Genomic DNA, 55,494 nt, shown 5'->3' with positions numbered 1-55,494 from the left:
AACACTTGCGGCGCATGAGCCTGGAGGCGCCGGATGGGGTGCGTGAAGCCCTCTACCAGCGCTTGCTGCTGGCGGGCTTGCAGGCAACCAGCAGGTCTTAGTCGAGGAAGCGCACCTGGCCGTTTTCCAGCGCGGCAACACGGGCCAGGGACTCGACGCGGTAGCCTTCGCTCTGCAGCAGGTTGCGGCCGTCCTGGAAGGACTTCTCGATGACGATGCCGATACCGGCAATCTGCGCACCGGCTTGCTGGATCAGGTCGATCAGCGCCTTGGCGGCATGGCCGTTGGCGAGGAAGTCGTCGATTACCAGCACCTTGTCGGCAGCCGTCAGGTGGCGCGCGGAAATGGCGATGGTGCTTTCGGTCTGCTTGGTGAAGGAGAACACCTTGGAGATCAGCAGGTCGTCCTTGAGCGTCAGCGACTGAAACTTGCGCGCGAAGATCACCGGAATGCCCAGCTCCAGGCCAGCCATCACCGCCGGGGCGATACCGGAGGCCTCGATGGTGACGATCTTGGTGATGCCCTGGCCGGCGAAACGCTGGGCGAACTCGTGGCCGATCTCCTGCATCAGGCGCGGATCGATCTGGTGGTTGAGAAAGGCGTCCACCTTGAGTACATGCTCGGACAACACGATGCCTTCGCTGCGAATCTTCTGTTTCAACGACTCCACGGTCGATCCTCTGGTTGAGCAGAAAAGCTGCGGATTTTCGCTCAAAATGCCCTGCAATGTGTAGTGAAACCGCAGCCTGCCCGACAGTCGTGGTCAATTGACCGGTTAGACAGGTTGTTAGCCAGTGTCTGGAGCCCGGGTGCAATCCGCGGGCTGCTCCGCTCAAGCGCTCTTGGTCAGGCGGCGCAGGATGTCCTTGGGAATGCCGCGCGTGTCCAGCGGCAGCTTGTCCGGCGCAGGCTCCAGGCCCAGTTCGTAGAGCCAGTTGAGCGTGTACTCGCGCAGTTGCTTGAGTTCGTACGCCTGCCATTGCTGACGAATCGCCGGAAAGGATTCGATCTCGTAGTCGAATGCGCGCAGTGGTTTGCGGCCGGTCAACGCGGCGCTGAGCAGTGGGTGGGCGTGCAGATCGTCGAGGGTGAACAGGAAAGACTCGCGCATGGCCACGCGCTGGGGAATGTCGAGGTTGGGTATCTGGGTGTAGCGATCCGGATTCAGTTCTACGTGCTGACGCTGCTCGCTGTGCTGATCTTCCGGCGACAGGCTCAGGACGCTACCGCTTTCCAGGTCCAGCCAGTTCTCCTGCTGTTCGCGGCCGTTGATCAACTGAGTCAGCGTGTCGAGGTCGAGAGTGAATGTGCGCATGGTGCCAACCCCCTGTGTCTGAACGGTATCTTCTTTCTGACTGGCAAAAATGACGAGGGTGCCAGCCCACCGAATAAACCGACCATACACCCGTCAGCCATGGCCTCAGCGCTTGAGCATCGCCCGCATATTGGCCAGGGCGTCGTTGCCGCGTGCGGCCTTGACCTCCACGGGCGCCTCCTCCAGCCCTTCCCACACCAGGTCTTCCGGCGGTAGCTCGTCGAGGAAGCGGCTCGGCGAGCAGTCGATCACCTCGCCGTACTGCTTGCGCTTGGCGGCGAAGGTCAGCGCCAGGTTGCGCTTGGCGCGGGTGATGCCGACGTAGGCCAGGCGCCGCTCTTCCTCGATGGTGTCGGCCTCGATGCTGGAGCGGTGCGGGAGAATCTCTTCCTCGAAGCCGATGATGTACACCGAAGGGAATTCCAGACCCTTGGAGGCGTGCATGGTCATCATCTGCACGCCCTCGGCGCCTTCTTCCTCTTCCTGCTGGCGCTCGAGCATGTCGCGTAGCACCAGCTTGCCGATGGCGTCTTCGATGGACATGTCGCCATCTTCGTCGCGCTCCAGGGTGCTCTTCAGTGCGTCGACGAGGAACCAGACGTTGCCCATGCGCGCGTCGGCCACCTTGTCGCTTGAGGCGTTCTGGCGTAGCCAGTTCTCGTAGTCGATGTCCATGACCATGCTGCGGATGGCGGCGATCGGGTCGTTCTGCGCGCACTCCTGGCGCACCCGATCCATCCATTTGGTGAAGCGCTGCAGACGCTCGGTGAAGCGCGCATCGAGATGCTCGCCGAGGCCCATCTCACCGGCTGCGGCGTACATGCTGATCTTGCGCTCGTTGGCGTAGTTGCCGAGCTTTTCCAGGGTGGCGGAGCCGATCTCGCGGCGCGGTACGTTGATCACGCGCAGGAAGGCGTTGTCGTCGTCCGGGTTGACCAGTAGACGGAAGTAACTCATCAGGTCCTTCACCTCCTGACGGGCGAAGAAGCTGGTGCCGCCGGACAGGCGATAGGGAATCTGATGGTGCTGCAGTTTCAGCTCCATCAGTTTGGCCTGGTAGTTGCCGCGGTAGAGGATGGCGAAATCGCTGTAAGGGCGTTGGGTGCGCAGGTGCTCGGTGAGAATTTCCAGCGCCACCCGCTCGCACTCGGCGTCTTCGTTGCGAGTGCGGATCACGCGAATCTCGTCGCCCATGCCCATCTCCGACCACAGCTGCTTCTCGAACGCGTGGGGGTTGTTGGCGATCAGGGTGTTGGCGCATTTGAGGATGCGGCTGGTAGAGCGGTAGTTCTGCTCCAGCATCACCACTTTCAGCGAGGGATAGTCCTCTTTGAGCAGCATCAGGTTTTCCGGGCGTGCGCCGCGCCAGGCGTAGATCGACTGGTCGTCGTCGCCAACCACGGTGATCTGGTTGCGCATGCCCACCAGCAGTTTTACCAGCAGGTACTGGCTGGAGTTGGTGTCCTGGTATTCGTCGACCAGCAGGTAGCGGATGCGGTTCTGCCACTTTTCCAGGATGTCGGCGTGCTCCTGAAAGAGTTTGACCGGCAGCAGGATCAGATCGTTGAAATCCACCGCGTTGTACGCCTTGAGCGTGCGCTGGTAGTGCAGGTAGACGATGGCGGCGGTCTGTTCCTTGGGATTGCGCGCCTTGGCCAGGGCTTCATCGGGCAGGATCAGGTCGTTCTTCCAGCTGTCGATGAGGTTTTTCACCTCGTCGGCACCGTCGTCGCCGGAATACTCCTTCTGCATGATGTCGCTGAGCAGCGCCTTGATGTCGCCGTCGTCGAAAATCGAGAAGCCGGGCTTGTAGCCCAGGCGCGCGTATTCCTTGCGGATGATGTTCATGCCCAGGTTGTGGAAGGTGGACACGGTCAGGCCGCGCGCCTCGCTGCCCTTGAGCAGGGTGCCGACGCGCTCCTTCATCTCGCGCGCAGCCTTGTTGGTGAAGGTCATGGCGACAATGTGCTGGGCCCGGATGCCGCAGTTCTGCACCAGGTGGGCAATCTTGCGCGTGATCACGCTGGTCTTGCCGGAACCGGCACCGGCGAGCACCAGAAGTGGGCCGCCGACGTAGTTCACGGCCTCTTGTTGCCGGGGGTTCAGTCGGGACATGAGATCGTTCGCAGAAAAATGGCCGCGCATTTTAACAGGCCTGATGACTTCTGCCGCGACCGTCCGGAACTGTGGCCTAGCGCACGGAATTGCATAGCCATGCACTTGGTTAATCACTTTATTCCAGTACTCTGGTTCCACTTGTAGGTTTACTGGCTATACCTCAGGATCTGCACTACCTTTCGCACGGATGTGATTGATTAGACGCCGATTACGGCGCGTTCAGGCGACGCGATTCGCCATCATTCTTGTGGTCATTGGGGAGGTTGCTTGTCCACGCTCGTCGAACCCTTGCGGTTGGTCCTGCTGGCGGAAACGCCGGACTGGGCCGAATTGTTGCGCGAGCAGTTGAGCGCCCTGGGCAGCCCATCCCCGCTGATTACCGCGCCGTCATGGGAGGCGGCCAGCAACCTGTTCGATGATCACGCCAGCGGTCTGCTGTTGAGTACACCGGATCGCCTTCCCGAGCCGCATCAGTGCCCCTTGCCCATCGTCTTGCTACTCGACGAAGAGCCAGTCGAAGAGCCGACCGGTGTCAGCGATTGGTTGGTGCGCGGCAGCCTCAGTCTCGATGTGTTGCGTCGCTGCCTGCGCTACGCGCGTGAGCAGGGCAATCTCAAGCACACCCTGCAACGCCTGGCCGAACAGGACCCCTTGACCGGTATCGCCAATCGCCAGGGTTTCCAGACCCTGCTCGCCGCGCGCCTGGCCGAGTGTGGTGGCCGTGGTCTTGTACTCGGTCATCTCGATCTGGATAACTTCCGCCACGCCAACGATGCCCTCGGCTACCAGGCTGGGGATCGCCTGATCCTGCAGGTGGTGGCGCGGCTCAAGAGTCTGCTGCAGCCTTGCGATCAGATTGCGCGTCTGGGTAGCGACGAATTCGCTCTGTTGCTCGATGCGCGCCGCGATCCGCAGCGCGTGGAGCGCCTTGCCGAGCGTGTCACCGAGGTATTGGGTGAGCCTTACTGGGTAGACGGCGAGAGTCTGTTGATCGGCTGTAGTCTGGGGCTCGCTCACGCCCAGCCTGGAGATGGCGCCGACCCGCTGCTGTGGCATGCGCATATCGCCATGCAGCAGGCCAAGAATCAGCAAGGCTGCGTGTTTCATGTCTATGACGAACGCCGCAACCGCAGCGCACGCAGTCAGGCCGATCTGGAAGCTGAGCTGCGCCGCGCGCTGCGCCGTGACGAACTGGAGCTGCACTACCAGCCGCGCCTGTGCCTGAAGAGCGGGCGCATCGTCGGCTTGGAGGCGCTAGTGCGCTGGCAGCACAGCGAGCGTGGGCTGCTCTCGCCCAACGAATTCGTGCCGCTGGCCGAAGAAACCGGTCTGATCGTACCGCTCGGTTACTGGGTCATCTCCCGTGCCCTGCGCGACATGCAGTGGCTACGTGGGCGCGGCCTGCCGGCATTGCATATGGCGGTCAACCTGTCATTCCGCCAGTTTCAGGACAGCCAGTTGCTGCCGACCCTCAGCCGTTTGATCGAAGAACGTGGGGTCGATGCGCAGTGGCTGGAGTTCGAGCTGACCGAAACCGCAGTGATGCGCCGTAGCGATCAGGTGCAGCAGACCATGCTGGCGCTGGGACGGCTCGGCGTGCGTTTTTCGCTGGACGACTTCGGCACCGGGTTTTCCTCCTTCGTCCACCTCAACAGCCTGCCGATCACCCTGCTGAAGATCGACAGGAGCTTCGTCGGCGGCATGGGCGAGCGTGCCGAGAACCGCCAACTGGTGCGGGCGATGATCAACCTGGCGCACAACCTCAATCTCGAGGTGGTGGCCGAAGGGGTGGAAAACACCGAGCAGCTCGACATGCTGCGCCAGTTTGGCTGCGATCAGGTGCAGGGTTACCTGATCAGCAAGGCGATACCTTTGGCGGAGCTGGCACGCTTTCTGGTGTTTGGCTTGCGCCAGCCGCTGCTGAGCGGTACTCCGCCTTCGGCGTGAGGCGCCGCAGTTCCGTAGCCCGGATGCAATCCGAGGCGCGCGCGTGTAGCCGGATTACGGCAGGCAGGCCTCGCTCGCCAGTGCACTCGGCCGCTGCAGGCGCGCCGTCTTCCATTGGAAACCCAGCACCAGCCCGCTCGCCGTGACTGCCAGGCCGGCAGCCAGGCCCCACCAGACGCCTTGGGCACCCCAGCCGAGGGCGAAGGCGAACAGCCAGACCAGCGGTGCGCCCACGCACCAGTAACCCGTCAGACCGATCAGTAGAGTGGTACGGCCGTCGTTCAACCCGCGGATCGCGCCCATGGCGATGCTCTGCAAACCATCGAACAACTCGAACCAGGCGGCAATCGCCAACAGGCCGACCGCGAGGGTGACGATATCGGCGAAAGCCGGGTCGTGACGGTCGAGAAACAGACCGATGATCCACTCTGGCAGCAGCCAGAACAGTAGGGCGAACAGCAGCATCAGCGCGGCGCCCACGGCCATGCCCAGGTGCCCCGCCAGCCGCGACAGGTGCAGGCGGTCGGCGCCGTAGTGCAGGCCGACGCGGAAGGTCACGGCATAGGACAACCCTTGCGGCACGATGAACGCCAGCGCCACCGTTTGCATGGCGATCTGATGCGCCGCCAGCTGCACGCTGCCCAGCGCGCCCATGCACAGCGTGGCAAAGGTGAACAGCCCCTGTTCGGCGGCGTAGGTGCCGCCGATAGGCAGGCCTAGGCGCAGCAAGGCGCGCATTTCCGCTCGCTGTGGGCGACCCATGCCGCGCCGCAGCTGGTAGCGCTGATAGGTTGGCGAGAGCAGGATGTACAGCGCCAATGCCAGCGCCATGGCGCTGCTGACCAGCGCTGTGGTCATGCCGATGCCGCTCAGGCCCAGGCTGGGCAGGCCGAACCAACCCTTGATCAGCGCGTAGTTGATGACGAAATTGGCGGCGGTACCGACGATGCTGATGGCCATGACTGGGCCGGGATGGCCAATGGCACTGGTGAAGCCGCGCAGCGCCATGAAGCACAGGTAGCCGGGCAGTGCCAGCGACAGCGGGCGCAGGAATGCCATGGCCTGGCTGGCTGCGTCAGGGTCCTGGCCCAGATGCGGCAGCAGCGGGCCCAGGCCATTGAGGCACAGCGCACTGACGGCGCCCAGCAGAATGGCCAGCCACAGACCGTTGCGGATCAGGCGCGTGATGCCTGACGGGTCGCTCGCGCCGTGGCGAATGGCAATCAGGCTGCCCACCGCGGCGATCACCCCGGTGCAGAAGATCGAGAAAATGAAATAGCAGGTGGCGCCCAGCGCGCCACCGGCCAGTTGCTGCGGGCCGAGCATGGCCATCATCAGCGTGTCGGTGAAAATCATCAGCGCATGGGCCAGTTGTGCGGAGATCAGCGGACCGGCCAGGCGCAGCAGCGCAGCCAACTCGTGGCCAAGGGAATTCTTCATGATGAGTAAAACTTCGGCAGGGTAAGCATCCCCAGACTGTCGGGGGATGAGCAATGACAGCTATTCTCTGGTTTGTAGCGAATGCCCACAAAAGGAAAATAGCCATGCCAGGCATGATCAAAACTCATGGATTGATGCAGTGACGCGTCGTCTTCCACCGCTTTACGCCCTGCGCGCCTTCGAGGCCGCCGCACGCCATGCCTCCTTTACCCGTGCCGCTGAAGAACTGGCCATCACCCAGAGCGCGGTAAGCCGGCACATCCGCACGCTGGAGGAGTACTTCGCTTGTCGTCTGTTCGAGCGTCGTGGCCGCAGCTTGCACCTGACCGATCCCGCCCGTGCTCTGTTGCCGGGGCTGAGCGACGGCTTCGATGCACTGGAGCGCGCCAGCGCTGCGCTGCGTGCCGATGATGAGGTGCTGCGCCTGAAGGCGCCGTCGACCCTGACCATGCGCTGGCTATTGGCGCGCCTGTCGCACTTTCGCCTGGCCAACCCTGACAGCGAGGTGCAGCTCACCAGCGCCTGGATGGATGTGGACAAGGTCGACTTCCGCCACGAGCCATTCGACTGTGCGGTGCTGTTATCCGATGGCCAGTTCCCGGATGAGTGGGAAAGCGTGTTGCTGTTCGAGGAGTGGCTGATTCCGGTGTGCGCTGCCGGTGATTCTGACGCAGGCCCCTGGTCGCTGGCGCGGCTGCAGGCGGCGGAGCAGTTGCACCCGACGCCGGATCGCCGCGACTGGCGGCGCTGGTTGCAGGCCACGGGTCTGGATGAGCAGGTGCCGCTGAAGACCGGTCAGCTGTTCGACATGCTCGAACTGGGCATCGTCGCCGCCGCACGCGGCTATGGCGTGTCCATCGGTGATCTGCTGATGGTGGCCGAGGACGTGGGCGCAGGTCGCCTCGGGCTACCCTGGCCAACCGCAGTGTTCAGTGGCGACAGCTACTATCTGGTGTGGCCACGCGGGCACCGTGCACAGGCCCGTTTGCAGCGGCTGCGCGACTACCTGTTGGCCGAAGTGGCGGCCATGCAACTTCCCGCAGTGGAGAGAGTGCTTTAGCTGTCGATACAGTTTTTTCGAGAGCAAATGATTGCCATTCGGCAGAACGCCGATTGACCAACCATACTGCTCAGGTATCCTGCCGCGCCCTGGCTCGAGGTTGTATGACCACTCGGGCCAGTCAACCCCTGTTCCGTTCGGCCTGCCACTATTTGAGTCAGGCCTTGAGAGGCCTGAATGACCCCTCCTCGTTCCCGTATCGCTCTACAACTGGCCGCCATCCTGGCACTGGTGCTGGTGCTGCTGATCAGCTTCAGCACCCTGTTCGCCTTGCGCTCGCTCAACGAAGCCAACCTGGCTACCCGCGAGAAGCATCTGGGTAGCGAAGCTGGCCTGCTGGCCGACCAGCTCGAGACCTTCCATGGCAGTCTGCGCGACAGCACGCAGCGCCTGGCCGGCCTCTTCGAGCAGCGCTTCAGCAGTGGTTTGCAGGTGCGCAGCGACGAGCGTGTCGGGGTTGGTAGCCTGCAGACCCCGGCCCTCTATCTGGGTGCGACCCGGCTGAACAACGACTTCAGTGAGGTCGACGACTTTACCCGCATGACCGCTGGCGTTGCCACGGTGTTCGTGCGCGACGGTGAAGAGTTCGTACGCATCACTACCTCGCTGACCAAACAGGACGGTACTCGTGCGCTGGGTACCGTGCTGGACCACCAGCATCCGGCTTATCAGAAACTCCTGGCAGGCCAGGGTTATGTTGGCCGCGCGCTGCTGTTCGACCGCTTCTACATGACCCAGTACACCCCGGTGCGCGATACCGGTGGGCGGGTGATCGCGGTGCTGTTCGTTGGCTTCGACTACACCGACGCGCAGAACCTGCAAATGCGTAACCTCTCCGATTTCCGCATCGGCAGCACTGGTTCGCTGGCGCTGCTCGACGAGCAGGGCAAGTGGCTGGTGGCTCCGGCCGGTGCCGCCGCTATGAGTAGCCTGCCTGCGGCGCTTACCGAGTTGATCGCCAGCCCCGGCAAGGGCGGTTTCTGGAGTGATGGTCGCGACGAGTTCTACAGTGTCGCCATGCCCTTCACCGGCGGCCCCTGGACGGTGCTGGCGAGCATGCCACGCGAGGAAATCCAGGCGGTCACCTGGCGCGTCGGCACCCAGCTGGCCATCGGCAGTGCTCTGACCCTGTTGCTGGCGGTGATCGCCGTGGTCTGGTTGCTGCGACGCAAGCTGCGGCCGCTGGGCGATCTGGTGCAACAGGCGCAGGCGCTCGGTGCTGGTGATCTCGGCGCGCGCATGGCGCAGTCCAGTGATGATGAGATTGGTGAGCTGGCGCGCAGCTTCAACCGCATGGGCGAGGCGCTGGCGAACATGGTCGCGGGCATTCGCAGTGCGGCTCAGGATGTCAGTGCGCGCTCGCAGTCGATGTCGACGCTGTCGCGCGACGCCTACCAGGGGATCGATCAGCAGTCGGGCGAGATCAGCAGCATGGCCGGCGCGGTGGAGGAGTTCAGCGCCACTTCGCAGAACATCGCCGACAATATGCGCAGTACCGAGCGTATGGCCAGTGCCAACGCCCAACAGACCCGTATCGGTCGTACCTCGATGGATCAGGCCTCCGAGGCACTGGTGCAGATTGCCGAGGCGCTGGAGCAGACCTCCACAGTGATCAATGGTCTTGGCCAGCGCTCGCAGGAAATTGGCGGCATCGTCAGCGTGATCACGGCAATTGCCGACCAGACCAACCTGCTGGCGCTCAACGCCGCCATCGAGGCTGCACGTGCCGGCGAGCAGGGTCGTGGTTTTGCCGTGGTCGCCGACGAGGTGCGCAACCTGGCCGGGCGTACCCGCGAGGCGACCAACGAGATTTCCACCATGATTGGCAGCATCCAGAGCGAGACCAGCAGCGCCATCGCCACCATGGAGCAGGGCCGGCAACTGATGCAGGACGGTCTTGAGCGCAACGCCAAGGTGGCTTCAGCGCTGGCACAGATCAGCGAGCAGAGCGAGGCGGCGGGCGAGCAGTTCGCCGCCATCACCACCGCCACCAGCGAACAGAGCAGCACCGCGACCGTGCTTAGCTCCAACCTGCAGAGCATCGCCCAGGCCAACGGCGAGCAGCGTGAAGTGGTAGCCAACCTGGCCGATACCGCGCGCGAGCTGGATCGACTGGCCGCTCAGCTGCGTCAGGAGGTCGAGCGCTTTCGCTGAGTCATCCCGCTGCCGGGCGGTACTGCAGCGCTTCCGCCAGGTGGGCGCGGCTGATCTGCTGCTCGCTCGCCAGGTCGGCCAGAGTGCGCGCGACCTTGAGTACGCGATGGGCCGCGCGCAGGGACAGCCCGAGACGTTCGCAGGCGCTTTCCAGCCACTGGCGATCCGCGTCGCTCAATGCGCAGTGTTGGCGCAGACCGGGTAGGTCGAGGAAAGCGTTGGCCACGCCCTGGCGTTGCAATTGTCGTTCGCGTGCCTGCGCCACCTTGGCTGCTGCCTGCGCAGTGCTTTCGCCATCCTGCGGCGGGGCATTCAGGGCTGTGGTTTCGCGGGCGACCGTCAGGTGCAGGTCGATGCGATCAAGGAGCGGGCCCGACAACTTGGCGCGGTAGCGCTGGATCTGCTCCGGGGTACAGCGACAGCGGTTGCTGGGGTCGCCGAGGTAGCCGCAAGGGCAGGGGTTCATGGCGGCAACGAGCTGAAAACGAGCGGGAAAGCGCACCTTGTCGCGGGCTCGGGCAATGACGATGTGGCCGCTTTCCAGCGGCTCGCGCAGCACTTCCAGCACTTTCCTGTCGAACTCCGGCAGCTCATCGAGGAACAGGACTCCCATATGGGCCAAGGTTATTTCGCCGGGCTGCGGGCGACTGCCGCCACCCACCAATGCCGGGCCGGAGGCGCTGTGGTGCGGTGTGCGAAAGGGTCGCTGCGGCCAGTGCTGTAGCGGCGTATGGCTGGCCACCGAATGGATCGCGGCGACCTGCAGCGCTTCGTTTTCGTCCAGCGCAGGTAGCAGGCCTGGCAGGCGGCTGGCCAGCAGGGTTTTGCCAGTGCCGGGTGGGCCGCTGAGCAGCAGATTGTGCGAGCCGGCGGCCGCCACCAGCAATGCCCGTTTGGCGGCCAACTGGCCCTGCACTTCGGCCAGATCCGGATAGGGCAGGCTCTGCCTGAGCAGGCCCTGGGCTGCGTAAGGTTCGAGAGGGGCGCTGCCGTTCAGGTGTGCGGCGATCTGCAGCAAGTGCTCGACGGCGATTACCTTCAGCCCCGAGGCCAGGCTGGCCTCTTCGGCATTGGCCTGTGGCACCAAGAGGGTGCGTCCGGCTGCGCGTGCGGCCAGGGCGGCCGGCAATACGCCTTGTACAGGACGCACTGCGCCGGACAGCGCCAGCTCGCCCAGACATTCGTATTCATCCAGCGATTGAGCCGGTACCTGACCGCTGGCCGCGAGAATCCCCAAGGCGATGGCGAGGTCGAAGCGACCACCGTCTTTTGGCAAATCTGCAGGCGCAAGATTCAAGGTGATGCGTTTGCTGGGAAACTCGAAGGCAGCATTGAGGATGGCGCTGCGTACGCGATCCTTGCTCTCCTTGACTGCGGTTTCCGGCAGACCCACCAGGGTCAGAGAGGGCAGGCCGTTGGCCAGGTGCGCCTCGACGGTGACGGCCGGTGCTTCTACACCGACCTGGGCGCGGCTGTGAACGATGGCCAGGGACATGATCGCTCCTTGATCAAGTGGGTGCAGTGCCTGTAGGAGCGGCTTCAGCCGCGAGGTCTGTCGCGGCTGAAGCCGCTCCTACAACATAACCTCAGTCTACGGCGGTGAGCTTGGCTTCCAGTTCCGCGACCTTGGCTTCCAACGCTTCAAGGCGAGCGCGGGTGCGGGCGAGAACCACCATCTGGCTGTCGAACTCTTCCCGACTGACCAGATCGAGCTTGCTGAAGCCGCTCTGCAGCAGGGCCTTGAACTGCGCTTCCAGTTCGGCGCGCGGCAGTGGGCTGTCACCACTGAACAAGCGCGAAGCGTGGCTACTGAGGGTGTCGAGCAAAGCTTTGGGCGGGAGCATGGGCAGGTTCCAGATACAGACGGCGGCAGTGTAGCACGCAGCCGCAGGCGCGGCGGTCGAGCGCGAGTTGCACGATTTTTGAGCATTGCGGAATGTGTCGATGCACTGGATTGGTGCGATGCATTCGGTGCGAATGACCGGTCATCCCTGCTCGAAGCAGGTAAAGGCCTGAAAGATGGCGCTTTTACGTGAGCTGGCAAGCTTTCTGCTTAGACCCCATCGACGCATGCACCGATGCAGTTCCGGTGCGGCAGGCGAAGCGGGGGAGTGTTTCGTCGGGAGCGGTTGGTGGGTATCGGCCACGCCAGGCTGGAGCGGTCGGTGCATTACAAAAGCCAGACACTGCGCTTAGACTTGAGCCGGGTTCGCAATTCCTGGGGCAAGTCCACCTTAAACGGGAGAAAGTTTCATGAAGCTAGTCACTGCCATCATCAAGCCGTTCAAGCTCGACGACGTGCGCGAGTCGCTGTCTGAGATCGGCGTGCAGGGCATTACCGTCACCGAGGTCAAGGGCTTCGGCCGTCAGAAAGGCCATACCGAGTTGTATCGCGGTGCCGAGTACGTGGTCGACTTCCTGCCCAAGGTGAAGATTGACGTGGCCATCGCTGACGATCAGCTGGATCGCGTGATCGAGGCCATCACCAAGGCTGCCAACACCGGCAAGATCGGCGACGGCAAAATTTTCGTAGTCAACCTGGAACAGGCGATTCGCATCCGTACCGGCGAAACCGATACCGACGCGATTTAACAAGCCTCCGAACCCCACGCCCCAGGAGTAAACCCATGACTCTGCGAACTTTCGCAGGGCTAGGAGCCCTTTTGTCCTCGAATTCTGGCCTTGCGCTGTTTTCGAGGGCGAATGCCGGAGCTGGCGATACCCTCGCCGCTCTGCTGTGCCAGACCCTCTTCAGGTCTCGCGCTTGGCCTAGTGATGGGAATGCCTGGTCGCCTCACGGCGCAGGGGTTCCGGTGATCCAGAACGAGCGTGGCAACGACCTGTAAAGCATGCGGAACGCGTCCGGCGCCAACCTGGACGTTTCTACCGAACAGCGCACAACAAAAGCGCCGGCAAGAGGTGAAAAATGGATAACACAGCATTGACTGCATTGCAGTACGGCTTCGATACCTTCTACTTTCTGATCTGTGGTGCCCTGGTAATGTGGATGGCAGCTGGCTTTGCCATGCTCGAATCCGGCCTGGTGCGTGCCAAGAACACCACCGAGATCCTGACCAAGAACGTGGCGCTGTATGCCGTGGCCAGCGTCATGTACCTGGTGATCGGCTACCACATCATGTACTCCAGCCCGGAAGGCGGCATCCTGCCGAGCCTGGGCTTCCTGATTGGTGACGAAAACAGCGTCGACTCGGTACTTGCCGGTGGCGACGATGCGCCTTACTACTCGGCCCGTTCGGACTTCTTCTTCCAGGTGGTGTTCGCCGCGACCTGTATGTCGATCGTGTCCGGTGCTGTCGCTGAGCGTATGAAGCTGTGGGCCTTCCTGGCTTTCGCCGTGGTCATGACCGGCTTCATCTACCCGGTTCAGGGTTTCTGGAAATGGGGCTCGGGCTTCCTCAACGAAGCTGGCTTCCTCGACTTCGCAGGTTCCGGCGTAGTTCACATGGCCGGTGCTTCCGCTGCTCTGGCTGGTGTCCTGCTGCTCGGTGCACGTAAAGGCAAATACGGCGCCAATGGTCAGGTCAACGCCATTCCGGGTGCCAACCTGCCGCTGGCTACCCTCGGTACTTTCATCCTGTGGATGGGCTGGTTCGGCTTCAACGGCGGCTCGCAGCTGAAGATGAGCACCATCGAAGATGCCAACGCCGTTGCCCAGGTGTTCGTCAACACCAACATGGCAGCAGCCGGCGGTCTGATTGCCGCGCTGATCGTTGCCCGCATCCTGTTCGGCAAGGCTGACCTGACCATGGCCCTGAACGGTGCCCTGGCTGGTCTGGTGGCCATCACCGCCGAGCCACTGACCCCGAGCGGCCTGCAGGCCACTCTGATTGGCGGCGTGGGTGGTGTGCTGGTGGTGTTCGCCATCCTCGGTCTGGACAAGGTCAAGATCGACGATCCGGTTGGTGCCATCTCCGTACACGGTGTGGTCGGCATCTGGGGTCTGCTGGCTGTCTGCCTGACCAACAGCGACGCTTCGCTGGGTGCTCAGTTGCTGGGTATCGGTAGCATCTTCGCCTGGGTATTCATCGCCAGCCTGATCGTGTGGAGCATCATCAAGGCGGTGATCGGTCTGCGCGTCAGCGAAGAAGAGGAATACGAGGGTGTGGACATCGCCGAATGCGGCATGGAAGCCTACCCGGAGTTCACCGGCAAGAAATAAGCTTCGCTGGGAATGACAGGGGCGCCTTCGGGCGCCCTTTGTTTTTTCTGACAGCACGCTAGAATGCGCGCGCTGGAGCCATCGAGAGTGAGAGCGGCATGTGGCAGCAACGCATCATCAGCCTGCGTCCGCGCGAGCGCGGTTTTCATCTGGTGACCGAAGAAGTGCTGGCAGCATTGCCGGAACTGGCGCAGGTGCGTGTTGGTCTGTTGCATCTGTGGCTGCAGCACACCTCGGCATCGCTAACGGTCAACGAGAACGCCGATCCTGCGGTACGCCGCGATTTCGAGCGTTTCTTCAACCGTCTGGTGCCGCAGGGTGAGACGGGCTACGAGCACGATTACGAAGGGCCGGATGATCTGCCGGCGCACTTCAAGGGCAGTTTGCTGGGCTTTCAGCTACAGCTGCCGATACAGCAGGGACGGCTGGCGCTTGGGACCTGGCAAGGTATCTACCTCGGTGAGCATCGCGATCATGGCGGCGCTCGGCGAATGGTGGCGACCTTGCATGGCGAGGCTATTTGAATTTTTTCCGGTCGAGCGGTGCACATCGCGCGACTGGGCTATAACTAACCTGCTTTTCGCAAGTCATGAGGTTGAACATGAGCGACGAAGACCTGGAACAAGACGATCTGGACGGGGCTGACGAGGACGATGGTGAGGAGCTGGCTGCTGCCGATGACGGCGACAGCGGCGACGATGAAGGTGATGGCGCGGTCGTAGCCAGCGGCAAGAAGAGCAAGGCCAAAGCCGTTGAAGTCGATGAGCTGCCCAGCATCGAAGCCAAGCAGAAGGAGCGCGATGCCCTGGCGCGTGCCATGGAAGAGTTTCTCTCCCGTGGTGGCAAGGTGCAGGAGGTGGAGCCCAACGTGGTCGCCGACCCACCCAAGAAGCCCGACAGCAAATACGGCAGCCGTCCCATCTGAGGACGGCGTGCTGCAAGAACCCGCCCCTCGTGGCGGGTTTTTTGTGCCTATCATCCCGGGTTTCCCTTTTGGGCCGCCGCTGCGCGGCGTCAGGGATGGTGCTGTGGCGAGTAGGGTGCGCCGTGCGCACCGATCTTGTCGTGTATCAGGCGGGTGCGGCAGCGCACCCTGCGGGGTTTAGCGCGTCCAGTTGGAAAGTAGCGCTGGCAACTCGGCCAGGCTGCTGATTTGCGCGTCTGGTGTGGTCTCACCCTCCCAGGCTCGGCCTTGCGGGTTGAACCAGATCGCGCGCATGCCGGCTGCCTGAGCGCCGGCAACGTCATCGCTGGGATGATCACCAATATGCACGGCGCGTTCGGCCGCTACGCTACCTGCGCGGCTGAGTGCTTCGCGGAAGGGTTTCGGGTCGGGCTTGCCGATGCCCAGTTCTTCGGCGCACAGGGCGAACTGGAAGTAATCCGACAGGCCCAAGCGGCGCACATCGGCATTGCCATTGGTGATCACGCCGAGCATGAAGCGTTCGGCCAAGGCCTCCAGTGTCGGGTGTACCTCGGTGAACAGTTGCACCTGATGGCGGGCGCTGAGAAACACCTGAAATCCCGCTTCGGCCAGCCCCTGCGCCTCGCTCAGCGGGTAGCCGGCGTCTTCCAGGGCGTGGAACAGAATGCGCCGGCGCAGTTCGCTGAGGCGATGCTTGAGCATCGGCTCGGCTTCCAGCAGGCGGCTGCGCACGGCCCATAGATGCTCGACCGGCACCGCGCCAAGGCGTGGTGCATGCAGTGCCAGCCAATTGCGCAGCGCGGCTTCGGCATCCTGCATCACCGGGGTGACGTCCCACAGGGTGTCGTCGAGGTCGAAGGTGATCAGTTCAATGCTCATTCGGAACCGCCTTTGCGCTTGGCGCGTGGATGGGCCTGGTCATAGACACTGGCCAGGTGCTGGAAATCCAGGTGGGTGTAGATCTGCGTGGTGGCGATATCGGCGTGGCCGAGCAGCTCCTGCACCGCGCGCAGATCCTGCGAGGACTCCAGCATATGACTGGCGAAGCTGTGCCGCAGCATGTGCGGATGCAGGTGCTGGCCCAGCTCGCGCACACCGGCCTGGCGCACTCGCAGTTGCACTGCGCGTGGCCCGAGGCGGCGGCCCTGCTGGCTGATGAATACCGCGCCGTCGCCGGGGTTGGCCAGCTTGCGCAACGGCAGCCAATATTCCAGCGCCTGACGCGCCATGCTGCCGACCGGCAGTTCGCGCACCTTGTTGCCCTTGCCGCGCACGCGTACCAGACCGGCGGGTAGATCCAGGCCATCGAGATCGAGCCCGACCAGCTCGGACAGGCGCAAGCCGGAGGAATAGAACAGCTCGAGCATGGCCTGGTCGCGGCGGGCGATGAAGTCGTCCTCGACTGCGCCGTCGAGCAGTTGCGCGCTGCGGTCGGCGTCCAGGGTGCGAGGCAGGCGGCGCTCGCGTTTTGGCGGGCTGAGACCGGTGGCCGGATCGTGACGGCACAGGCCTTCACGCAGCAGGTACTGATAGAGACCGCGGGTGGCCGAGAGCAGGCGCGCCAGGCTACGGCTTGCCAGACCCTGTTGATGCAGGCGGGCGATCAGGCGGCGCAGGTTGCGTGTGTCCAGTCCGGCCCAGTCGCTCAGGCCTTCGGCTTCGCAGAATGTCCGCACCTTGTTGAGGTCGCGCCGATAGCCGTCGAGGGTATGCGCCGACACCTGGCGCTCGCGGCGCAGGTGTTCGATGTACGCGTCGAGGTGAGCTTCAAGTGTCACGTGCCGGCTTCCGAACGGGCCAATGGTGGATGAGCTTCGTCATCCACCCTACACGACCTAGCGTACCGAACGCAGCGGTGTGGAGAAACCGGGCACGACACGTGCCAGTACTTCGGCGATATAGCCGAGGAACAAGGTACCGAGCGAGCTCTTGTAGTGCTGCGGGTCGGCGCTGCCGATGGCCAGCACGCCATGCAGGCCCTGGTGGGTGAGGCTGACCACGGCGGCCGAGCCAACCTGCGCTGCGTCTTCCTTGCCGAAGAGGAATTCCAGCTCATGCGGGCGCAGCACGCCGCAGATGGTCTTGCCGCCGCTGAGCAGGCCGCCGATCTGTTGATGCGCTTCGGCCGAGCTGACCGAGCGACCGACCGGCAGCTTGTTATCGCTGAACAGGATCAGGCCGACGAAGGGCACCTGGAACTCGTGGCGCAGGCTGTCTTCGACCACGCCGACCACTTCTTCCAGGCTGCCGGCATCGAGCAGGTCGAGTACCAGGCGACGCGTCTTGTCGAACAGGCGATCATTGTCGCGCGCCACGTCCATCAGTTGGCCGAGACGATGGCGCATCTCGATATTGCGCTCACGCAGCAGCTTGACCTGGCGTTCGACCAGCGACACGGCATTGCCGGGCTGGTGCGGAATGCGCAGTTCGGGGATCAGTTCTTCATGGTCGATGAAGAACTCCGGGTGCAGGCGCAGATAGGCTGCGACCGTTTCCGAGTCGAGCGGTTTGGGCGAATCCTGCTGGTCGGTCATAGGCGAACCTGTCCTTCGTATACGCGGGCAGCGGGCCCGGTCATCATAACCGGCTGACCTTCGCCTGCCCATTCGATGGACAGTTTGCCGCCCGGCAGTTCCAGTTGCACGGGCGAATCCATCCAGCCCTGGCGAATCGCCGCGACCGCAGCGGCGCAGGCGCCGGTACCGCAGGCCAGGGTTTCCCCTGCTCCACGCTCCCACACGCGCAGGCGTGCATGCTTGCGGTCGAGCACCTGCAGGAAGCCGACATTGACCCGCTGCGGGAAGCGCGGATGGTGTTCCAGCTTCGGCCCCAGTTCGTGTACCGGGGCGCTGTCGACATTGTCGACGCGCAAAACCGCATGCGGGTTGCCCATCGACAGCGCGGCGAGCTCGATGCTCTGGCCCTCGACGTCGACGCGATAGGTCAGTGCAGCCTGCTCTGCCTGGAACGGCACCTGCTCCGGCTGCAAGCGCGGTGCGCCCATGTTGACGCAGACCTGGCCGTCGTTCTGTACGCGCAGCTCGATGATGCCGCTTTTGGTCTCGACGCGAATGACCTTCTTGGTGGTCAGGCGCTTGTCCAGCACGAAGCGGGCGAAGCAGCGCGCGCCGTTGCCGCACTGCTCCACTTCCGAACCGTCGGAGTTGAAGATGCGATAGCGGAAGTCGACATCCGGGTGGCTCGGCGGCTCGACGATCAGCAGTTGGTCGAAGCCGACACCGACGTGGCGGTCGCCCCATTGCTTGGCATGTTTGGGCTGCACGTGGGCATGCTGACTGATCAGGTCGAGGACCATGAAGTCATTGCCCAGGCCGTGCATCTTGGTAAAGCGCAATAGCATGACGTCGCCCTCAGGCCGGCAGCAGGCTTTCGCCGGCATAGAGCTCTTGGACGGTCTCGCGACGACGCACTTCGTAAGCCTGCTCACCATCCACCAGCACCTCGGCGGCGCGGCCGCGGGTGTTGTAGTTGGAGCTCATGACGAAGCCATAGGCACCCGCCGAGCGCACGGCCAGCAGGTCACCTTCGGCCAGCGCCAACTGACGATCCTTGGCCAGAAAGTCGCCGGTCTCGCAGATCGGCCCGACCAGGTCGTAGTTGCGCGTCTCGCCTTCGCGCGGCTGCACCGGCGACACGTCCATCCACGCCTGATACAGGGCGGGGCGGATCAGGTCGTTCATCGCTGCATCGACGATGGCGAAGTCCTTGTGTTCGGTGTGCTTGAGGTATTCCACCTGAGTCAGCAGCACGCCGGCGTTGGCGACGATGAAGCGGCCCGGCTCGAACACCAGCGACAGGTCGCGGCCTGACAGGCGCTTGCGCACGGCGGCGATGTAATCGCCCGCCAGCGGCGGTTGTTCGTCGCGGTACTGCACACCGAGGCCACCGCCCAGATCCAGGTGCTTGATGGTGATGCCGCGCGCGGCCAGCTTGTCGACCAGCAGCAGCAGGCGATCCAGGGCGTCGAGGAAGGGCTCGAGGGTAGTCAGCTGCGAGCCGATATGGCAGTCGACGCCGATCACGTCCAGGTTCGGCAGCTCGGCGGCGCGGGCGTAGACCGCCTCGGCCTGCTCGATGTCGATGCCGAACTTGTTTTCCTTGAGGCCGGTGGAAATGTACGGATGGGTGCCGGCGTCCACGTCCGGGTTGACCCGCAGCGAGACGGGCGCCTTGACGCCCAGTTCGGCAGCGACCTTCTGCAGGCGCTCCAGCTCGACGACGGACTCGACGTTGAAGCAGTGCACGCCGACTTCCAGTGCGCGGCGCATGTCGTCGCGGCTCTTGCCGACGCCGGAGAACACGATGCGGCTCGGCTCGCCACCGGCGGCCAGTACGCGCTCCAACTCACCGCTGGAGACGATGTCGAAGCCGGCGCCAAGGCGTGCCAGAACGTTCAATACACCGATGTTGGAGTTGGCCTTGACCGCGAAGCAGACCAGGTGTGGCATGCCGGCCAGAGCATCGGCATAGGCGCGGTACTGCCCTTCGATATGGGCGCGGGAATAGACGTAGGTGGGCGTGCCGAAGCGCTGGGCCAGCGCAGACAAGGCAACGCCTTCCGCGAACAGCTCACCGTCGCGGTAGTTGAAGGCTTCCATGGGGCAGCTCCTGTCAGAGTTCGAAACGGTCTCGGCTGTTGCCGGCGTTATCGTCGCCCGGCAGGTACAGCGGGCCTTTCTGACCGCAGCCAGCCAGCAGGCAGACGGCGGCGAGGAGCGCGAGGGTCAGTCGCTTCATGGGACAGTCCTTGAAAATAAGCGTGAATTGCGCCGGAGTATACCGACCCCCTGCCACCTTGCCTATGCGCCCGGCGCCCGCCTGGCGGGGCGCCGGCTCGATTGGCGTGCGTACGCCGAAGGCATTCGTGCCAGCTTGGGTTAGCATGCGGCGAGTAACGAGGAGCCCCGATGGACAATCCCGCGATTCTGGCCGGCTCGGTCTCGGTCGCCTACCTACAAGGCCTGATCGAACACCTGCAGCGTCAGGGGGTAGTGCCCGACGCCTTGCTCGCCCATGCCCAGTTGAGTCCGGAGGCCCTGAGCCAACGCGACCAACGCATCGCCGCCAGTGCCTATCTGGCATTGCTGGGCGAGGGCGTGCGCCTGACCGGCGATCAGTGCCTGGGCCTGCACCTGGGTGAAGCGGTACGGCCGGGCTACTACGGCGTGCTCGGTTACCTGATCATGAGCTGCGCGACCCTCGCCGATGCGCTGCACCGCCAGGCGCGCTATGCCTCGCTGGTCGGCAATCTGGGGCTGGTCGTGCTCGATGACGAGCCGGCCCGGCCTGGCAGCGAGCCGCTGATCGCGCACAGCTGGCAGCCGTTGCTGGCCCAGCAGCAGCGGCAACTGAGTGAAGAAACCCTGGCCGGCTGGGTCAGTTTCGGGCGCTGGATCAGTGGTCTGGACATCTCGCCGACCGAAGTACGCTTTCAGCATCCGGCACCAGCGGATACATCGGAGCACGCGCGCATCTTTCGCTGCCCGGTGCTGTTCGATCAGCCCGACAACGCCCTGATCTTTCCCAAGCGTTTGCTCGCGGCGCCGCTGAACCAGGCCGACGCGCAGGTGCGTGGCATGCTCGATGCCTATGCTGATCGGCTGTTGGCTGAACTCAACCAGGGCAACAACGTGCTCGATCGCGCGCGCCTGGAACTGGCCCGCCAGTTACCGGAGCAGGGGCCGGACCTGGAAGCCATCGCCGCCGCCCTGGCGTTGAGCCCAAGGACCTTGCAGCGACGTTTGCGTGAGGGTGGGCTGTCGTTCAGCCAACTGGTCGACGAGACACGTCAGCAACTGGTGCTGCATTACCTGCGTGACCCGGCACTGGAGCTGGCGGAAATCGCCTTTCTGGTCGGTTTCAGTGAGTCCGGTTCTCTGGCACGTGCATTTCGTCGCTGGACGGGAACGAGTCCGGGCGAGTACCGTCGCCACCTTTGCGTCTAGGCCGCTACCCCGGCCGCGCGATTTCGCCTACTTTTTCTGCAGTTGCTGCATCTTGTGAGGACACCCCGATGAGCCTGAGCGAAGCCCGCTTTCACGACCTGGTCGATGCCACCCAGCAAGCGGTGGAGGACATTTTCGACGACAGTGGTCTGGACGTCGATCTGGAGAACAGCGCCGGTGTGCTGACGGTACGTTTCGACAATGGCAGCCAGCTGATCTTCAGCCGTCAGGAGCCGATTCGTCAGCTCTGGCTGGCGGCGCGCTCCGGTGGTTTCCACTTCGATTACGACGAGGCCGATGGCCGCTGGATCTGCGATACCAGCGACGAGCAGCTGGGTGAAATGCTGGTACGCATCACCCTCGAGCAGTCGGGCACCGAGCTGGAGTTCGATGAGCTCTGAGCCCAACGTGGCGTCGCCGTGCCGACGTCAGTGTTGCCTTGATGAGCATGAACAGTGCCTCGGTTGCGGTCGTACCCTGCAGGAAATTCTCGATTGGGGCTCGGCCGATAACGCGCGGCGCCGCTTGATCTGCCAGGCGGCCGAGCAGCGGTTGCGCGAACGCCAGCAGAGGCGCTGACCACGTAGTCTTGTTTATTTGTCCGGCTGTGTTAGGGTCGACAGACATTCAGCTGAACCCCGCCTTCGGGCGGGGTTTTGCTTTTTTATGGTTTACGCAAGGAGTCCGCCCGGCATCATGAACAGTACACCGACCATCACCATTACCCGCCTCGATCTGCAGCGTCTGGAGCGCCTGCTCGACAGCCTGGACGAGTTCGGCCCTGGCGCCCAGGCGCTGCAGGCTGAGCTGGATCGTGCCGACGTGGTGGGGCACGACGAGGTGCCGGCCGGTGTGGTGACCATGAACTCGCGCGTGCATTGCCGCGAGGAGAGCAGCGGCAAGGACTATCACCTGACTTTGGTCTACCCGCAGGATGCTGGTGGCGAAGGCAAGGTCAGCATCCTCGCACCAGTTGGCAGCGCCTTGCTCGGCCTGTCCGTCGGCCAGCACATCGACTGGCCCGCGCCGGGCGGCAAGCAGCTCAAATTGACTCTGCTGGAAGTCGAATACCAGCCGGAAGCAGCGGGCGAATACGACCGCTGACGTCTTTTCCCCGGCTGGACTAGAGTGAGGTTTCCGCCAATGGCAAGGAGGCCTCGCCATGCCGAGTCTGCCGCTGTATTTCCCACCGACCTACCAACTGTCGCGTGCCTTGCTCTGCGCCGAGCTGCTGATGGCCGCCTACGACCAGTACGAGCAATGGCTGGCGCAGCAGCGCCCGCGCACACCCGAGCACTTTCATTGGCAACAGCCTGAACTGGAGGGCTGGCAGCTTTCCGCGCCGATCTGGAGCGTGCTCAGCGAGTGGCATGTGTTCAATGAGTCCGAGCCCTTTGGCTTCGCCGCGCGGGATCCGCAGGGCGATTGCTACCTGGTGTTTCGCGGTACCGAGTCGGTGCAGGACTGGCTCGATGACCTCGACCTGGATCAGTGCGACTACCCGTGGCAGGCCGGTGCCGGCCTGGTACACGATGGCTTTCTGAAACTCTATACCTCGTTGCGTGACCAGGCCATGGGAGCACTGGACGGCTTGCAGCCGCAGGCGCGGCTCTGGGCTTGTGGTCACAGCCTGGGCAGCACCCTGAGTACGCTGGCGGTGCCGGACCTGCTGCAGCGCTGGCCTGCATTGCTGCTGCAGCATTACAACTTTGCCAGTCCGCGTCTGGCGTCCCCGGCATTCGCCAGCTACTACAACGGGCTGGCCGTACCGACTTACCGGTTGGTCAACGACAGCGACCTGGTGCCCGAGGTGCCACCGGCAGACAGTGATCGTTGGTTCTATCAGCACGTGGGCTTGCCGGTGACCTTCACCGCCAGCTACGGCGGTGTCGCCGCCAACCACAGCATGGGCGACTGCTATCTCTATGCACTGAACAATCCGGATGCGCCGATGAAGGGCTAGACCTGCTGCAGCGCCGTATTGAGGGCATCTTCCAGCCCGCTCTTGTAGTGCAGGTAATGCACCGTTTGCGCCTGTTGCCCGGCTAGCACGGCGGAGAGGTCGAGGTCGGTGATGTAGCAGGGGTAGCGCTCGCCGCCGGCACGCTGGGCGAGGATGTGCTGCGCTACGGCGCGATACAGCTCGCGGCCGTACTCCAGCTCGGAGAACTCGCGATGGTTGCAGTACAGCGTGACATGGCGTTGGCGACCGTCGCCTGGCTCGACGATGGCCTGCACGTCGTAGAACGGATGGCTGACCTGGGACTCGGGCACCGCTCTGCGCTCGAGGTGCTGAGCGCGTAGTGGCGCCGCCGGTAGCAGTTGGTAGTAGATAATTTCCAATGGCGGATGATTGTCGGCGCCATCGAGCGGCAGCATGGCATTGCGCCGATACAGCAGTGATTGCAGGAAACGGTGGATCGGCGTCAGCAGGCTCTGCTCATCGCGAAATGGCAGGCGCCGGCGCCAGAGTGCATTGCGTTCATCGAGCAGGGTCAGTTCCGCTTCACCGCTGGTTTCGTGCAGGCGGTAGAACACCTGGATGCACTGTGGGCGGCCCATGGGCAGGATCAGCGCGAGGTCGTCGCCATCAAGGGCATGGCGGTCCAGATGCAGAGGGCTGTAGAGCTCCTGCTCGGCGCCAAGGTGCTCCAGCAATGCCGGCAGATCGCCCAGAGCAGCGTGGCTGACCTGGCCAGGCGTCAGCTGCAACACGTGGTAATGCTGGCGTATCTGCACCAGATAGCGTGACTGGCGACCTTCGGCATAGGTGTTGAGCAGGTCGCGCAGCAGCTCGTCGACGCGCTCGGCAATCGGCTGGGCTCGATTACGGCAGTAGCAGCGCACCTGCACCATGGGCGGCGGTTCGCCGATCGGCAAGCTGTTGAGCAGGTCGCGCAGGCAGTCAAGCAGCGCGTCCTGGCCGTCATGGCGGCTGACCTGCAGTTCGTTCCAGCTGTTGAGCACCACCTGATCGAGGGTCAGCACCAGGTTCTCGCGTACGCCGGAATAGCCCAGTGCATCGGTACGCCCGGTGGTCATGTGCACGTTCATCTGGCTGTGCTGTTTGAGCGGGTCGACCCCGACATTGACCAGCAGCAACACCTGGCTGGGGACGCTGGCGCGTAGCAGGGCTGCCTCTTCGACACTGGGCTGCGGCAAGGGGAAGCTTTGCTGCAGGCTGGCGATCAGGTTGGACAGTTCGAAGTCGGTCAGGTCGCTGCTGCCTGGGTGCAGCGACAGGCGCGTGCTGCTGTCGATCACGCCGTTGCGATGGCACCAGGCAAGCAGTTCGATCAGTTCGCGCGCGCGTTTGAGGGGGGCGAAGTCGCTCCACTCCTGGGCGCCCAGGCTGCCGTTGAACAGCGCCCACTGGTATTCGTTGGGCGCTTCGGGGCTGGGGTGCTGAACCAGGGTCAGGGTATCTTCGGCCAGATCCGGGGCGATGCCGGGGTTGATGAACTCCACCTTGCCCGCCTTGCGTTCGAACGCAGCGTACAGGCGCCGGCCCAGCACGTTGAGGTCACGGGTGTTCAGCGAACTGCCGGCCTCGGCGCTGCGGGCGAATTGCGAGAGAAAGCGGTAGCTGTAGGTCAGCTCGTTGACCAGTACGCGGCGCTCGGCCGCGACCTGGCGCACCTTCCACTGGCTGCGACTGTCGAGCACGGATAGCTGGCGGCTCTGCCAGCCCCATTCCGCAGTCAGACGCTCCAGCAGCAGGCGCTGCCAGCTTTTGGCGCGGCCGCGTGTTGGTGGGCGACTGACCTTCTTGTTGACCTTCAGGTACAGGCAGCGGCGAATCAGCTCCAGTCTTTCCTGATCGCCGCGCGCGCTCAGATATTCCTCCAGGCGACGGTAGACGACGATATAGGGATCGAGCTCGTCGAGGTCCAGGCGGCCTTCGAACACTGCCCGCTTGAAACGCAGTGCCAGGCATTCGACCTTGGGGTGCTCGCTGGCGTAGACCTCGGTGAGCAACAGTTTGAGCACCGACTTGTAGGGCGACTCGATGCCCTTGTACAGCTGCCACATGCCGGCGCCGATGAACTCTTCTGGCGGAATGTGCGCCAGGTTGCCGAGGTCGAGTACGTCCTCGGCACGTACGAAGCGCTTGCTCAACAGGGTGCGGCAGTAGTCGTGGTAGCGGGTTTCTTCGTAGACCGGCACCAGCCACCAGAGTGGCGTACGACCGCCGAGCCAGATGGCGGTGCGGTAGAACTCGTCGAGCAGCAGATAATGCTGGGTGGTGCCGCAGTCATCGGAGGTCAGCTGCGCCTCGCGTGCGCCCTGGGTGAAGCGCTGTGGGTCGACCAGAAAGACGTGCACCTCTGCGCCCTGGGTGGCGGCCCAGCTTTCCAGTTGATCGCACTTCTTGCGCAGGTCTTGCAGTTCCTGCGCCGTGAGATTGGGCGAATGGCACAGCCACAGGTCCATATCGCTCTGTTCGGCCTGCGCCACGGTGCCCAGGCTGCCCATCAGGAACAGGCCATGCAGCGGTGCTGCGCCCTGGCCACGACGGGGCTTGTAGACGAAGGAGCGGGTCAGTCGCTGGACTTCAGCGAGGCTGGCATCATCCGGCTCGAAGCCGCTGAGGCCGGCCGGCGTGCTGGCCGAGACATAGCCAGGCAGCAGTGGATGATTGACGTGCAGCAGCAATGGCAACAGCTTGAGGACCAGTTGCTGGCGTGTGGACAGCGCCTCCATGGCCCGCTGCAGGCGGCCCTGATTGATCTGCAGAAAGCGCGCGCGCAGTTGCGTCAGCACCTTGCGGTCGATGCCGTCATCGATATCGGGGCGTATTTCCAGCGTGCGCGTCATGCTCGAACTCTACTGCAGATGCGGCAAGCCTATCAGCGGTGGGCTCGCCAGTGCAGTGCCTTTGACGCTATATCGCCCGCATCGCCGCTCACTGAAGAGCGGCCGGCTAATGCCGAGTGGATAAGGTTACCAGCGCAGTCTGTCGCAAGAGCTCCGCTCCGGGCGAGGCGCTCCAAGTGCGCGCCACCGGGTGACGCGGCATTAGTCGGCGGGCGATTGGATTAAGCGGGAGTGGCCTGACGGGTCGAGAGAATGGTCAGCAGCGCTTGCGCATGCTCGGCGGCATCGATGCCCAGGCTGGTCAGATAGCCGCCGTCGGCTTGGCTCACCAGGCCTTTTTCGTGAAGACGGGTGATGGCGCCTTGCGCCTTGAATGAGGCGTTGTTGTGCACCTTGAGCCCCTCCAGATGATTGTCCAGATTGTACAGGGCGAGGATTTCCAGCTCGTCGATCAGGTCAGCGTTGAATGACTTCATGGTGACTCCGTCTTGTTGTTATGGCGTTCCTGCAGTGTAGAACCATGCGCGGTGCTCTGCCCATCAATGAGTTGCCAGTTGGCGAGAATTCGCTGGTAGGTGCCGTCCTGCCTGATTTGCCGCATGCCTGCGTCGAAGTCGCGCAGCAAGGCTGCGGCCTGTGGATGATGGCGGGAAAAGGTCAGGTAGAGCTGTGGACGATGCACCCTGGTCAGCGCCTTGAACTGGCCAGCCAGCTCGGGGTTGTCACGCAGCAACGCTTCGGTGGTGCCGCGAAAGGCGATGACGTAGTCCACGCGGTCGCGCTGCAGCATGAGAAAGCCATTCATATCGCGCCGCACCGCAATGCGCTGGATATCCGCATAGCTGTCGAAGTATTCGCCGTAGGTGTAGCCGATGGTGACTGCCACGCGTTTGCCACGGATGCTGTCCAGATCATCTATCCGCGCATCCCCTGCATGGCCCCAGAGCAGGATGTCGTCGCTGAACAGCACCTCCTGCGGCAGCAGGAATTCCGCGCGGATGTGTGCGTCAGGTGTGGTGTTGAAGCAGCCTGCCAGACTGCCTGAACGCGCCAGCTCCATGCAGCGCGAATAGGGGTAGGGCGCCAACTCGACGGACGTTTTGCTGGCGCTGAACGCTGCGCGGACGATATCTGCCGACATGCCCTCGATCTTGTCATTACGCAGGGCGGTGTAGGGATACCAGTCATCCTCGGCACCAATGCGCGGCGTTTCGGCTCGCACGACGCTGGCTCCGCTCAAACAGAGGGCGCAGATCAGCAGTGCGATGAGTCTGGGCAGCGTACAGGCCATCGAAGGCGATACCTTCTCGGTCGGGATTGATGGTGACAGTAGCAATCTGCCTGCCAGTCCGACCAGTGGCCTGAGTCAATCCATCTTCAGTTTTCTTCCGGCAGTTCCGGCAGGGCGCGCAAGGCTTGTTCGTACCAGGCGCTATCGAAGGGGCGGTCCTCGCGCAGCATGGCATCGATTTCATGAGCCAGGACCAGTGCCATCAGCTCAAGGATCTCCTCGCGCTCGTAACCGACCAGCGTCAGCTTGTTGTACACCGCCTTGGCGGCTGCCGGTTCGCCGCTTTCCAACTGATTTTCGATGGCCTGGATCAGGGTGGCTTCGGCGAAGCCTTCGTCTTCTTGGTCGTTGCTTTGGCTCATGGTTCCTCTCGTAATCTGGTCCTGGCTCAGTCGCAGGGGACGCCAACGCCTTTCAGGCTGACTTTGAAGAATTGCAGACGAAAACCGGAGTTCGCGGCCCGACTGCAAAGACTCTTATTGAGGGTGCGGTATTCGGCGATGAAGATCGGTTTGCCCTGGCTTCGCATGTGACTGTAACCGTCGCATTCGTTGTAGCGATAGCAACTCTCGTTGATGGCAAAGTCGAAGTAGTCGCCAAGTGACGGCAGCAGTTCTACGGCATTCTTCAGGCCGATGCTCAGGTCGCGACTATGTGCCTCGCTGGCCAGCCAACGATTGAAGTCTATTTGCTGGGCTTCCGTCAGGCCCAGGCCGTTGTCATTGCTGTAGCCGTCCACGTTGTCCGGATCGACAGCGTCGCAGCCTTTTTCTACGGCTAGGTCCAGGCGTTTGGCGAGTAGTTGGCGCACATCCTCACGGCGATAGTCGAGCCAGTGCTCACCCGGCCAATCAGGCAACGCCTTGCCCAGAGCCGCCGTTGGGTAGGCCTGAGCGTCGCTGCGCCAATCTTCCCAGGTGCCCGCACTGAAATAGCAGATGACGATACGCCCACCCGCCTTGAGATTGGTGATGGTTTGCTTGGGCGTGTCGTACAGGTCGATGTCATAGACCAGGCGATTGGGTGTTTGCAGTTTGCCATCGAGTTGCATGTGCCAGGACGCATTGGCGGGAATGGTGACTGGTGTCGCCGCCGATAGCGCCGGAGCGATAACGCTGAGCAGAGCAAGGAGTGTGCGCATGATGGTCCGGTGGCAGGTGGAGGTGTAATTACCTTAGGCCAGAGGTGTTGCCCTAGCCAGGCGCTGGTTTTCTCAGCCTGCGGCGAAATCCAGCAATGCCTGGCCGGTCAGGCGGTAGGTTGTCCACTCGCTTTGCGGGCGGGCACCGAAGGATTCATAGAAGTCGATGGCCGGAGTATTCCAGTCCAGCACTGACCACTCGAAGCGGCCGCAGCCGCGTGCGACTGCCAGTTGTGCCAGGTGGCGCAGCAGCGCTTTGCCAGCGCCCAGGCCCCGTGCTTCAGGGCTGACGTAGAGGTCTTCCAGATAAAGACCGTGTTTGCCCAGCCAGGTGGAGTAGTTGAAGAAGTACACCGCGTAGCCGATGGGCTGGCCGTCGTTTTCGCAGATCAGGCCGTGGGCGGTGCTGCCCTCGGCGAACAGGCTATCGCGGATACCGGCGGCATCGGTCTTCACCTCGTGCTCGGCCTTTTCGTAGATGGCCAGGTCGGTGATGAAGCGCAGGATCAGCTCCGCGTCTTCAGGGGTGGCGGGGCGGATGTCTATAGGCATGGAAATGTCTCGTGGCAGCGTTTAGCTGTATGTGACAGTCAGCCACGTCAGGGGCAGGCCAACCAGGCAGAGGAAGCCAAATGTGGCGACCCAGGCGCTACGTGCGCCCATCGGGTCGGCCACGCGCAGCGGCAGGCGCGGATAGCGCCCTAATGTCAGCAGTCGTAGTGCCAGCCAGCCGGTCGTGTAGAAGACGTAGCCGATGATGATTTCAAGCGCGATCTCGGCCAGTAGCGCCAAGCCGCGCAGCAGTAATTCAGGCATGGGAACTCCTTTTCCCTATTTTCTCCGACGCGTCGTTTAGCGGCTGGAGAGAAGTTCGCGACCACGCACCACCGCCGCACGGACCTGATTCGGTGCAGTGCCGCCGATATGGTCGCGAGCGCCGACCGAGCCTTCCAGGGTCAGCACGGCGAATACATCGTCCGTGATCTGATCGCTGAACTGGCGCAGTTCATCCAGACTCATCTCGGCCAGGTCCTTGCCGGTCTGCACGCCGTACTTCACCGCGTGGCCGACGATCTCGTGGCAGTCGCGGAAGGGCAGGCCCTTGCGTACCAGGTAATCGGCCAGGTCGGTGGCGGTGGAGAAACCGCGCAGCGCAGCTTCACGCATGATCTCGCGCTTGGGCTTGATCGCCGGCACCATGTCGGCGAAGGCGCGCAGGCTGTCGCGCAGGGTGTCGGCGGCGTCGAACAGCGGTTCCTTGTCTTCCTGGTTGTCCTTGTTGTAGGCCAGTGGCTGGCCTTTCATCAGGGTCAGCAGGCCGGTCAGGGCGCCGAATACGCGACCGGTCTTGCCGCGCACCAGTTCGGGCACGTCCGGGTTCTTCTTCTGCGGCATGATCGAGGAGCCGGTGCAGAAACGATCCGGCAGGTCGATGAACTGGAACTGGGCGCTGGTCCACAGCACCAGCTCTTCGGAGAAGCGCGACAGGTGCATCATCGCCAGCGAGGCAGCGGCGCAGAATTCGATAGCGAAGTCGCGGTCGGAAACGCCGTCCAGCGAGTTGCCGCCAACAGCGTCGAAACCGAGCAGTTCGGCAGTGATCTCGCGGGCAATTGGGTAGGTGGTACCGGCCAGTGCGGCTGAGCCCAGCGGCATGCGGTTGGTGCGTTTGCGGCAGTCGACCAGGCGCTCGTAGTCGCGCGCGAGCATCTCGAACCAGGCCAGCAGATGGTGGCCGAAGGTCACTGGTTGGGCGGTCTGCAGGTGGGTGAAGCCGGGCATGATGGTGTCCGCTTCGGCTTCGGCCAGGCCCAGCAGGCCCAGCTGCAGGCGGGTGATCTCGGCCAGGATGACGTCGATCTCGTCGCGCAGCCACAGGCGGATGTCGGTGGCCACCTGGTCGTTACGCGAGCGGCCGGTATGCAGCTTCTTGCCGGTGACGCCGATGCGGTCCGTCAGGCGAGCCTCGATGTTCATGTGCACGTCTTCCAGATCGACGCGCCAGTCGAACTGGCCGGCTTCGATCTCGCCCTGGATCTGCTTGAGGCCGTCGATGATGGTGTCGCGCTCGGTATCGCTGAGTACGCCAACCTTGGCCAGCATGCTGGCGTGGGCGATGGAACCCATGATGTCGTGGCGGTACAGGCGCTTGTCGAATTCCACCGAGGCGGTGAAGCGGGCGACGAAGGCGTCGACGGGCTCGCTGAAGCGGCCGCCCCAGGATTGGTTGGTTTTTTCGCTGCTCATGATTTGGGCTCGGAATCGGGCGGGCCACGTTGGCGGCCAGCATGGCGGACAAAGTGCGTCGATAATAACAGGGTCGGCAGGCGTTTCGCCGTGTCGGGTTAGCCGTCAGGCAGGACGCAGCGGTGTCGGCTGCTTCACAAATCTATCGCGAAGGTGGCATTTCGGTGCTTTATTTTGTCCGGCTGGAGCCGTCTGGCTTGCCGGCTAGCAGGGCGACACGGAAACTGCGTCGATGCATACAAAATCGCTTGCCAAAAACAAAGGTATCGACGACTTCTTCGTCCCGGAACTGTGCCAGCCGGAAGCCCTGCTGAGCATGGTGCTGCTGGCTGAGCTGCTGGTACTGGTGCTGGTGCTCGCCGAACCGATGACGCCGGGTTTCGACTGGGTGCGCCTGGCCCTGACCTCATTGTTCGTGCAGTGGATCGTGCTGCTGTCGGCTGCCTTGCTATGTCGATTGCGGCCCTTGCTGGCGCGCCTGCCGCCGGCGCTGGCTGGCGGCCTGTGCTGTGTGCTGGTGGTGGTGCTGACTCTGGGGTGTACGGCGGTGGCCGACTACTACGAGCTGGGCGGGCCGCTGCCACGCAGTGGTGAAGTGAATCTTTATCTGCGCCATGCGTTGATCAGCCTGATCATGTCCGCACTGCTGCTACGCTATTTCTATCTGCAGAGCCAATGGCGTCGGCAGGAGCAGGCCGAGTTGCGTGCCCGTATAGAGTCGTTGCAGGCGCGGATTCGCCCGCATTTTCTGTTCAATAGCCTCAACAGCATTGCCAGCCTGGTCACGCTCGATCCGTACAAGGCCGAGCAGGCGGTGCTGGATCTGTCGGATCTGTTTCGCGCCAGCCTGGCCAAGCCCGGCACGCTGGTGCCGTGGAAGGAGGAACTGGAACTGGCGAAACGATATCTATCGATCGAGCACTATCGGCTCGGCGAGCGACTACAGTTGCAGTGGGAGGTCGAAGGTGTGCCGGAGGATCTACCGATTCCCCAGCTGACCTTGCAACCTCTGTTGGAGAATGCGCTGATCTATGGCATCGCGCCGCGTATCGAAGGCGGCCTGGTGCGGGTCGAGGCGGATTACCAGGATGGTGTGTTCAGCTTGTGTGTCAGCAATCCGTATGAAGAGCGGGGCGAGCAGCACCCGTCGCGGGGAACGCACCAAGCGCTGAGTAATATCGATGCGCGCCTGGCGGCACTTTTTGGGCCGAAGGCGAGTCTCAGCGTGGAGCGCCGTGACGGCCGTCACTACAGCTGTCTACGCTATCCTTGTGCGAGACTCACGCAGGAAGCCAGAGCAATATGAATGTCCTGATCGTCGATGACGAACCCCTTGCCCGCGAGCGCCTCAGCCGTATGATCGGTGAGCTCGAGGGTTACCGGGTCCTGGAGCCCGCCGCCAGCAATGGCGAGGAAGCCCTGACCCTGATTGATAGTCTGAAGCCGGATGTGGTCCTGCTGGATATCCGCATGCCCGGTCTAGACGGCCTGCAAGTCGCTGCCAAATTGTGCGAGCGCGAAGCGCCGCCAGCGGTGATTTTTTGCACGGCTCATGACGAGTTCGCTCTGGAGGCCTTTCAGGTCAGTGCAGTGGGCTATCTGGTCAAGCCTGTGCGTCCTGAGAGTCTGAGCGAAGCGCTGAAGAAGGCCGAACGGCCCAATCGTGTGCAACTGGCCGCGCTGACTCGTCCTGCCGCGGAGACTGGCGGTGGTCCGCGTACTCATATCAGTGCGCGAACCCGCAAGGGCATCGAGCTGATCCCGCTGGATCACGTGGTCTACTTCATCGCCGACCACAAGTACGTCACCCTGCGTCATGAGGGCGGCGAAGTCCTGCTGGATGAGCCGCTGAAGGCGCTGGAAGACGAGTTCGGTGATCGCTTCGTGCGCATCCACCGCAATGCGCTGGTGGCGCGTGAGCGCATCGAGCGTCTGCAGCGCACCCCGCTCGGACACTTCCAACTGTTCCTCAAGGGGCTCGACGGTGACTCGCTGGTGGTCAGCCGCCGCCATGTGGCCGGTGTACGCAAGATGATGCAGTCGCTGTAGCGGGTCTCCGGCTGCGGCCTATGGCCGCCTCCTTCCGCCGGCGCCGGGCGAGCCTGTTATGATTTGTGGCAATCGGTTTTCTGGAATTGCCTCATGTCCCGCGAAATTCGCATCGCCACCCGTAAGAGCGCCCTGGCCCTGTGGCAGGCCGAATATGTCAAAGCCCGTCTGGAGCAGGCCCATCCGGGCCTCAAGGTCAGCCTGGTGCCCATGGTCAGCCGCGGCGACAAGCTGCTCGACGCGCCGCTGGCGAAAATTGGTGGCAAGGGCCTGTTCGTCAAAGAACTGGAAACCGCACTGCTGGAAAACGAAGCCGACATCGCCGTGCACTCGATGAAGGACGTGCCGATGGACTTTCCCGAAGGGCTGGGCCTGTACTGCATCTGCGAGCGTGAAGACCCGCGCGATGCCTTCGTTTCCAATACCTACTCCAGCCTTGATGCACTGCCCGAGGGCAGCGTGGTCGGCACTTCCAGTCTGCGTCGTCAGGCGCAACTGCTGGCGCGTCGGCCGGACCTGAAAATCCAGTTCCTGCGTGGCAACGTCAATACCCGGCTGGCCAAGCTCGATGCCGGCGAATACGACGCCATCATTCTCGCCGCCGCCGGCCTGATTCGCCTGGGCTTCGAAGATCGCATCCGCAGCTCGATCAGCGCCGAGGACAGCCTGCCGGCCGGCGGCCAGGGTGCCGTGGGCATCGAGTGCCGCAGCGCCGACAGTGACGTGCATGCTTTGCTGGCACCGTTGCATCACCGTGAAACCGCGCTGCGCGTTACTGCCGAACGTGCGCTGAACAAACATCTCAACGGCGGCTGCCAGGTTCCCATCGCCTGCTATGCCCTGCTCGAAAATGACCAGCTATGGCTACGCGGTCTGGTCGGCCAGCCTGACGGTGGCCTGTTGCTGCGCGCCGAGGAGCGTGCTGCCAGTGGTGATGCTGAAGCCCTTGGGGTGCGTGTCGCCGAGGCGCTGCTGGCGCAAGGGGCCGACGCTATTCTTCAGGCCGTTTACGGTGAGGCCGGCCACTCTTGAGTGCATGGCGCCTGCTGCTGACCCGTCCAGCCGAGGATTGTGCAGCGCTGGCGCAGACCTTGGGTGCGCAGGGCGTGTTCAGTCACTGCATGCCGCTACTGGCCATCGAAGCGCTGGATGAGACGCCCGAGCAGCGCGAGGCCTTCGCCACATTGCAACGCTACTGTGCGGTGATCGTGGTCAGTAAACCGGCGGCTCGCATGGGGTTGCGGCTCCTGGCCCAATATGCGGCGCAGACGCCTGACCTGCCTTGGTTCAGCGTCGGCGCTGCCACCGCCGCTGTGCTCGCCGAACAGGGCTTGCGCGTGCACTTTCCTGATTCGGCCGATGACAGCGAAGCGCTGCTCGCTCTGCCTGCGCTATACCAGGCGATTGCCACGGCATCTGCGCCGCGTGTTCTGATTCTGCGTGGCGAGGGTGGCCGAGAATTCCTTGCCGAGCACTTGCGCGGCCAAGGCGTGACGGTCGACTATCTGCCACTGTATCGCCGTGTGCTGCCGCAATACGCGCCGGGCGAGCTTAGTCAGCGGGTGCGAGCGGAACGCCTGAACGGCCTGGTTGTCAGCAGTGGGCAGGGTTTCGAACATCTGCAACAGCTAGCCGGCGATGACTGGCCGGCGTTGGCTCGGCTACCCTTGTTCGTACCCAGCCCGCGCGTCGCCGAACAGGCCCGCGCTGCGGGTGCACAGATCGTTGTGGACTGCCGCGGCGCCAATGCCGCGGCCTTGCAGGCAGCTCTGGAGCAGTTTCCGGCTGCCGCCCTCTAAAAGGACGGATACGTGAGCGAAGCATCCACCCCGAACACGCCAGAAGAAAAACCGGCCAGCGAAGCCGTGAAACCCACCCCCACACCGCCACCCGCGAAGTCACCTCGCAGTGGTGGTAGCGGTCTTGCCGCATTCGCCCTGCTGATCGGTTTGACAGGTGCCGGTGCCGGTGGCTGGAGCCTCTGGCAACTGCATGAAATGCAGAGCCGGGACCAGCAGCAGGCCGAAGACCTGCAGCGCACCCGCGACGACAGCGCGAAGAAAGTGGATGAATTGGCCCAGCGCCTGGATTCGCGCCTGTCCGCTCTGCCCAGCGCAGCTGAACTGGACGAGCGCCGCCGCCTGCTGGCTAACCTGCAGAACGATCAGCAGCGTATGAGCCAGCGTCTGGAAAGCGTGCTCGATGGCAGCCGCCAGGATTGGCGTCTGGACGAAGCCGAGCACCTGCTGCGCCTGGCGACTTTGCGGTTGTCGGCATTGCAGGATGTCGCCAGCGCCGAAGCACTGGTGTTGGCGGCCGATGAAATCCTCCGTGAGCAGGACGACCCTGCGGCCTTCGCCGCCCGCGAGCAACTCAGCCGTAGCCTGGAAGCGCTGCGCACCACGGCGCGCCCGGATCGCGTTGGCCTGTTCCTGCAACTGGGCGCCTTGCGTGAGCAGGCAGCAACCCTCAATCCCCTGGCGCCGACCTTCGAAGGGCAAGGCGATGTGCTTTCCGATCTGGCAGCCGAAGGCGATGGCAGCGCCTGGTGGGGCGAGTGGGTGAAGAAGCTTTCGGAGTACTTCCGTATCGAATTCGATGCCGATCGCAACGTGCGTCCGCTGCTGTCCGGGCAAAGCCTGTCGCAGGTGCGCCTGAGTCTGTCGTTGGCGCTGGAGCAGGCACAGTGGGCCGCGCTGCATGGTCAGACCGGTGTCTACCAGCAGTCATTGAAGCAGGCCGAGGAAATCCTCGACGCCCACTTCAATCTGGACAATCCGGACAGTCGTGCCCTGCGCCAGCGCTTCAAGGAACTGGCCGATGCCAGTATCGAGGTCAAGGTGCCTGACCTGAGTGACTCGCTCGATGCACTGCAGGCGTACCTGAAACGCAAGCAGGCGCAACGTCGGCAGGGGGCCGCTGCGGCCGAGGAGGCGCAATGAGACGCCTGATCTGGCTTCTGCTACTGCTGGCCGTCGCAGTCGGGTTGTATCTGCTCAGCCTGGCTATCGAGGCCGACCGCGGCTATGTGTTGTTCGCGTACAAGGGTTTCCGTTATCAGTCCGGCCTGTGGGCATTCCTTGGCCTGCTGGTGGTCGTCGTGGTGTTGTACTACCTGATCAAGTGGACGTTGCGTCTGCTGCTCAGCTCGACGCGACTGGCCAACCCGTGGTCGCGTCTGCACCGCAGTCGTCGCGTGCGCCTGGCGTCCGAACAGGGCATGCAGGACTTGGCCGAAGGCCGCTGGGCGCGCGCGCAGCGTCAGTTGACCCGCGCTGCCGAAGCCGACAGCCGACCGTTGATGTATTACCTGGGCGCAGCACGGGCTGCCAACAAGCTTGGCCAACACGAGCAGAGCGATGCCCTGCTTGAGCGCGCACTGAGCAAGCAGCCTCAAGCCGAGCTGGCGATTGCCCTGACCCACGCCGAGCTGCAACGCAATCGTGGCGACAGTGAGGCTGCGCTAGAGACCCTGCAGGCGATGCGCGAGCGTCATCCGGGCCATCATCTGGTGTTGCGCCAGCTACAGCGCCTGTATTTGCAGCGTCAGGACTGGTCGGCACTGCTTGGCCTGCTGCCTGAGCTGCGCAAGGAAAAGGCCCTGCCTGCCGCCGAACTCGACGAGCTGGAGCGCGAGACCTGGCGCGGTCGTCTGGCCGATGCCGGGCAGCTAGGTCAGGGCGACGGAGAAACAGCACTGCAGCCTCTGACCCAGGCCTGGCAACAGCTTTCTTCACCGCTGCGTCAGGAACCTGAGCTGATTGCCACCTACGTCGAGCAATTGCGTCGATTGGGCGCACAGGAAGAGGCCGAAGAGGTTTTGCGTGGCGCGCTCAAGCGTGGCTACGACAGCCGCCTGGCGCGCTTCTATGGCGTGCTGCGTGGCGCCGATCCGGCGCGTCAGCTGCAAACCGCTGAACTCTGGCTCAAGCAGCATCCGCAGGACCCGGCCTTGCTCTTGACCCTGGGCCGCCTGTGCCTGCAGAACCAGTTGTGGGGCAAGGCGCGCGATTACTTCGAGACCAGTCTGAAGATCGAGCGTCATCCGGAAACCTGTGCCGAATTGGCGCGCCTGCTGGCGCAATTGGGCGAGCTGGAACGTAGCAATCAGCTACTGCTGGAGAGTCTTGGCTTGCTGCATCAAGGCTTGCCCTCTCTGCCTCAACCGCAGGGCGTCAGCGCTTGAATGACTGCGGCCGAATGCCGCGGTAGGTTTGGGATGCGGACGGAGGGGCGTTCCAGCATGATGAACAGCCGACTCTGATTCACGGGGCGCCTTGAAAGGCGCCCTCGCTTTCCTCTACCGTACGGCCCTCGATTTCCCTCCCGGAGCCACCATGCACTTGGCCAGTCCGCGTCCCCTGTTTTTCCTGGCATTCATCGGCTGCGTACTGCTGATGGCGGCTGCGTTGTATCTGGAACACGTCGTTGGGCTGGAGCCCTGCCCGATGTGCGTGCTGCAACGCATCTGCGTGGTGTTGTTCGGCGTGGTCTGCCTGATTGCTGCGATCCATGGGCCAGGCAGCGTAGGGCGCCGAGTTTACGCGGTACTGGCGCTGCTGTTCGCCGGGGCTGGCGCCGCCACCGCCGGCCGGCAGATCTGGCTGCAGAGCGTGCCAGCCGATCAGCTCGAAGCGTGCCTGCCGAGCCTCGAGTTCATGATGGAAGCTCTGCCGATGCAGGACATCGTGCGCCTGGTGTTCCAAGGCAGTGCTGACTGCGCCGAGGTGAAATGGACGCTGTTCGGTATGAGCATCCCCGAGTGGAGCCTGCTGGGTTTCATCGGCATGCTCGGGTTCTGCCTGTTCCAGCTGCTGCGTCGCGATTGAGAATGCGAATCGCGCGAAGCCATACCGCTCGTGGCTTCGACATTAAACGCTCGTATGAAATTTTCTCGCTGCGATGCCTTGATGGTGTGTGCCCACGGGCATAATCTGGCTCGCACGTACCGCCGGAAAAACGCCATTTTTCGGCTGTTTTCTGAGGTGACGGCGCCGATTGACAAAAAGTCGTCGGGTTCGGCTTTTAACGTCGCGTAGCGACGGCCAGAAGGGTGGCTAGCAAGGATGGCAGGCCATAAAAAACGTCTCGGGAACGGGCGTATAACAGGCAGCAGCGACAAGGGAAGCGAGGTTCATCATGCTTGAGAGTTGTCAGAACGCACAGGAACGCTGGGGCGGGGTTCACCAGATGATCGATCGCTGGCTGGGTGAGCGCCGCGAACTGGTGCTGGCCTATACCGCTATCACCAAAGCGCCACAGGCACCTGCCATCAATTGCGAATCTCTGCAGGGCTTCTGCGAGCTGCTGGTGGACTACGTTTCGGCGGGGCACTTCGAGGTCTACGAACAACTGACCAACGAGGCCAAGGCCTTCAACGATCAGCGTGGTCTGGAGCTGGCCAAGCAGATCTACCCGCGCATCGAAGCCATTACCGCGGTTGCGCTGGCGTTCAACGACCACTGCGACAATGGCGATTGCCGCGACAGCACCTCATTGGTGGCGGAGCTCAATCATCTTGGGCAATTGCTGCATGAGCGCTTCGAACTGGAAGACTGCCTGATCGAGGTGCTGCACAACTCCCATCAGGAACAGGCTGCCGAGGCGATCTGAACGCCTGATGCCAATGGCCCGGATGGCTCCGGGCCGCTTGTCTGTTCGAAACCGGGTTGGCGCTCAATCGGCCACATCGAGCAAGCGCAGATCGAACACCAGTGGCGCATAGGGTGGTATCAGGTCACCCGCACCTTCTTCTCCGTACGCCTGATCCGCTGGAATTACCAGGCGCCAATGAGCGCCTTTCGGCATTTGCAGTAACGCGCTGCGCCAGCCGGCGATCAGACTGTCCAGGCGAAACCACTGCGGCGTGCTGCTTTCATCGAAGACGCTGCCGTCGGCCAGTTCGCCGCGGTAAATCACCTGCACTCGGCTGCGAGCGGTGGGTGTCGGGCCGCTGCCAGGGCTTAGCTCCGTCACCAGGACGCCGTTGGCCAGCGCCCGCACGTTCGGGCGGCGACCTTGCTCGGCGAGAAAGCGCCGCTCGGTTTCGATGGCTTTGGTGTGGCGCTGTGGCGAGGCGTCGATACGCGCTTCGTGTTCATCCAGCAGCTGCTCGATTCGACCTGCGTCGAGTCGCAAGGGCTTGCCTTCGTAGGCCTGGCGCAGGCCTTCGAGCAGCTCGCTCAGTGGCAGGTCAGGCACCTCTTCATGCAGTCGCTCGCCAAGGCGTACGCCCAAGCTGTAGGCCAGATCCTGCTGGTGCTGGTCGGCCTGCGCGCCCAGGCTGCAGCAGATGGCGAGGGCGGCGATTACGGCGCGGCTCATGACGGTGTCTCCCGATCAAGATACTTGGCAGGTTGTTGAGGTTTCGCTGCGCCGTAGCGTGCTCTGCAACAGCTAAAAGGTCTCGCCGATTATGCCAGCGCACTTCGGCATCTGCTCGGCTCGCCAAAAGGCCTATGGCGAGGCCTTGCGGCTGCGTCTAGTATGGGCTCGTTCACATCCGCCTGGAGGCGCGCCATGTCGGCCAAGAAGAAGTCCATCACTACCCCTTTGCACCTGCTGCACCAACTGTCTGCCAGTTTGCTCGAACACCTGGAAAATGCCTGCTCGCAAGCTCTGATCGACGCTGAGAAATTGCTCGCCAAGCTGGAAAAGCAACGTGGCAAGGCTCAGGAAAAACTGCACAAGGCCCGCAGCAAGCTGCAGGACGCCGCTGTTGCCGGCAAAGCCAAGGCGCAGGCCAAGGCAAAGGATGCAGTCGCCGACCTGGAAGAGTTGCTCGATGCACTCAAGTCCAGTCAGAGTGAAACCCGCACCTATATCGCTCAACTCAAACGCGATGCGCAGGAAAGCCTGAAACTGGCCCAGGGTGTTGGCAAGGTCAAGGAAGCAGTAGGCAAGGCCCTGTCGGTTCGAGAGGCTAAAGTGGCTGCTCCCGCCGCTAAACCTGCCAGCAAACCCGCAGCTGCGAAGAAGCCGGTAGCTGCCAAGGCTCCTGCCAAGAAGGCTCCAGCCAAGGCTGCCGCGGCCAAACCCGCCGCTACGAAAACCCCAGCCAAACCGGCCGCTGCCAAGCCTGCAGCTGCAAAAGCACCGGCTAAACCCGCTGCTGCCAAGCCAGCTGCTGCAAAAGCGCCGGCCAAACCAGCTGCCGCCAAGCCAGCTGCTGCAAAAGCGCCGTCCAAACCGGCCGCTGCCAAGCCTGCAGCTGCAAAAGCACCGGCTAAACCTGCTTCTGCCAAGCCAGCTACTGCGAAGGCGCCGGCCAAACCGGCTGCTGCCAAGCCAGCTGCTGCGAAGGCGCCGGCCAAACCGGCTGCTGCCAAGCCAGCTGCTGCGAAAGCCCCAGCTAAACCGGCTGCCGCCAAGCCAGCCGCTGCAAAAGCCCCAGCGAAACCCGCTGCTGCCAAACCCGCGGCTGCAAAAGCCCCGGTCAAGCCGGCGCAGCCCAAGGCCGCGACTGCTCCCGTAGCTCCCGCCGCCGCTCCGGCGCCTGCCGCGGCCAGCAATGGTGCCGCTGCTCCAGGTACGTCGAACGCGTCCTAACGGGCGGCAACGGCGCCGCGCAGCACATGCAGCGCGGCGCTGTCATTTCCGGCAAGGGGCTGCAGCCAGTCGCTGCCCGCGTTCTCGCTCGGCCAATCCCTGGTCAGGGCTTCCAGTCTTTTCAGCAACAGTCGCTCGGCTTCCTGCTCCAATCGTTTGAGTTGCTCGCGCAGGGGCGCCAGTTCGGCATCCTGGCTCGCTGCTGCCCGCCATTGCTGGCGTGTCTGCCGCAGTGGCATGACGACGTTCTGCTGCCAGGGCTGCGCCAGGTCGCGAAGGGCGTTTAGATAATCGTCCCGGCAAGGAACGCCGCGCTGCTCCAGCCAGGCGCCGGTCAGCAACAGGCAGACATCGCAGCCTGCATCCTGCAACTGAAGACAGGCACTTTCCACGCCCGGGCGAGCGTAGAGTTGCACGGCGAAATTCCACAGATCCTGCACGCGGCCTCCCAGGCGATTTCGGGGCGAAACTGATAGACTCCGCCGCCATTATGATCCGACTCCAGAACCTCACTCTACAGCGTGGTCCGCAACGCCTGCTCGAAGGCGCCGAGATGACCCTGCACGCCGGCCACAAGGCCGGTCTGATCGGCGCCAATGGCGCCGGCAAATCCAGCCTGTTCGCCCTGTTGCGCGGTGAGCTGACCCCGGACGCCGGCGATTGCCTGCTGCCTGGTGACTGGCGTATCGCCCATATGCGCCAGGAGGTCGACACCCTCGATCGGCTGGCGGTGGATTATGTGCTCGACGGCGATCACAACCTGCGCCGCGTGCAGGCCGAACTGGCCGCTGCCGAGCAGAGTCATGATGGCGCCGCCATCGCCCGCCTGCACAGCGAGCTGGACAGCGCCGACGGCTATACCGCCGACGCGCGCGCACGCAAGCTGCTGGCCGGCCTGGGGTTCGAGAATGCGCAGATGGATCGCCGTGTCGGCGACTTCTCCGGTGGCTGGCGCATGCGTCTGAACCTGGCCCAGGCGCTGATGTGTCCGTCCGACCTGCTGCTGCTCGACGAACCGACCAACCACCTGGATCTGGACGCCATTCTCTGGCTGGAAGGTTGGTTGCAGAGCTACCCCGGCACCCTGCTGCTGATCTCCCACGACCGCGATTTTCTCGACGCGGTGGTCGACCACGTCGCCCATGTCGAGCAGCGCAAGCTGAACCTGTACCGCGGCGGCTACACGGCCTTCGAACGTACCCGTGCCGAACGCCTGGCCCAGCAGCAGCAGGCCTACGAGAAGCAGCAGGCGCAGCGCGCGCACATGGAAAAGTACATCGCCCGCTTCAAGGCCCAGGCCACCAAAGCCCGCCAGGCGCAGAGCCGGATCAAGGCGCTGGAGCGCATGGAAGAGCTGAGCGCAGCGCATGTCGACTCACCCTTCGACTTCGTCTTCCGCGAGGCCGAGAAGATTTCTACGCCGCTGCTCAGCCTCAGCGAAGGTCGCCTCGGCTACGGCGACAAGACCGTGCTGCAGCAGGTCAAGCTGAGCCTGGTGCCCGGCGCGCGCATTGGCCTGCTCGGCCCTAACGGCGCGGGAAAGTCGACGCTGATCAAGAACCTGTCGGCCGAGCTGCAGCCGCTGAGCGGCAGCCTGAGCCGCGGTGAGAACCTGGTGATCGGCTATTTCGCCCAGCACCAGCTCGATTCGCTGGACGACAAAGCCAGCCCGTTGCTGCATTTGCAGCGTCTGGCGCCGAGCGAGCGCGAGCAGACCCTGCGTGATTTCCTCGGTGGCTTCGACTTCCGTGGCGCACGTTGTGACGAGCCGGTGGTGAATTTCTCCGGTGGCGAGAAGGCGCGTCTGGCCCTGGCGTTGATCGCCTGGGGCAAGCCCAACCTGCTGCTGCTCGACGAACCGACCAACCACCTCGACCTGGAAATGCGCCTGGCCCTGACCATGGCCTTGCAGGAATTCGCCGGCGCCGTGGTGGTGGTATCGCACGATCGCCATCTGCTCAAGAGCACCACTGACGAGTTCCTGCTGGTCGCTGAAGGCCGCGTGGTGCCATTCGACGGCGATCTGGACGACTATGCGCGCTGGCTGGTCGATTACCGTCAGCGTCAGGCACCAGCGAGTGCGCCGGCCGAAGGTGGCGCGGACAAGACCGACAAGCGCGCCCAGCGCCAGGCCGCTGCGGCGTTGCGCCAGCAACTGGCACCGCACAAGAAACAGGCGGAAAAGCTCGAACAGGAGCTGGGCAAGGTGCAGGAAAAGCTCGCCGCCGTCGAAACCCAACTGAGCGACAGTGGTCTGTACGAGTCCGCTCGCAAGGATGAGCTGCGTCAGCGCCTGGCCGAACAGGCACAGCTCAAGACCCGCGAGGCCGAACTTGAGGAAGCCTGGCTGCTGGCGCTGGAAACCCTGGAGGCGTTGCAGCAGCAACTGGAGGAAGCCGAGTGATGGAACAGTTAGATTTGCTGATGGCCTGGCGCGACCCGCTGATTCGCACCGGCCAGGTACTGCTGATCATCCTGCTGGCGTGGGTTGCCCAACGCATTCTGACCCGTGCCATCAGCCGTCTCGGCGCGCGTTACAGCCTGCTGCCGCCAGAAGTGCTGCAGCCGCTGCGGGGGCTGGTGCGCTGGCTGATCATGGGCAGCGCACTGCTCATGGTGCTGGAGCGCCTTGGGGTTTCGGCCACCGTGCTGTGGACGGCGCTGACCGGTTTCACTGCTGTCGCCGCGGTGGCGTTCTTCGCCATCTGGAGCGTGCTGTCGAACATGTTCTGTGCGCTGCTGATCTTCACCATGGGGCCGTTCCGTATCGGCGACACGGTCGAGGTGATCGATAGCGCTGACAAGCCGGGTGTGAAGGGCAGGGTCATCGCCATCAACCTGTTCTACACCACCCTGCAGGACCTCACTGAGGACGCTTCCGGCGCCGTGTTGCAGGTACCCAACAGCCTGTTCTTCCAACGCTCGGTACGCCGCTGGCGCTGAGCCGCTAGTCGAGACGCTGGCGCCGGAGTAGGCTGTGCTGCTCTTCCCCTGATTTCAGCTTCTCGAGGTACGCATCATGGCTTTGGAAACCTGGCTCGCTTTCTTCGTCGCCTGCTGGGTGATCAGCCTGTCGCCGGGTGCCGGTGCCGTGGCGTCGATGTCGGCCGGTATGCAATATGGTTTCTGGCGTGGTTACTGGAACGCGCTTGGCTTGCAGCTTGGTCTGGCGCTGCAGATCGCCATCGTCGCCGCGGGCGTGGGTGCCATCCTGGCCGCTTCGGCCCTGGCCTTCAGCCTGATCAAGTGGTTCGGCGTGGCCTATCTGGTGTTCCTCGCATACAAGCAGTGGGTCGCGCTGCCCAGCGATCTAGATGCCGGTGCGGCCGAGCGGCCTATTGGTCGGCCACTGACCCTGGTGTTGCGCGGTTTTCTGGTCAACTTCAGCAACCCCAAGGCCATCGTCTTCATGCTCGCGGTACTGCCGCAGTTCATCAACCCGCATGAGCCACTACTGGCGCAGTATCTGGTGATGGGCGTGACCATGATCATCGTGGATCTGATCGTCATGGCCGGCTACACCGGCCTCGCTTCGCGCGTCCTGCGGCTGCTGCGCACACCGCGTCAGCAGCGGGTGATGAACCGCAGTTTCGCCGCACTGTTCGCCGCTGCTGCTGGCTTGCTGGCAACGGTCAAGCGCGCCGCTGTCTGAGCCCCATTTACTATCGTTCAACGCTGACCGATAGCGTTTGTCAGGGATGTTCTGAAAGAGTCATTCATCGTCACTCCCGCGAAGGCGGGAGCCCAGTTGATTCGCCGATTCTGGGTGCCCGCCTGCGCGGGCAGGACGGACTTTCAGGTTCCGCTCGGCTGATTGTTACCAGATATTTCAGATTGTTCTTGTGCTTGGTCGTTAGGCCGGCAACAATTTAATGCCACCCATTCTCGTTTGGGATGCATTAATGATCCGCTTTCGTTTCTCCCTTTCCTGGCTGATGCTGCCATTGCTGGCCAGCCTCAGCTTTCTCGCTGTTGCCGAGCCCCTCGATGGCGCCGCGCAGGCGCTGCATCTGATTGGCTACATCGGCGCTGATTACCCGGCCACCGTTGCCGATGGCCAGATCATCGATGCCGGTGAATACCAGGAGCAACTGGAGTTTCTCGACGTGCTGCAGGGCTTGATCGTCGCCTTGCCGGCTCAAGCTGGCCGTGCCGAGTTGGAGCAGGGCGTGCGCGATCTGCACCAGGCGATTGTCCAGCGCCAACCGGGCGATGAGGTCGCAGGCGCCGCGCGCAAGCTGGGCGCACGCCTGGCCGAGCTCTATCAGGTGGCGCAGACCCCCGTGCTGACGCCTGACCCGGAACGCGGCGCGCCGCTCTACGCGCAGCATTGTTCGGTGTGCCATGGCGAAACCGGCCTGGGCGATGGGCCTGCCGGCATCGGTCTGGAGCCGGCGCCGGCCAATCTGCGTGACGCCGCGCGTCTGGATCGCCTGAGCCTGTATGACCTCTACAACACGCTCGGCCTGGGCATTGAAGGCACCGATATGCCGGCTTTCGCCGATCAGCTCGACGAACGCCAACGTTGGGATCTGGCCGCCTACATCGCCGGCTTCAGCGCCGCGCCGGCACAGGGGCAGACGCGCTTCGCCATGAGTGAGCTGGCAGGGCGCACGCCTGCCGAGATCGACGCAGCTGGCGGCGATGTCGCCGCGTTTCGCGCCCAGCGCGCGCATCCGGTGCTGGAGCAGCGCGGCCCGCAACAATTGATCGGCTACACCCGCTCGACCTTGGAGCGCAGTCTCCAGGCCTACCGCGAGGGTGATCGTGAGCAGGCCTATGACCTCTCCGTCGGCGCCTACCTGGAAGGCTTCGAACTGGTCGAAGGTGCTCTCGACAACCTCGATGCAGTGCAGCGCAAGACCACCGAGCGTGCCCTGATGGCCTACCGCCAGGCGCTGCAGGATGGCGCTGGCGTCGCACAGGCGACACAGGCGCTGGAACAGGCCAAGGTGGAGCTGGACAAGTCTGCGGCGCTGCTGGCCGATGGCGCGATGGATGACAGCCTGAGCTTCTTCGCCAGCCTGTTGATTCTGCTGCGCGAGGGGCTCGAGGCGATTCTGGTACTGGCGGCGATCCTCGCCTTTCTGCGCAATACCGGGCAGCAGCAGGCGGTACGCAGTGTGCACATCGGCTGGGGCCTGGCATTGCTGGCCGGTGTCGCGACCTGGGCGGTGGCCGCCTACCTGATCGACATCAGTGGCGCTCAGCGTGAGCTGCTGGAAGGCGCCACGGCGCTGTTCGCCAGTGTGGTGCTGCTGTGGGTTGGCGTGTGGATGCACGATCGCCGCCACGCTGCGGCCTGGCAGGACTACATCAAGAGCAGCCTGGTCGGTGGCGGTGGTCGCTTCGGTTTCGCCCTACTGGCGTTTTTCTCGGTCTATCGTGAGCTGTTCGAAGTCATCCTGTTCTACGAAACCCTCTGGCTGCAGGCCGGTCCTGCCGGGCACGGTGCGGTGCTGGCTGGCGCCGGCGCGGCGCTGGTGCTGCTGATCGGCCTGGCATGGGTGATTCTGCGCGGTTCGCGCAAACTGCCGCTGGCGACCTTCTTCGGCGTCAACGCGGTGCTGCTGTGCGTGCTGTCCGTGGTCTTCGCCGGCCATGGTGTGGCCGCGTTGCAGGAGGCCGGTGTGCTCGGCACTCGTCCGGTGGCCTTCTTCGAGTTCGACTGGTTGGGCATTCATGCCGATGCCTGGAGCCTGTCGGCGCAGGGCCTGGCGCTGGCCGGTATCGCGCTGCTGTATGGGCGCAGCCTGCTGGGTGAACGGCGCCGCGCAGCAGCTCAGGCCTGAGCCGCTGGAAAAGGCGTGAACGAGGGCGACTTTGCTCGCCCTCGTTGCGCGATAGCGTGAACCGCTGCCACGACAGCGGGTCCCAGTGCACCTAGGCTGGCTCCAATTTCTCTGCCGAGTGCGCGCATGTCTTCCTCGATCCACTCCACTCACTACGCCGACAGTCCTGATCTGGCGTTGGCTGCTCTGCGTCATCCTCCCCTGGAGCAGGCCCTGTCTGCGGCCTGTGCCCAGCTAGCTGTGCGCGAAGCTTTTCTCGCTGCGTTGCGCGATCCGGCCATCGGCCCGCAGCCGCGCTTGCTGCTGGCGATTTCCGGTGCCGATGTGCGCGGTCAGCGGCGCCTGGCTGCGCTGGTAGCCGAGCTGCTGCCCGATGAAGTGGAACTGGACCTTATCGAGCTGGCCGACGACAACCTGTCGCGCGCCGTGCGTGAGCGCTGCGAGCCTTTCTACAACGCCTGATCGAGTCGTCAGCTGGCATACTGCGCGCTGATTGTTCTGCGGAAGTTGCTGCATGCGCGTATGGATCGACGCCGACGCTTGCCCCCGGGCAGCGCGGGACCAGGTGGTCAAGTTCGCCCTCAAACGAGGCTTCGAAGTGGTGCTGGTAGCCGGTCAGGCCGTCGCCCGGCCGAATTTCGCCTGCGTGAAACTGATCGTGGTGCCCAGCGGGCCGGACGCCGCCGATGATCATTTGGTGGAGCACGCCGTGCCCGGCGAGCTGGTGATCTGCAGCGATGTGCCACTGGCCGACCGTTTGGTGAAGAAGGGTGTGGCTGCGCTCGACCCGCGTGGTCGCGAGTTCGACGAACGCAACATGGGCGAGCGTCTGGCGGTGCGTAACCTGTTCACCGACCTGCGTGAGCAGGGGCAGGTGGGCGGTGGTCAGGCGCCGTATTCGGAAAAGGATCGGCAGGCGTTCGCCAACTCGCTGGATCGAATTCTCACACGGCTGAGTCGCTAGCTGCCCCGGATTTCTGCTTGGGAGGCGCGTAGGGTGTACTCGCGAAGCAGTACGCCGGTGATGAGCGAGCTGGGCGCCAGTCGCGGCTTAATCTCCTCCCACAATGTGCGTTGCCACTACCCACACAGATAGGTGCCAGTGCCTACCGCCACCAGCACGCCCTCGTCGTTGTGCAGCTCCATACGAATGACCGCCACCTTGTTACCGGCGCGCAACGGCATGGCCGTGGCAGTGAAACGCTGGCCGCGACCGGGGCGCAGGTAGTCGATACGCAGGTCGATGGTGCCGAGCTTGGACAGTTTGCTCATGCGCTCGGCAGGCGGCAGGTGCTGGTGATTGGCGAAGGCGCCGATCAGCGCCATGGCGCCGCCACAGACGTCGAGCAGGGAGGAAATCACCCCGCCGTGCAGAATGCCGTGGACGAAGTTGCCGATCAGTTCGGGCTTCATCGGCAGGTGCATGGTCACCCGCTCGGGGCTCAGCTCATCGAGCTCGATACCGAGCACCTGATTGAAGGGGATGCGCTTAAAGAAACTGGCCACCGCCTGTTGCAGGTCGGGGCTGAGGACGAAAGGCTGGGACATGGCAGGGGCTCCAAGAAATCCTGTCGCCACGCTGCAGTACCGCGCAAGACTTGGCCAGAGGCAATGCAGGAGTGCCCTGAGCATTGGCCGGATCGGCCTGACTCCTGTGGGAGGATTCGGGTGCGTTCCGTTTCAGCTTCAGCCCACCAATGGCAATCAAGGTGGGCTAAAACGGAACGCCGCCCACCCCATTGGGCCCCGGCGTTAATTCAGGCGCAACGCCACATGCCGACGCCTGAAAATCAGTGGTGCGCCAGCTCCAGCACGCGGTCGACCAGTTTGTTGATGCCCGACGCTGCCTCGGCGATGGACTTGGCGAGCATATAGGCCGGCGTGGTCACCAGCTTGCGAGCCTCGTCTTCGACGATTTCGCTGACCTCACACTCTTGGTGCTCGGCGCCCATCTGGGTCAGCGCACTGGCGGTGTCCGCGTCGTTGCCGATGGTGCAGATCACGCCAGCGCCGAAGATCTTCGCGGCCAGCGCCGGGGCGATGCAGATCAGGCCAACCGGCTTGCCGGCATCGACGAACGCCTTGCAAGCCGCCAGCACGTCAGGTTGCACGGTGCAGCCGGCACCGCTGGTGGCGAAGTCGGAGAGGTTCTTCGCTACGCCGAAGCCGCCGGGCAGGATCAGCGCGTCGAACTCTGCCATGTGCAGCAGCTTGACGTCCTTGATCTGGCCGCGGGCGATGCGAGCCGATTCCACCAGCACGTTGCGTGTTTCGTTCATCTCGTCGCCGCTGTAGTGATCGACCACGTGCAGCTGCGGCACGTTGGGGGCGAAACACTGGACTTCGGCACCACGCTGGTCGAGGCGCAGCAGGGTGATCACGCTTTCATGGATCTCGGCGCCATCGTAGACGCCACAGCCGGACAGAATCACTGCCACTTTCTTGCTCATGCTCGACTCCTGGTGAGGAAAGACGCGACCTTGAAACGGGCGCGGGTATTACCAATGCTGGGGTTGTCGCCAAATGCCACTCGGACTGTCATTCGCCGCCGCGAAGCCTGACGAAGCTGCGCATAGGATGAATAACAGCTCATTCCCGACACAAGTACAACGATATGGCGCAGTCATGAATTACGTTCTTTACGCAGTGCCCTTCTTTTTCCTGCTGATCGGCCTGGAATTGCTCGCTGACCGCTGGCGCGGTATGCGTACCTATCGCCTGGCCGATGCCCTCAACAGCCTCAGCGCCGGTGTGCTGTCGCAGGCGACCGGTGTGCTGACCAAGGTGGTCGGCCTGCTGACCTACGCCTTTGCCTGGGAGCATCTGGCGCTGTTCGAACTGGCCGAAGGCAGCCTCTGGGTGTGGCTCTTCGCCTTCGTCTTCTACGACTTCTGCTACTACTGGAACCACCGCCTGGGCCATGAGCGCAACGTGCTCTGGGCCGCTCATGCGGTGCACCATCAGAGCGAGGACTACAACCTCTCCACCGCATTACGGCAAACCAGCACCGGTTTCATCTTCGGCTGGATCTTCTACCTGCCGATGGCGCTGGTCGGCGTGCCGCCGCTGGTCTTCCTTACCGTCGCCGCCCTGAACCTGCTGTATCAGTTCTGGGTGCATACCCGGCACATCCCCAAACTGGGCTGGTTCGAGTGGTTGTTCATCACCCCGTCCAACCACCGTGTGCACCATGCACAGAATCCTATCTACATGGATCGCAATTACGGCGGTGTGTTCATTGTCTGGGATCGAATATTTGGCACCTTCCAGGAAGAACTCGACGAAGAACCGGTGGTCTTCGGCGTTACCGTGCCGCTGGCCAGCTGGAACCCGCTGTGGGCCAACCTGCAGGTTTATGCCGGGCTGTGGAACGATGCCAAGCGATCCAGCTCATGGTGGGACCGGCTGCGCATCTGGTTCATGCCCACCGGTTGGCGCCCTGCCGATGTGGCGGCGCGTTACCCGCAGGCCAAGGCGGACCTGAGCAACTTCCGCAAGTTCGAGGTGCCGTTGGGGCGTGGCGCGCAGATCTACGCGCTGCTGCAGTTCGTCTGCTACCTGCTGGCCGGCGTATGGCTGCTGGCGCAGGGCGATTCACTGGCGATAGGCGCAGTGCTGCTGGCATGTCTGTGGATGGCCCTAGGGCTTTGCAGCATAGGTATGTGGCTGGAGAACCGCAGCAATGCCTGGCGGCTGGAGTGCCTGCGTCTTATGAGTAACCTGCCGGCATTCTGGTTGGCCGGTGAACTCGGCATGCTGACGCTCGATGCCAGCGCCTGGGCGTGGCTGAGCGCCTACAGTCTGCTCAGCCTGATGGGGCTCTGGCTGGTGCGTGGCTCAGCCGCGCCGGCGCTGACGCCACCGGTGTAGCCAGGCCAGGGAAAGCAGCAGGACCACAGCCGCGAGCAGGATGACCTGGTAGTTGCGCAGCTCTTCGAGCAGGCCACCCATGGCATTGCCCAGGCTGTAGGCCAGCAGGCTGATACCGCCGGCCCAGACGCCGGCGCCGATGGCATCGAGCAGCAAGTAGCGGCGCCAGGAATAGCCGGACAGGCCGATGGTCAGCGGCATTACCGTGCGCAGGCCATAGAGGAAGCGGAAACACAGGACCCAAAGATCCGGGTAGCGCTGGATCAACGCACTGGCACGTTCGCCCAGCGGTTGCCAGCGCGGCTTGCGTGCCAGCAGCGCGCGGCCATGGCGACGGCCTAAGTAGTACCAGAGTTGATCGCTGGCGAAGGTGCCGAGAAAGGCGCACAGCGCCACCCATTCGATCTCCAGCACGTTGCGCACGGCCATGTAGGCGGCCAGCAGCAGCGATACCTCACCTTCGAGGAAGGTGCCGAGTACCAGTGCCGGGTAGCCAAACTGGCGGATCAGGTCTTGGAGCATGCCGTGAGCTCATCGATGCAGGTGCTGAAGACTACTCTGACCACGAGGAGGCCGGAAGGTGGCGCGTCATGCCACAATGCGCGACTGGCTGTGCGACTCGCCGTCGCACGCGGTCATTTGACCGTCATCATTTGGTCATAATGGTCGCTTATAACCGTCACACTGGCCCGCCCGAGCGGGCTTTGGAGTCTGCCGTGAGCGTTACCCCCGCCAATCGTCTGTTCCCCGCCACCCGCCTGCGTCGCAATCGCCGCGACGATTTCTCCCGTCGTCTGGTGCGCGAGAATCGCCTGAGCGTCGATGATCTGATTCTGCCGGTGTTCGTCCTCGACGGCGAAAACCGCCGTGAAGCCGTGCCGTCGATGCCGGGCGTCGAACGCCTGTCCATCGACCTGCTGCTGAAGGAAGCCGAGCACTGGGTGGCGCTGGGCATTCCGGCGCTGGCGCTGTTCCCGGTCACGCCGCTGGAGAAGAAATCCCTCGACGGCGCCGAGGCTTGGAACCCGGACGGCATCGCCCAGCGCGCGATCCGCGCCCTGCGGGCGAAATTCCCCGAGCTGGGGGTGATCAGCGACGTCGCCCTCGATCCGTTCACTACTCACGGCCAGGACGGCATCCTCGACGCAGACGGCTACGTGCAGAACGACATCACTGTCGATGCGCTGGTCAAGCAGGCACTGTCGCATGCCGAGGCCGGTGCCCAGGTGGTGGCGCCGTCGGACATGATGGATGGCCGCGTGCAGGCGATCCGCGAGGCACTGGAGCTGGCCGATCACGTCAATGTGCGCATCATGGCCTACTCGGCCAAGTACGCCAGCGCCTATTACGGCCCATTCCGCGATGCGGTGGGCTCGGCCGCCAACCTCGGCAAGGGCAACAAGCTCGGCTACCAGATGGACCCGGCCAACGGTAACGAGGCGCTGCATGAAGTGGCCGCCGACCTGGCCGAAGGTGCCGACATGGTCATGGTCAAGCCAGGTATGCCGTACTTGGACATCCTCTGGCGCGTGAAAGATGCCTACAAGGTGCCGACCTTCGTCTATCAGGTCAGTGGTGAGTACGCCATGCACATGGCGGCGATCCAGAACGGCTGGCTCAGCGAGGCCGTGATACTGGAATCGCTCACCGCCTTCAAACGTGCGGGTGCCGATGGCATCCTCACCTATTTCGCCGTACGGGCGGCAGAACTGCTAAAACAAGGGCAATGACGCCCTCAGGAACTCAGTGATGAACAGCGAAGGACTCAACAGCGAAGTGCTCGACAACAACCCGCCTCCGGCCGAGGTGGTCGCCGAGACGCCCGTGGTGGAAACCCCGCCAACGGCGCCGATTCCCGGCCTGGATGACAGCAGCCTGTACATCCACCGTGAACTGTCGCAGTTGCAGTTCAACATCCGCGTGCTGGAACAGGCGCTGGACGAGTCCTATCCGCTGCTCGAACGCCTGAAGTTCCTGCTGATCTTCTCCAGCAACCTCGACGAGTTCTTCGAGATTCGTGTCGCCGGCCTGAAGAAGCAGATCAACTTCGCCCGTGAACAGGCCGGCGCCGATGGCCTGCAGCCGCACCAGGCGCTGGCGCGGATCAGCGAGCTGGTGCACGAGCAGGTCGAGCGCCAGTACGCCATTCTCAACGACACGCTGTTCCCGGCGCTGGCCAAGCACAACATCAACTTCATCCGCCGCCGTTACTGGACGACCAAGCTCAAGGCCTGGGTGCGCCGCTACTTCCGCGACGAGATCGCACCGATCATCACGCCTATCGGCCTCGACCCGACGCACCCCTTCCCGCTGCTGGTGAACAAGAGCCTGAACTTCATCGTCGAGCTGGAGGGCGTCGATGCCTTCGGTCGCGACTCCGGTCTGGCCATTATCCCGGCGCCGCGTCTGCTGCCGCGTATCATCAAGGTGCCGGAAGACGTTGGCGGCCCCGGCGACAACTACGTATTCCTTTCGTCGATGATCCACGCTCATGCCGATGACCTGTTCCAAGGGATGAAGGTCAAGGGCTGCTACCAGTTCCGCCTGACCCGTAACGCCGACCTGTCGGTGGATACCGAGGACGTCGAAGATCTGGCCCGTGCCCTGCGCGGTGAGCTGTTCAGCCGCCGCTATGGTGATGCGGTGCGCCTGGAGGTGGTCGATACCTGCCCGAAACACCTGCGTGACCACCTGCTCAAGCAGTTCGGCCTGACCGAGGGTGAGCTGTATCAGGTCAACGGCCCGGTCAACCTGACCCGTCTGTTCAGCATCACCGGCCTGGATAATCACTCGGACCTGCAGTACGCGCCGTTCACCCCGGTGATTCCCAAACTGCTGCAGAACGCCGAGAACATCTTCAGCGTGGTCAGCAAGCAGGACATCCTTCTGCTGCATCCCTTCGAGTCCTTCACCCCGGTCGTCGACCTACTGCGCCAGGCGGCCAAAGACCCGCACGTGCTGGCGATCAAACAGACGCTGTATCGCTCCGGGGCCAACTCGGAGATCGTCGATGCGCTGGTGGAAGCCGCGCGCAATGGCAAGGAAGTCACCGCAGTGATCGAGCTGCGCGCGCGCTTCGACGAGGAGTCCAACCTGGCCCTGGCCAGCCGCCTGCAGGCGGCCGGTGCGGTGGTGATCTACGGCGTGGTCGGTTTCAAGACCCACGCCAAGATGATGCTGATCCTACGTCGCGAGAACGGCGAGATCGTCCGCTACGCCCACCTCGGCACCGGTAACTATCACGCTGGCAACGCCCGCCTTTACACCGACTACAGCCTGCTGACCGCCGATGTCGCGCTCGGTGAGGACGTATCCAAGCTGTTCAGCCAACTGATCGGCATGGGCAAGACCTTGCGCATGAAGAAGCTGCTGCACGCGCCCTTCACCCTGAAGAAGACCCTGCTCGACCTGATCGCCAAGGAAACCGCCGCGGCGGCCGAAGGCAAGCCGGCGCAGATCATCGCCAAGTTCAACTCGCTGACCGACCCCAAGGTGATTCGCGCGCTGTACAAGGCCAGCCAGACCGGGGTGAAGATCGACCTGGTGGTACGCGGTATGTGCTGCCTGCGTCCGGGCATCGCCGGGGTTTCGCACAACATCCAGGTGCGTTCGATCATCGGCCGCTTCCTCGAGCACACGCGGGTGTTCTACTTCCTCAACGGCGGCGACGAGAAAATCTACCTGTCCAGCGCCGACTGGATGGAGCGTAACCTCGATAAACGCGTGGAGACCTGCTTCCCGGTAGAGGGCAAGAAGCTCATCACGCGCGTGAAGAAGGAGCTGGAAAGTTACCTGACCGACAACACCCAGGCCTGGGTGCTGCAGTCCGATGGTCGTTACCTGCGCCAACAGCCCACCGGCAACCAGAACCCGCGCAGCGCGCAGTCTGGCTTGCTGGAGAAGCTCACCGCACCGGTAATCGTGACGCGCTAGAAAAGCCGCTTGCGGCCATCTGATGACCCTCTCCCGCTTGTGGGGCGAAGAGGCGCGTTTTTGGAAGCACTGCTTCCTGCGCCGATGAGCGCCTGATCGCTGGCGATCAGGCCGGGAGAGAGGGCTTTGCGGTCCTGGCGTGTTTCACCCGTCCTACAGGTCGAGCCACGCCCGTAGGGTGCGCCATGCGCACCGGGGTATCAACGCACGCTCAACGTCAGGTCGATGCGCTTGAGCCACTCGGCTTCAGCTTCGAAGTCCGCCAAGGTCAGCGGGTTGGCGGCCAGCCAGCCTTCAGGGAAGACGATTTCCAGGCTGTTGTCGCCGACCTTGAACTGCACCTGCGGCATGTCCTGCGTACCACGGATATGGTGGAACAGGATGGCGAAGCGCAGCAGCACGCACAGGCGTATCAGCTTGATGCCTTCCTCGCCGAAGTCGGCGAACTTGTCCTTGGGGATGTTGCGGCGGTGGCCGCGCACCAGCAGGGCGAGCATTTGCTGATCCTGACGCGAGAAACCCGACAGGTCGGAGTGCTCGATCAAGTAGGCGCCGTGCTTGTGGTACTGGTAGTGGGCGATATCCAGACCCACCTCGTGCACCTTGGCGCCCCAGCTGAGCAGTTCACGATGCCAGTCGTCGGTCAGCCCCCAATCATTGGCAACCTTGTCCAGCGCTGAAAGCGCCTTGGCCTCGACCCGAGCAGCCTGGTCTACATCGACGTGGTAACGCTCCATGAACGCCGCCAGCGTGCGTTCGCGGACGTCTTCATGCTGATGACGACCGAGCAGGTCGTACAGCACGCCTTCACGCAGAGCACCTTCGGAGTGGCTCATGCGCTGGATCTCGCAGGCATCGAAGATGGCTTCGAGAATCGCCAGGCCGGCGGGGAAGATGCCGCGGCGGTCCGGCTTGATGCCGTCGAGGTCGATCTTGTCCACTTCGCCGAGCTTGAACAGCTTGCGTTTGAGCCAGGCCAGGCCCTCGACCGTGATCTCACCATTGCTCAGGCCGGCAGCCTTGGTCGTCAGGCCGATGGCCTTGATGGTCCCGGAGGCGCCGACGGCATCTTCCCAGCCTAGGCGGCGCAGGCTCTGCTCGATGCCCATCAGCTCCAGGCGGGCAGCGGTGTAGGCCTGGGCATAGCGCGCCGGGGTGATCTTGCCGTCCTTGAAATAACGCTGGGTGAAGCTGACGCAGCCCATCTGCAGGCTTTCACGCAGCAGCGGCTCGAAGCGCTGGCCGATGATGAACTCGGTGCTGCCGCCGCCAATATCGGCGACCAGGCGTTTGCCGGGGGTGTCGGCGATGCTGTGGGACACGCCGAGGTAGATCAGACGGGCTTCTTCACGGCCGGAAATCACCTCGACCTGATGGCCGAGAATTTCCTCGGCGCGGCGGATGAACACCGCGCGGTTGCGCGCCTCACGCAAGGCGTTGGTGCCGACGATGCGTACAGCGCCTTCCGGCAGTGTGTTGGTGAATTGGGCGAAACGACGCAGGCAGTCGAGCCCGCGCTGCATCGCTTCTTCGCTGAGCTGGCGCTCGTCGTCCAGGCCCGCGGCCAGTTGGACCTTGTCGCCGAGGCGCTCGAGGATGCGAATTTCGTGATTGTCGGCCTTGGCCAGCACCATATGAAAGCTGTTCGACCCCAGGTCGATGGCAGCGATCAGGGGAAAACTCTCGGCAGGGGCGTTAGG

The 55,494-nt window shown here is 63.4% G+C and carries 57 protein-coding genes and 1 pseudogene (2 of these 58 running past the window's edge); 32 read left to right on the top strand and 26 right to left on the bottom strand.

All coding sequences use genetic code 11. The features are described from left to right. On the top strand, positions 1–101 hold the 3' portion of the coding sequence (locus RTH74_RS07385) for an acetyl-CoA hydrolase/transferase C-terminal domain-containing protein (protein ID WP_316914226.1). 2,032 nt of this gene lie to the left of the window's left edge; the window shows 101 of its 2,133 coding nt (coding positions 2,033–2,133); its start codon lies off the left edge, out of view; the stop codon is at positions 99–101. Here the strand turns inward: RTH74_RS07385 and RTH74_RS07380 are convergent. The 3 genes from RTH74_RS07380 to rep all read right to left on the bottom strand — a co-directional run bounded on the left by RTH74_RS07380 (position 98) and on the right by rep (position 3,430). Then, positions 98–670, bottom strand: a complete 573-nt coding sequence (locus tag RTH74_RS07380) for a xanthine phosphoribosyltransferase (RefSeq protein WP_013713462.1) — start codon at positions 668–670, stop codon at positions 98–100. The two genes, RTH74_RS07385 and RTH74_RS07380, sit on opposite strands and share 4 nt — an antisense overlap. A 162-nt stretch (positions 671–832) precedes the next feature. Next, positions 833–1,315 (bottom strand): UPF0158 family protein, encoded by a 483-nt coding sequence (locus tag RTH74_RS07375; protein ID WP_099524751.1) that lies wholly within the window; start codon positions 1,313–1,315, stop codon positions 833–835. Between the two features lie 105 nt (positions 1,316–1,420). Continuing rightward, positions 1,421–3,430: a DNA helicase Rep gene (gene rep, locus RTH74_RS07370; RefSeq protein ID WP_106735041.1), complete on the bottom strand. Its 2,010-nt coding sequence runs from the start codon at positions 3,428–3,430 to the stop codon at positions 1,421–1,423. A 270-nt stretch (positions 3,431–3,700) separates the two neighbouring features. Here rep and RTH74_RS07365 point away from each other — a divergent pair, with 270 nt between their 5' ends. Further along, the gene (locus RTH74_RS07365; protein ID WP_316914225.1) at positions 3,701–5,380 is read left to right on the top strand and encodes an EAL domain-containing protein; all 1,680 of its coding nucleotides are present in this window, start codon (positions 3,701–3,703) and stop codon (positions 5,378–5,380) included. A gap of 54 nt (positions 5,381–5,434) precedes the next feature. Here RTH74_RS07365 and RTH74_RS07360 read toward each other — a convergent pair whose 3' ends face one another. Continuing rightward, positions 5,435–6,820 (bottom strand): NorM family multidrug efflux MATE transporter, encoded by a 1,386-nt coding sequence (locus RTH74_RS07360; RefSeq protein ID WP_316914224.1) that lies wholly within the window; start codon positions 6,818–6,820, stop codon positions 5,435–5,437. Positions 6,821–6,959: 139 nt separating this feature from the next. On the opposite strand from RTH74_RS07360, the gene RTH74_RS07355 reads away from it, so the two are divergent. The 3 genes and pseudogenes from RTH74_RS07355 to RTH74_RS24160 all read left to right on the top strand — a co-directional run bounded on the left by RTH74_RS07355 (position 6,960) and on the right by RTH74_RS24160 (position 10,034). Next, positions 6,960–7,880 (top strand): LysR substrate-binding domain-containing protein, encoded by a 921-nt coding sequence (locus tag RTH74_RS07355; protein WP_099524743.1) that lies wholly within the window; start codon positions 6,960–6,962, stop codon positions 7,878–7,880. Between the two features lie 177 nt (positions 7,881–8,057). Beyond that, positions 8,058–9,176 (top strand): annotated as a pseudogene (locus RTH74_RS24165) (Cache 3/Cache 2 fusion domain-containing protein); the annotation flags it as partial. Further along, positions 9,174–10,034, top strand: a complete 861-nt coding sequence (locus RTH74_RS24160) for a methyl-accepting chemotaxis protein (protein ID WP_371919670.1) — start codon at positions 9,174–9,176, stop codon at positions 10,032–10,034. The pseudogene RTH74_RS24165 and the gene RTH74_RS24160, both read left to right, overlap by 3 nt. A 1-nt stretch (position 10,035) precedes the next feature. Here RTH74_RS24160 and RTH74_RS07345 read toward each other — a convergent pair whose 3' ends face one another. Beyond that, positions 10,036–11,529 (bottom strand): YifB family Mg chelatase-like AAA ATPase, encoded by a 1,494-nt coding sequence (locus RTH74_RS07345; RefSeq protein ID WP_316914223.1) that lies wholly within the window; start codon positions 11,527–11,529, stop codon positions 10,036–10,038. 91 nt (positions 11,530–11,620) lie between these two features. After that, positions 11,621–11,878, bottom strand: a complete 258-nt coding sequence (locus tag RTH74_RS07340) for an accessory factor UbiK family protein (protein WP_106735048.1) — start codon at positions 11,876–11,878, stop codon at positions 11,621–11,623. Between the two features lie 409 nt (positions 11,879–12,287). Here RTH74_RS07340 and glnK point away from each other — a divergent pair, with 409 nt between their 5' ends. The 4 genes from glnK (at position 12,288) to sutA (ending at position 15,139) form a co-directional block, all read left to right on the top strand. Beyond that, positions 12,288–12,626, top strand: coding sequence for a P-II family nitrogen regulator (gene glnK / locus RTH74_RS07335; protein ID WP_003096476.1), 339 nt, complete (start codon positions 12,288–12,290; stop codon positions 12,624–12,626). 334 nt (positions 12,627–12,960) lie between these two features. Beyond that, positions 12,961–14,214 (top strand): ammonium transporter, encoded by a 1,254-nt coding sequence (locus RTH74_RS07330; RefSeq protein ID WP_099524733.1) that lies wholly within the window; start codon positions 12,961–12,963, stop codon positions 14,212–14,214. A 98-nt stretch (positions 14,215–14,312) separates the two neighbouring features. Continuing rightward, positions 14,313–14,738 (top strand): secondary thiamine-phosphate synthase enzyme YjbQ, encoded by a 426-nt coding sequence (locus RTH74_RS07325; RefSeq protein WP_099524731.1) that lies wholly within the window; start codon positions 14,313–14,315, stop codon positions 14,736–14,738. A 77-nt stretch (positions 14,739–14,815) separates the two neighbouring features. Next, positions 14,816–15,139 (top strand): transcriptional regulator SutA, encoded by a 324-nt coding sequence (sutA, locus tag RTH74_RS07320; protein WP_017678298.1) that lies wholly within the window; start codon positions 14,816–14,818, stop codon positions 15,137–15,139. A gap of 177 nt (positions 15,140–15,316) precedes the next feature. Here sutA and RTH74_RS07315 read toward each other — a convergent pair whose 3' ends face one another. From RTH74_RS07315 to lptM, 6 genes are read right to left on the bottom strand one after another with little or no spacing between them, the layout of a single operon-like run. Further along, a complete protein-coding gene (locus RTH74_RS07315; protein ID WP_316914222.1) occupies positions 15,317–16,018 on the bottom strand; it encodes an HAD-IA family hydrolase in 702 nt (233 codons plus the stop codon). Next, a complete protein-coding gene (gene xerC, locus RTH74_RS07310; protein WP_316914221.1) occupies positions 16,015–16,917 on the bottom strand; it encodes a tyrosine recombinase XerC in 903 nt (300 codons plus the stop codon). Before xerC ends, RTH74_RS07315 begins: the two co-directional genes overlap by 4 nt. A 57-nt stretch (positions 16,918–16,974) precedes the next feature. Continuing rightward, a complete protein-coding gene (locus tag RTH74_RS07305; protein WP_316914220.1) occupies positions 16,975–17,673 on the bottom strand; it encodes a DUF484 family protein in 699 nt (232 codons plus the stop codon). Next, entirely contained in the window at positions 17,670–18,500 is an 831-nt protein-coding gene (gene dapF / locus RTH74_RS07300) for a diaminopimelate epimerase (protein ID WP_316914219.1), read from the bottom strand. Before dapF ends, RTH74_RS07305 begins: the two co-directional genes overlap by 4 nt. 10 nt (positions 18,501–18,510) lie before the next feature. Beyond that, a complete protein-coding gene (gene lysA, locus RTH74_RS07295) occupies positions 18,511–19,758 on the bottom strand; it encodes a diaminopimelate decarboxylase (protein WP_316914218.1) in 1,248 nt (415 codons plus the stop codon). A gap of 13 nt (positions 19,759–19,771) precedes the next feature. Beyond that, positions 19,772–19,897, bottom strand: a complete 126-nt coding sequence (lptM, locus tag RTH74_RS07290) for an LPS translocon maturation chaperone LptM (protein WP_017361215.1) — start codon at positions 19,895–19,897, stop codon at positions 19,772–19,774. Positions 19,898–20,067: 170 nt separating this feature from the next. Between lptM and RTH74_RS07285 the strand changes: the two genes are divergently transcribed. From RTH74_RS07285 to RTH74_RS07265, 5 genes are all read left to right on the top strand, one after another. Beyond that, on the top strand, positions 20,068–21,105 hold the full coding sequence (locus tag RTH74_RS07285) for an AraC family transcriptional regulator (RefSeq protein WP_316914217.1): 1,038 nt from the start codon (positions 20,068–20,070) through the stop codon (positions 21,103–21,105). Positions 21,106–21,173: 68 nt separating this feature from the next. Beyond that, positions 21,174–21,506, top strand: coding sequence for an iron donor protein CyaY (gene cyaY / locus RTH74_RS07280; protein ID WP_036999825.1), 333 nt, complete (start codon positions 21,174–21,176; stop codon positions 21,504–21,506). Beyond that, the gene (locus tag RTH74_RS07275) at positions 21,496–21,684 is read left to right on the top strand and encodes a DUF1289 domain-containing protein (protein WP_296231863.1); all 189 of its coding nucleotides are present in this window, start codon (positions 21,496–21,498) and stop codon (positions 21,682–21,684) included. Before cyaY ends, RTH74_RS07275 begins: the two co-directional genes overlap by 11 nt. A gap of 117 nt (positions 21,685–21,801) precedes the next feature. Then, a complete protein-coding gene (gene rnk / locus RTH74_RS07270; protein ID WP_099524718.1) occupies positions 21,802–22,209 on the top strand; it encodes a nucleoside diphosphate kinase regulator in 408 nt (135 codons plus the stop codon). Positions 22,210–22,267: 58 nt separating this feature from the next. Then, the gene (locus RTH74_RS07265; RefSeq protein WP_106735056.1) at positions 22,268–23,068 is read left to right on the top strand and encodes a lipase family protein; all 801 of its coding nucleotides are present in this window, start codon (positions 22,268–22,270) and stop codon (positions 23,066–23,068) included. On the opposite strand, the gene RTH74_RS07260 is transcribed toward RTH74_RS07265, so the two are convergent. The 8 genes from RTH74_RS07260 to argH all read right to left on the bottom strand — a co-directional run bounded on the left by RTH74_RS07260 (position 23,065) and on the right by argH (position 30,602). Next, positions 23,065–25,923: a class I adenylate cyclase gene (locus RTH74_RS07260; RefSeq protein ID WP_316914216.1), complete on the bottom strand. Its 2,859-nt coding sequence runs from the start codon at positions 25,921–25,923 to the stop codon at positions 23,065–23,067. The two genes, RTH74_RS07265 and RTH74_RS07260, sit on opposite strands and share 4 nt — an antisense overlap. A gap of 221 nt (positions 25,924–26,144) precedes the next feature. After that, positions 26,145–26,399: a TIGR02647 family protein gene (locus RTH74_RS07255; RefSeq protein WP_099524712.1), complete on the bottom strand. Its 255-nt coding sequence runs from the start codon at positions 26,397–26,399 to the stop codon at positions 26,145–26,147. After that, the gene (locus RTH74_RS07250) at positions 26,396–27,145 is read right to left on the bottom strand and encodes a transporter substrate-binding domain-containing protein (RefSeq protein ID WP_316914215.1); all 750 of its coding nucleotides are present in this window, start codon (positions 27,143–27,145) and stop codon (positions 26,396–26,398) included. Before RTH74_RS07250 ends, RTH74_RS07255 begins: the two co-directional genes overlap by 4 nt. A gap of 155 nt (positions 27,146–27,300) precedes the next feature. Next, on the bottom strand, positions 27,301–27,576 hold the full coding sequence (locus RTH74_RS07245; protein WP_316914214.1) for a hypothetical protein: 276 nt from the start codon (positions 27,574–27,576) through the stop codon (positions 27,301–27,303). 26 nt (positions 27,577–27,602) lie between these two features. Continuing rightward, a complete protein-coding gene (locus RTH74_RS07240; RefSeq protein ID WP_256579498.1) occupies positions 27,603–28,355 on the bottom strand; it encodes an endo alpha-1,4 polygalactosaminidase in 753 nt (250 codons plus the stop codon). 72 nt (positions 28,356–28,427) lie between these two features. After that, complete coding sequence (locus RTH74_RS07235; protein WP_316914213.1) at positions 28,428–28,907, bottom strand: GNAT family N-acetyltransferase; 480 nt, start codon at positions 28,905–28,907, stop codon at positions 28,428–28,430. Positions 28,908–28,928: 21 nt separating this feature from the next. Further along, complete coding sequence (locus RTH74_RS07230; RefSeq protein ID WP_316914212.1) at positions 28,929–29,171, bottom strand: hypothetical protein; 243 nt, start codon at positions 29,169–29,171, stop codon at positions 28,929–28,931. Positions 29,172–29,207: 36 nt separating this feature from the next. Continuing rightward, entirely contained in the window at positions 29,208–30,602 is a 1,395-nt protein-coding gene (gene argH, locus RTH74_RS07225; RefSeq protein WP_316914211.1) for an argininosuccinate lyase, read from the bottom strand. Positions 30,603–30,834: 232 nt separating this feature from the next. Between argH and RTH74_RS07220 the strand changes: the two genes are divergently transcribed. The 8 genes from RTH74_RS07220 (at position 30,835) to rsd (ending at position 38,264) form a co-directional block, all read left to right on the top strand. Then, entirely contained in the window at positions 30,835–31,908 is a 1,074-nt protein-coding gene (locus RTH74_RS07220) for a sensor histidine kinase (RefSeq protein WP_316914210.1), read from the top strand. Then, positions 31,905–32,651 carry a LytTR family DNA-binding domain-containing protein gene (locus RTH74_RS07215; RefSeq protein WP_316914209.1) on the top strand — a complete coding sequence of 249 codons (747 nt, stop codon included), beginning with the start codon at positions 31,905–31,907 and terminating at the stop codon, positions 32,649–32,651. Before RTH74_RS07220 ends, RTH74_RS07215 begins: the two co-directional genes overlap by 4 nt. Before the next feature lie 93 nt (positions 32,652–32,744). Beyond that, positions 32,745–33,683: a hydroxymethylbilane synthase gene (gene hemC / locus RTH74_RS07210; protein ID WP_099524677.1), complete on the top strand. Its 939-nt coding sequence runs from the start codon at positions 32,745–32,747 to the stop codon at positions 33,681–33,683. Further along, positions 33,680–34,450 carry a uroporphyrinogen-III synthase gene (locus RTH74_RS07205; protein ID WP_316914208.1) on the top strand — a complete coding sequence of 257 codons (771 nt, stop codon included), beginning with the start codon at positions 33,680–33,682 and terminating at the stop codon, positions 34,448–34,450. Before hemC ends, RTH74_RS07205 begins: the two co-directional genes overlap by 4 nt. Positions 34,451–34,462: 12 nt before the next feature. Then, a complete protein-coding gene (locus RTH74_RS07200) occupies positions 34,463–35,593 on the top strand; it encodes a uroporphyrinogen-III C-methyltransferase (protein ID WP_316914207.1) in 1,131 nt (376 codons plus the stop codon). Next, positions 35,590–36,837: a heme biosynthesis HemY N-terminal domain-containing protein gene (locus RTH74_RS07195; protein WP_106735073.1), complete on the top strand. Its 1,248-nt coding sequence runs from the start codon at positions 35,590–35,592 to the stop codon at positions 36,835–36,837. The genes RTH74_RS07200 and RTH74_RS07195 overlap by 4 nt, the downstream gene beginning before the upstream one ends. Positions 36,838–36,988: 151 nt before the next feature. Further along, complete coding sequence (locus RTH74_RS07190) at positions 36,989–37,480, top strand: disulfide bond formation protein B (protein ID WP_099524669.1); 492 nt, start codon at positions 36,989–36,991, stop codon at positions 37,478–37,480. Positions 37,481–37,790: 310 nt separating this feature from the next. Continuing rightward, entirely contained in the window at positions 37,791–38,264 is a 474-nt protein-coding gene (gene rsd, locus RTH74_RS07185; protein ID WP_099524667.1) for a sigma D regulator, read from the top strand. A gap of 63 nt (positions 38,265–38,327) precedes the next feature. Here rsd and RTH74_RS07180 read toward each other — a convergent pair whose 3' ends face one another. Continuing rightward, entirely contained in the window at positions 38,328–38,975 is a 648-nt protein-coding gene (locus tag RTH74_RS07180) for an FKBP-type peptidyl-prolyl cis-trans isomerase (RefSeq protein WP_316914206.1), read from the bottom strand. A gap of 195 nt (positions 38,976–39,170) precedes the next feature. On the opposite strand from RTH74_RS07180, the gene RTH74_RS07175 reads away from it, so the two are divergent. Then, entirely contained in the window at positions 39,171–40,199 is a 1,029-nt protein-coding gene (locus tag RTH74_RS07175; protein WP_106735075.1) for an AlgP family protein, read from the top strand. On the opposite strand, the gene RTH74_RS07170 is transcribed toward RTH74_RS07175, so the two are convergent. Then, a complete protein-coding gene (locus tag RTH74_RS07170) occupies positions 40,196–40,639 on the bottom strand; it encodes a TIGR02444 family protein (RefSeq protein ID WP_106735076.1) in 444 nt (147 codons plus the stop codon). The genes RTH74_RS07175 and RTH74_RS07170 overlap by 4 nt on opposite strands. 50 nt (positions 40,640–40,689) lie before the next feature. On the opposite strand from RTH74_RS07170, the gene RTH74_RS07165 reads away from it, so the two are divergent. The 6 genes from RTH74_RS07165 (at position 40,690) to RTH74_RS07140 (ending at position 46,955) form a co-directional block, all read left to right on the top strand. Beyond that, positions 40,690–42,603: an ATP-binding cassette domain-containing protein gene (locus tag RTH74_RS07165; RefSeq protein ID WP_316914205.1), complete on the top strand. Its 1,914-nt coding sequence runs from the start codon at positions 40,690–40,692 to the stop codon at positions 42,601–42,603. After that, complete coding sequence (locus RTH74_RS07160; RefSeq protein WP_099524658.1) at positions 42,603–43,142, top strand: mechanosensitive ion channel family protein; 540 nt, start codon at positions 42,603–42,605, stop codon at positions 43,140–43,142. The genes RTH74_RS07165 and RTH74_RS07160 overlap by 1 nt, the downstream gene beginning before the upstream one ends. A gap of 76 nt (positions 43,143–43,218) precedes the next feature. Then, positions 43,219–43,851, top strand: a complete 633-nt coding sequence (locus tag RTH74_RS07155) for a LysE family transporter (RefSeq protein WP_316914204.1) — start codon at positions 43,219–43,221, stop codon at positions 43,849–43,851. 250 nt (positions 43,852–44,101) lie between these two features. Next, positions 44,102–45,991 carry a cytochrome c/FTR1 family iron permease gene (locus tag RTH74_RS07150; protein ID WP_316914203.1) on the top strand — a complete coding sequence of 630 codons (1,890 nt, stop codon included), beginning with the start codon at positions 44,102–44,104 and terminating at the stop codon, positions 45,989–45,991. Between the two features lie 126 nt (positions 45,992–46,117). Next, on the top strand, positions 46,118–46,453 hold the full coding sequence (locus RTH74_RS07145; RefSeq protein WP_179546132.1) for an enhanced serine sensitivity protein SseB C-terminal domain-containing protein: 336 nt from the start codon (positions 46,118–46,120) through the stop codon (positions 46,451–46,453). A gap of 52 nt (positions 46,454–46,505) precedes the next feature. Beyond that, complete coding sequence (locus RTH74_RS07140; RefSeq protein ID WP_099524651.1) at positions 46,506–46,955, top strand: YaiI/YqxD family protein; 450 nt, start codon at positions 46,506–46,508, stop codon at positions 46,953–46,955. Positions 46,956–47,071: 116 nt separating this feature from the next. Here the strand turns inward: RTH74_RS07140 and RTH74_RS07135 are convergent, their stop codons facing one another. Both RTH74_RS07135 and elbB read right to left on the bottom strand, forming a co-directional pair. Then, positions 47,072–47,539 (bottom strand): thioesterase family protein, encoded by a 468-nt coding sequence (locus tag RTH74_RS07135; RefSeq protein ID WP_106735079.1) that lies wholly within the window; start codon positions 47,537–47,539, stop codon positions 47,072–47,074. 242 nt (positions 47,540–47,781) lie between these two features. Then, positions 47,782–48,441, bottom strand: coding sequence for an isoprenoid biosynthesis glyoxalase ElbB (gene elbB / locus RTH74_RS07130; protein ID WP_106735080.1), 660 nt, complete (start codon positions 48,439–48,441; stop codon positions 47,782–47,784). A gap of 175 nt (positions 48,442–48,616) precedes the next feature. Here elbB and RTH74_RS07125 point away from each other — a divergent pair, with 175 nt between their 5' ends. Beyond that, the gene (locus tag RTH74_RS07125; protein ID WP_316914202.1) at positions 48,617–49,861 is read left to right on the top strand and encodes a sterol desaturase family protein; all 1,245 of its coding nucleotides are present in this window, start codon (positions 48,617–48,619) and stop codon (positions 49,859–49,861) included. Here RTH74_RS07125 and RTH74_RS07120 read toward each other — a convergent pair. Continuing rightward, positions 49,829–50,383: a DedA family protein gene (locus RTH74_RS07120; RefSeq protein WP_099524644.1), complete on the bottom strand. Its 555-nt coding sequence runs from the start codon at positions 50,381–50,383 to the stop codon at positions 49,829–49,831. The two genes, RTH74_RS07125 and RTH74_RS07120, sit on opposite strands and share 33 nt — an antisense overlap. Before the next feature lie 194 nt (positions 50,384–50,577). Here RTH74_RS07120 and hemB point away from each other — a divergent pair, with 194 nt between their 5' ends. Next, complete coding sequence (gene hemB, locus RTH74_RS07115; RefSeq protein ID WP_099524643.1) at positions 50,578–51,591, top strand: porphobilinogen synthase; 1,014 nt, start codon at positions 50,578–50,580, stop codon at positions 51,589–51,591. A gap of 19 nt (positions 51,592–51,610) precedes the next feature. Continuing rightward, the gene (ppk1, locus tag RTH74_RS07110) at positions 51,611–53,794 is read left to right on the top strand and encodes a polyphosphate kinase 1 (protein ID WP_316914201.1); all 2,184 of its coding nucleotides are present in this window, start codon (positions 51,611–51,613) and stop codon (positions 53,792–53,794) included. Between the two features lie 200 nt (positions 53,795–53,994). Here the strand turns inward: ppk1 and ppx are convergent, their stop codons facing one another. Beyond that, positions 53,995–55,494, bottom strand: the 3' portion of a protein-coding gene (ppx, locus tag RTH74_RS07105; protein ID WP_166432399.1) for an exopolyphosphatase. 3 nt of this gene lie beyond the right edge of the window; 1,500 of the gene's 1,503 nt are visible here — the last part of the coding sequence; the start codon falls outside the window, past its right edge; the stop codon is at positions 53,995–53,997.

It is taken from the genome of Pseudomonas sp. zfem001 (assembly GCF_032621725.1).
Classification (GTDB): domain Bacteria; phylum Pseudomonadota; class Gammaproteobacteria; order Pseudomonadales; family Pseudomonadaceae; genus Aquipseudomonas; species Aquipseudomonas sediminis.
This window is presented reverse-complemented; position numbering and strand designations above follow the sequence as displayed.

Coding starts and splice junctions, on each gene's coding strand:
- RTH74_RS07375 (WP_099524751.1), bottom strand. CDS start 1,315: ATGCGCACATTCACTCTCGACCTCGACACGCTGACTCAGTTGATCAAC.
- rep (WP_106735041.1), bottom strand. CDS start 3,430: ATGTCCCGACTGAACCCCCGGCAACAAGAGGCCGTGAACTACGTCGGC.
- RTH74_RS07360 (WP_316914224.1), bottom strand. CDS start 6,820: ATGAAGAATTCCCTTGGCCACGAGTTGGCTGCGCTGCTGCGCCTGGCC.
- RTH74_RS24160 (WP_371919670.1), top strand. CDS start 9,174: ATGGGCGAGGCGCTGGCGAACATGGTCGCGGGCATTCGCAGTGCGGCT.
- RTH74_RS07345 (WP_316914223.1), bottom strand. CDS start 11,529: ATGTCCCTGGCCATCGTTCACAGCCGCGCCCAGGTCGGTGTAGAAGCA.
- RTH74_RS07340 (WP_106735048.1), bottom strand. CDS start 11,878: ATGCTCCCGCCCAAAGCTTTGCTCGACACCCTCAGTAGCCACGCTTCG.
- glnK (WP_003096476.1), top strand. CDS start 12,288: ATGAAGCTAGTCACTGCCATCATCAAGCCGTTCAAGCTCGACGACGTG.
- RTH74_RS07330 (WP_099524733.1), top strand. CDS start 12,961: ATGGATAACACAGCATTGACTGCATTGCAGTACGGCTTCGATACCTTC.
- RTH74_RS07325 (WP_099524731.1), top strand. CDS start 14,313: ATGTGGCAGCAACGCATCATCAGCCTGCGTCCGCGCGAGCGCGGTTTT.
- sutA (WP_017678298.1), top strand. CDS start 14,816: ATGAGCGACGAAGACCTGGAACAAGACGATCTGGACGGGGCTGACGAG.
- RTH74_RS07315 (WP_316914222.1), bottom strand. CDS start 16,018: ATGAGCATTGAACTGATCACCTTCGACCTCGACGACACCCTGTGGGAC.
- RTH74_RS07305 (WP_316914220.1), bottom strand. CDS start 17,673: ATGACCGACCAGCAGGATTCGCCCAAACCGCTCGACTCGGAAACGGTC.
- dapF (WP_316914219.1), bottom strand. CDS start 18,500: ATGCTATTGCGCTTTACCAAGATGCACGGCCTGGGCAATGACTTCATG.
- lysA (WP_316914218.1), bottom strand. CDS start 19,758: ATGGAAGCCTTCAACTACCGCGACGGTGAGCTGTTCGCGGAAGGCGTT.
- lptM (WP_017361215.1), bottom strand. CDS start 19,897: ATGAAGCGACTGACCCTCGCGCTCCTCGCCGCCGTCTGCCTGCTGGCT.
- RTH74_RS07285 (WP_316914217.1), top strand. CDS start 20,068: ATGGACAATCCCGCGATTCTGGCCGGCTCGGTCTCGGTCGCCTACCTA.
- cyaY (WP_036999825.1), top strand. CDS start 21,174: ATGAGCCTGAGCGAAGCCCGCTTTCACGACCTGGTCGATGCCACCCAG.
- RTH74_RS07275 (WP_296231863.1), top strand. CDS start 21,496: ATGAGCTCTGAGCCCAACGTGGCGTCGCCGTGCCGACGTCAGTGTTGC.
- rnk (WP_099524718.1), top strand. CDS start 21,802: ATGAACAGTACACCGACCATCACCATTACCCGCCTCGATCTGCAGCGT.
- RTH74_RS07265 (WP_106735056.1), top strand. CDS start 22,268: ATGCCGAGTCTGCCGCTGTATTTCCCACCGACCTACCAACTGTCGCGT.
- RTH74_RS07260 (WP_316914216.1), bottom strand. CDS start 25,923: ATGACGCGCACGCTGGAAATACGCCCCGATATCGATGACGGCATCGAC.
- RTH74_RS07255 (WP_099524712.1), bottom strand. CDS start 26,399: ATGAAGTCATTCAACGCTGACCTGATCGACGAGCTGGAAATCCTCGCC.
- RTH74_RS07245 (WP_316914214.1), bottom strand. CDS start 27,576: ATGAGCCAAAGCAACGACCAAGAAGACGAAGGCTTCGCCGAAGCCACC.
- RTH74_RS07240 (WP_256579498.1), bottom strand. CDS start 28,355: ATGCGCACACTCCTTGCTCTGCTCAGCGTTATCGCTCCGGCGCTATCG.
- RTH74_RS07235 (WP_316914213.1), bottom strand. CDS start 28,907: ATGCCTATAGACATCCGCCCCGCCACCCCTGAAGACGCGGAGCTGATC.
- RTH74_RS07230 (WP_316914212.1), bottom strand. CDS start 29,171: ATGCCTGAATTACTGCTGCGCGGCTTGGCGCTACTGGCCGAGATCGCG.
- argH (WP_316914211.1), bottom strand. CDS start 30,602: ATGAGCAGCGAAAAAACCAACCAATCCTGGGGCGGCCGCTTCAGCGAG.
- RTH74_RS07220 (WP_316914210.1), top strand. CDS start 30,835: ATGCATACAAAATCGCTTGCCAAAAACAAAGGTATCGACGACTTCTTC.
- RTH74_RS07215 (WP_316914209.1), top strand. CDS start 31,905: ATGAATGTCCTGATCGTCGATGACGAACCCCTTGCCCGCGAGCGCCTC.
- hemC (WP_099524677.1), top strand. CDS start 32,745: ATGTCCCGCGAAATTCGCATCGCCACCCGTAAGAGCGCCCTGGCCCTG.
- RTH74_RS07195 (WP_106735073.1), top strand. CDS start 35,590: ATGAGACGCCTGATCTGGCTTCTGCTACTGCTGGCCGTCGCAGTCGGG.
- RTH74_RS07190 (WP_099524669.1), top strand. CDS start 36,989: ATGCACTTGGCCAGTCCGCGTCCCCTGTTTTTCCTGGCATTCATCGGC.
- rsd (WP_099524667.1), top strand. CDS start 37,791: ATGCTTGAGAGTTGTCAGAACGCACAGGAACGCTGGGGCGGGGTTCAC.
- RTH74_RS07180 (WP_316914206.1), bottom strand. CDS start 38,975: ATGAGCCGCGCCGTAATCGCCGCCCTCGCCATCTGCTGCAGCCTGGGC.
- RTH74_RS07175 (WP_106735075.1), top strand. CDS start 39,171: ATGTCGGCCAAGAAGAAGTCCATCACTACCCCTTTGCACCTGCTGCAC.
- RTH74_RS07165 (WP_316914205.1), top strand. CDS start 40,690: ATGATCCGACTCCAGAACCTCACTCTACAGCGTGGTCCGCAACGCCTG.
- RTH74_RS07160 (WP_099524658.1), top strand. CDS start 42,603: ATGGAACAGTTAGATTTGCTGATGGCCTGGCGCGACCCGCTGATTCGC.
- RTH74_RS07155 (WP_316914204.1), top strand. CDS start 43,219: ATGGCTTTGGAAACCTGGCTCGCTTTCTTCGTCGCCTGCTGGGTGATC.
- RTH74_RS07150 (WP_316914203.1), top strand. CDS start 44,102: ATGATCCGCTTTCGTTTCTCCCTTTCCTGGCTGATGCTGCCATTGCTG.
- RTH74_RS07145 (WP_179546132.1), top strand. CDS start 46,118: ATGTCTTCCTCGATCCACTCCACTCACTACGCCGACAGTCCTGATCTG.
- RTH74_RS07140 (WP_099524651.1), top strand. CDS start 46,506: ATGCGCGTATGGATCGACGCCGACGCTTGCCCCCGGGCAGCGCGGGAC.
- RTH74_RS07135 (WP_106735079.1), bottom strand. CDS start 47,539: ATGTCCCAGCCTTTCGTCCTCAGCCCCGACCTGCAACAGGCGGTGGCC.
- elbB (WP_106735080.1), bottom strand. CDS start 48,441: ATGAGCAAGAAAGTGGCAGTGATTCTGTCCGGCTGTGGCGTCTACGAT.
- RTH74_RS07125 (WP_316914202.1), top strand. CDS start 48,617: ATGAATTACGTTCTTTACGCAGTGCCCTTCTTTTTCCTGCTGATCGGC.
- RTH74_RS07120 (WP_099524644.1), bottom strand. CDS start 50,383: ATGCTCCAAGACCTGATCCGCCAGTTTGGCTACCCGGCACTGGTACTC.
- ppk1 (WP_316914201.1), top strand. CDS start 51,611: ATGAACAGCGAAGGACTCAACAGCGAAGTGCTCGACAACAACCCGCCT.